We start from the raw sequence: 57671 nt of genomic DNA, 5'->3' as shown, positions 1-57671 counted from the left end.
CTCACGTTTCGACCGCTCCGCCTCATCCTCGACATTGAAGTGAAGCTCTGCATGGGCGAACTCGTGAATCAGTGTACTCGCGAGGGCGGCCCGATTCTCCCGGTCAACCGCTTCGACCATCGGATTCGTCGTCATGACGTTCCGACGCTCGCAAACGCCCCGTGCAGACCCATGCTCCCACTCTTCGGGAGTGACGATTCTTGCGTCGACACCGATCTCGTCGGTCGCGTCCAACAGGTCCTCGACAAGTCCATCCGGGTCGCCGTGAGCTTCTGTCTCCAGTTCGGGAAGCGGCTCGCCCTCAGTCTGGGAGATATCGAACACCGACGTTGGCCGGAACCCGACCAGTCCCCGCCGCCACTGCTCGGGCTCTGTCTCGTCGTACTCGCAATCAGTGTTCTCGTGATACGACGGCGAGTTCCCACAGTCGGGGCACTTCTTCGTGATGATCGGAGCCCAGATCCAGATCGCGTCCTCGCCTTGCTGGACGTAGCGGTCGAACTCGTCTTGCCACGTATTGTAGCCGGCGACTTGGGTTGCCTCGGGACACTGGAGCTTGATGAGTAGCGTGTTCCGGGCCGAGTAATCGTGGAACTTGCTCTGCACATCGAGCCACTGCTGGAACTGCTCGCTGCCCTGCGCTTCGTCGGTGAGGTCGGCGAGGTCTTCGACCCACGCATCGAGTTGGTCGCGCATCTCCTCGTCCCGGGAGTCCGAATCGTCGAAGGTGCAAGTGGTCTGTTGGCTGGACTGCTCTGGAGTGTCTGACTGTATCGTTGACATCGGTCTATCTTCGGGACGCACTCTCGGGCACGCCCCCGCACCTCCACTGGGGGTCACAAAATCGACTTGCTGACTGAGCGAGAGCGAGGTGAGCTGGCTACCTGTACCGCTCTGGCGGGTAGAAGACGACGTGGATAGCCGAGCCAAGGTTGTACCATGACTTTGCGAGAATCGAGACCTCTAGTCCCCACTCGGCGGCAAACTCGAAGACGTCGAACCAGAGATTGTGGGGCGGCTCTGTGGAATCCAATCGCTCGATGTTGCCGGGGTAAACGTGCATCGAGTACAACGCCGGCTCGCCATCGTCAAGCCAGAGTGTCGAGTGGTCGTCTGCTGGCGGGCTGTGAGGCGGCCCCTTCGGGTCGCTGTCGGCGTCAAGCGGCGAGTGAGGGCACTCGTCGTCGCCCGTGATAAGACGCCGTATGCAGGCTGTCTCGGTAGGCGCATCGAGGTCGAAGGCTTGGGCAAACGCATCGCGCTGGTACTCGCCCATGATCGCGCCGAGTGCTTTCCAAATGTCCGCCCACGTTGGGTCCTCTGGCTCGTGATCCAGATAGTCGTGGACAGCCTCGCGCAGCTGTCGGTACTCGTCCCATGCCGGGACAGGCTCGTTCGGGCCGGGTGTCGGCCAGTCAGTGCGGTCCATACGCTTGGGGAAATTCCGATGGGGTATCAACTCTCGGGACGCGCCCATACGCCGCATCAGAGAAGAAGTCCTGACGCTAACCAACACCGAGTAGAATGTGGGGCACTGTGTTGGTTAGCCTTCGAGTTGGCTACTCCTCGCTTCTAGCCTCCCAGCCTTTGTGGAAGTACACCAGCGCCACGTCGGAGTCGAAACACTGGCCGGAGGGAACGTGCTGCAAGACTTCGTGTTCTGGGATCGGCTCAACCACGCCCTCATCAAGCAGACTGGTGACCACCTCGCGGCCCCGTGGCTCGTCGATCTCGACAGTATCGGGACGCCGTCGGTCGCGGTCCTGTGCGATCTGTTCGCGCTCGAAGCGCTCGTAGTCTGGAACTGTTTCGGTCGGGTCCATAGAGGAAAATCCCTCACCCAGCCGGGGAGACACAAAATTAGCGCTAACCAACAGTCGGAAAGTATGGTGGTCGCTGTTGGTTAGGACACACCACCGTTTCTGCAAAACGCTCGAAGCTGAGTCAGTTCGGGAGCTTCGGTGCTATCACGAACTGCATCGCTCCATCGGCGTCGGGGAACTCCGATTTCAGCACGAGCGGTACTGAGTCTCCGATATGGAGAACCCGATTCGTGCCGTCTGGCAGGCCAGCGTTTGCCGATTTGACCAGCGACGAATCCAGTTTCACTGCGACATCCGCAGGCTCGAAGGCGATGAGATCGGTGTCGTCCCACCGGTAGGTCATGCTGTCAGTGTCGCCGTCTGCGGCAAACCGCACTTCTCTGGTTTCTGAGTCAACAGAGAGGTCAAACCGGTCGGCAAGCATATCGGCTGCGTCGAGACCGAGCGAGATATCGTCTGGACTCAGGTGGACAGTTGCCGGGATGTCTATCTCTGGCATCTCGACAGGGTAGCGGAGCGATTCAACCGCCTCGAGATCAATAGTGCGCGTTATCCCGTCGATGTTGATTTCCAGTGTGCTGTTTGCCGCATCGAGTGCGAACTGTGCAAGGTCGCCTGCGTCGCCGACCGAGAGTGCATCCCGGACCCGACCGACGTCCACTCCTAGTGTCCCCCTCCCTGCATCGAAGGAGTTGAACGAACTCCCAGAAACACGCAAGTCGACCATCGCGTGTCCCTGCAGGTCAGCCGCCCGGATGGCGATTCCCGACTCTGCAATCCCTATCCGCGTCTTGTCCGTGACCGTGCCAGCCGCCGCGAAAATCCGCTCAAACAACTGTACCTCGCCGCTGATCCGAAGATGCTGCGGGGCATCGAGCGACAGGAGGTCCGCAGTGTCGAGTTCTGCGTCACCGTCCGCCGGCGTCTCTGGCACGCTCGTTTCGGCGTCGGTGGTTGCTGCTTCGGTGCTGCTGGCCGCTGTAGACTGTGACATTTCGATTTCCCTCCACTTGCCGGAGGGCACACAAAATGTGGCGGCGTCGATGTCACGTTTGGTGTGAATACGATTCTGTATCCATCAGAGGAGGTGAAACAACTGCTCTGGAAGCGTGCTTATCGACCGCGAAGGAACGGGGACACAAACGCATAGGCGCAGATGAGTAGTGTGATAATAAATAGAGGAAATCCTAATCCATCTTCGTCAGCGATGATGAGTCCGGCTGTGAGGATTGATACCGCCATAGCGACGAGTGCTGTGCGGATTGAACGGAGGTTACGGAGCGTGGCTTCATCCGTCATACGTATGCCGGATATGGATTCAATATCAGCCTTGCGAAGCTAATGTATTATACCGAATCCTGCTTGTCCGATTTCTGCTGACTGCTGCCGTCATGAATATGTTCGCCGTATTCACAACGGCCGGTCAGGGGACCACCGACGCCAGGCGATGAGTATTGTAGTCGAACGTCCATCGCGAGTAGTTCCGTGTGATCCGGTACTCGCGAACGACTGCAACGTCTTCCAGCGACTCTTCGGGTTGTTCCCACGTAAACTCGTAGCCGGCGATCACGTCTCCCTCGTCGAGATATCCAACCGGATGCTCCGGCCCGTCCCACTCAACCGAGATTGGGTCGCCACCGCTGGGAGGCTGGACTCCACGGCTGACTGTCCCCTGGATGACGGATGGGTCATTCGTCAACCCATGCAGTTGTGCTAAGTCACTGGCTTTGATCGTGAACTCATCCTCCTCGCCGACGAACGAGTGCTGGGTTTGCCCGCGTACTGTTGCGTGCTCTACCTTCTCGATATCGACACCGAGAGCGTCGGACAGCAGGTGGGCAAACTCAGCGGCTCCCGTGCGGACTGTTTGGTTCTGCTCCTCGATCTGCAGGGTTGTCTCTGGCGTCCGAAGCTCCCTTGTGTATGGGTTCTCCGGCCGCTCGACGGGCATACAGCTGCACAAGAGCGTCCCTTCTGGCCCCGTCAGAATCCACGGCTGCTTCCCGCACGGGATTGCCGTGTATCTCGACGCAGTGTACCGCCCGCCACCAGTGAGGACTCGCAATGCCTTTTCGAGTGCTTGGGCGTCAATGCCGTACCCGTAGCTGTCAGCAAGCCCATCGACGAATGTGACTCGAGTGTCGACTGAACTGAAGTCGCTGTACGTGTTTGGGATTTGCAGGACATCAGTTGCGTACTGCTCAACATATGCTCCGACGTCCCCGTCGACGACCCAGCGCGTTTGCTGTTTGCTTGCTCGACCAGTCGACGTGTTGATCGACGACGCTGGCCGCTGCGTTGTCAGCCCCCAGTCCTCGTCCGGGGCGGCCCAACTGCTGTCGTCGCGGTCAGGAGCGCGACACGTCGTCGCGCATCGGGCGATGCTTGCAGCATCGGGATCGAGGTCGTTGTCGGCGCTGTCTCCGTCTCCGAACGTACGAAGTGAAAGGTCAGTCATCCTCTCACCCGCCAGAGGAACACAAAATTTTGGACTGGCTCACAGGCAATACGGAGGGAAATCCAGCTGATACTCCAGCGTGTCGTAGAAGTGTTCGTAACCTCCGTTGCGGTTTTGATGTATGATCGCCTTCGTTTTCAGCAAGAGGATAGACATCCTTTCTTGGAACGTACAGGGGGCTTTCCCTCCATACACTCCTACCTGAACCCATCCGGTGAAGAGGCCACAAGCAAAGTGCTCACCGAGGCCGAACTCTATCCGAAGCGGAACTACAGCAATAGACTACGGTGCAACAGTACCAGTGTTCCCGTTCGATCCTGTGAATGGAATGTCGATTTCGAGACCGTCGTAGGCCAACATCGGCTTCTTTGCTTCGCCCGGTCCACCGCCCTGAAATTCGATAACGTCGATATCTGCAAGTTCAGAGAGGTTCCGGTGTACCTGCTTGTAGTCTCGGTCAACCAGTTCAGCAGCCTCGCGGATGCTCGCCGGTTCATGTTCGGAGATCGCCTCCAACAGCTCCAGATTCTTCGGACTGAGGAGACGACTGAGTTCGGCGTACGAGTCGAAGTTCAGTGTCGGTTGGGCGTCGTCAAGGTCTTCACCCTCCTGAGCTGCCTTGAGACGACTACGCGTGCGCTGGTCGAGATGATCGCTATTTCCGACGGTGACTTTGAGTGTGGGCATTGTGTTCCTCCCGGCGGCGTCCTACGGTGATCAGTTCCACGAAACGGGCGATAGTTCGGTAGCCTCCTCCTTGAAGCGGTCGTAAAGCGTCAGCAACCCCGGAAACTCGATGTATTCAACATCGTCGTGAATGTGGCGCTCGTGCCCTTTCGTCCGTTCGTGGGCATTGTCGTATCGGAGGATCGTGTCTCCGCCGACCTCCCCAAGATGGAGGCTGTAATCCCAACCACACGGGTACTTATTCATCGTCCGTCTGTCGGATGGTCACAGCAACGACGTAGCCGTCTTTGACATCCCGCCAGTCTTCGATGGTAGTGTAGGACGCCATCCGCTATCCTATGTTATTACCTCCATAGATATAAGCCTATGGAGACACCTCCATAACAGGGTCAAAAGACCACAATCGAGACTTTGTGTGCCGCCGGTCAGATATATAAACTGCTGATCTTTTCGAGGAGCCGCAGAAAGCACTACCTTTCTGCTTTTCTTACTTTCTGGCCTGAGTGTTTACAAGATACAGTTGAGACAACCACACAAACGACTACAAGGCTTCCTCGACACAGAACCCGGCTGCTCACTAATGACTCTGATTTTACGTATACTCTCCAATCGTGTGTAGTTTTATGAGGTCCTAGTAAAAGATAATCCCATGGATACACTCCAGCAGATTACAGCGAAGGACATCGCTGGCTGGGATTCACTATCTGATGTCGCTTCCACCTTCGAAAAACGGGGTCTGAAAGTCCGCGACAACCTTGGAGACGACAACGAGCTCGTGCTCCAGCTCACCGACCGCGAGTTCATCGTCCTTGTCGAAGCAGGGCCAGGGGAATCGGCCTCCGATTTCAAACCCGACGACCGACGACGTCGAACTAACCTTGTCGCCACCAACGACTACGAGGAGTTCACCTTCCTCACCCGAATTCGGGCGCTCGATGGACAACAACACGGGCGTATCAAGCACCAGAAGCTCTCTTTCACGAAGGAGCAGATGACAAGCGAGACTGGTGAGAAGAATACCATCCTCCAGAAACTCAACAGCCTTGAGTTCGGCTCGGCGGCAGCGATCTACGACGATCTCTACGACACTAAGCAAGTCGTCAAAGAATTCTACCAGCAGTTCGAGACCCTCCGCACCGATCTCGTGCAGGAAGTCGCCGGTATTCCTGACGACCGCGGGGATGCCAAGCAGCGCTACGTGCAGGTCACACTCGACCGGATGATTTTTCTCTACTTCATCCAGGAGAAACGCCTGCTTGCCCGCGACCCGAACTACCTCCATGACCACCACAAACAACGCGTAGACGAGGGCAAGAACGTCTACGAGGAGTTCTATGAGCCGCTATTCTTCGACTACCTCGCCGAGAACAAGAAGAGCACCGAGTTCGGCGCACTTCCGTACCTCAACGGCGGATTGTTCTCGAAGAACCCCATTGAGGAGGAGTTCGAGGACGCTCGTCTCGGGGACACGACCGAGCGCACCAACGAACTGTTCGGTGATATTCTTGACTTCCTCTCGGACTGGAACTGGAATGTTGACGAACGACTCGACATCGTCGATCCGAAGAACCTCTCCCCAGCCATCCTCGGCCACATCTTCGAACAAACTGTCAACCAGAAAGAGATGGGAGCGTACTACACTCCTGAGGAGATTACCGGGTTCATGTCTCGGCAGACGATCCACCCGTACCTTCTCGATCAACTTAACGAGAAGGTTAGTGCCGAGTACGAGGAAATTGACGACGTATTTGGGTTCCCAGCTCCGGATGCTGAAAGCAGTGTGGAGGCACTAGCCGATGGAGGGGCAGTCACGACACAGGTTCCGACCGAAAACGTCGAGACACGGCATGTGGAGACGCTGTATCATGACTTCCTGAAGGAAGCTCGAGTCCTCGATCCGGCGGTTGGGAGTGGGGCCTTCTTGCTCGCCGCTCAGGAAGTGCTGCTGGACGTCTATATGCAATGCATCGAGTTCTTCCAGCAGATGGCCGACGAGGGGAAAACATGGGAACTGGAGGAGCGCACCGTCGAGGAATTAGAGACAATCGAAAAGGGACGCGGGAGTGCTTCCTTGTACGCGAAGCGGTCGATTATCCTCAACAACCTCTACGGAGTGGACATCGACGATGGAGCAGTTGAAATCTGCAAGCTACGCTTGTGGCTCTCGATGGTCGCTGACATTGAGGATGAGCCCAGTGAGGTCGAACCACTGCCCAATATCGACTTCAACATTCGGCAAGGGAATAGTCTCATTGGTTTCACCGAGTTAACAGAAGTAACGGATGCTGGTGACGCTCCACTCTCAAATTGGGGTGGAGGAATTGGTGACGGCGTACGGATGTTATACGAAGAAGTAATCGGAGAGATTGAACGACACAGGAATGCTACCTCTGCTACAGAGGCCTCTGGTGCAAGAGTCAGTGCGGAGGAAAAGATCGAGGAGCACAGTAAATCTCTGAATAGTAAACTATTGACTCAGTTCCACGAGGCCGGCAAAGACGAAGTGACGATTGAAGATGTTGAGTCTCTTTCTCCGTTCCACTGGGTGCTTGAGTTCGCACCAGTATATCGAGACGGCGGGTTTGATATCGTAATCGGAAATCCACCATGGGACGTTGTCTCGCCGAACAAGGACGAGTTCTTTACAAAATACGATCCACTGTTCAGCAAACGTCTACCGGATGATAAGAAATCTACTGAGAAAGAGCTTCGAGAACAGGAGGGTGTGGAACAACAATGGGAACGGTATGAACGGTCATTCGAAATCAGAAATACGTACTTCAACGATACCCCTGCATACGATCTCCAATCTCCCCAGATCGATGGTCGAACAGTAGCAAACAATCAAAATGACCTCTCAGCTCTGTTCTTTGAGCGTACATTCTCGCTGACGGATGAGACTGGGAGAGTGGCCCTAATCCTCCCTGGAGCGATCTACTCGGGTTCGAATTCGAAGGATGTTCGCCTCCACCTCTTGAACAATACCTCATTAGAATCGTTGGTCGGGTTCGAAAACCGAGGCATATTCGAGGACATTGACACACGGTATAATTTCGCTATTACCATCTTCAAGAACTCTGGGGAGACAGATACACTCAAAGGAGTCTTCCAGAAAACTGACTTGAGTATTCTACAAAACCTCGACGAGCAAGCCGCTGAAATCCCAAAGCGAGTCTTAGCACAGTATTCACCGAAGGCGCGTATATTTCCTTTCGTCCGATCGCAACGAGAAGCGGATGTAATTGATTCCATTGTTCAGCACCCTTCTCTGGGTGAGAAGATTGGTGACAAGTGGTATGCAACTCCACGGGCTGAATTGCACCGAGGGAAGGATCGAGACCGGTTCACAGAGAATCGAGAGGGCGCAGATTATCCAGTTCTCGGTGGTTCAAACATCTACCAGTTTGAGTATAATAGAGAACTAACTACAGACCTGAATGAGCCAGAATTATGGAGCGTTGAAGAGGATACGCCAGCAAAAAGCGCCAAATATCGGCTCCGAAAGAAGCGATATCCCTTCTTAAAGAAGGCAATCTATGAGGCCTTCGACGGAACTGGGTCGCAAAAAGGGTTTGTGAACGACCTGCTTGAGGAGGAACGCGGGAGGCCGTTAGCAGAGGATGACGTGCTGCTCGACTGTTCCGATTACCGGCTAGTCTATCGGAAAATAACCAACTCAACAAATGAACGCACAACCATCGTATCTGTGCTTCCTCCAGGTGTCGTCACCCATGACTCGATCTATGCGCTTCAGCACCGAACCCCAGAACCAACAGAAGAGGAATTGAGAGAGACGCCACTTCATTCGGTATACAAACGAATATTCTCGGACGAAGAAATGTTCGCCGCGCTCGGATTAATGAACAGTCTACCGTTTGATTTCCTGATGCGAACAAAGATCGATACAAACCTCGTCATCTACAAATTCAAAGAGTCGCAAATGCCGCGATTGACAAAGGGAGACCAGTACTTCGATTATATTTCCACCCGTGCAGCACGGTTGAATTGCTACGGTGAGAAATTCGCTGAGATGAGAGAACGTCTCGGTGGTATTGAACCCGCAACCGACCAGAATGTACGTCGAGAGTTACAAGCTGAGATTGACGCTGCGGCGTTCCATACTTACGGTCTTGGAGAAAAAGATGTTCAGTTTGTCCTCGATGATTTCCATCGCGTACAAAACCCCCGGATGATGACTGAGGAATACTTCGATCTGGTGTTCGAGAAGTTCGACCTACTAGAAACAGAAGGCCCACACAAGTAGCACTAACAGCGTACTTACAAACTATGGTCTACCACGTTAACGGTAGGGGCATCAAAGCTCTCGAACCCACCAGTTTTAACGCTCTCAACCTGACTGAGGCAGACATTGAAGAGTGGATTATTGAAACACCCTCGATACTCGGTGAAGACCTACTCGTTGTCGCGTCCCAGTACGCCAAGTTTGATCGGACTGCCGAACGTCCCGACGTGTTAGCGCTTGACCCTGATGGGAAGCTGGTCGTAATCGAACTGAAGCGAGACAGCGCAGACAAGACGACTGACCTCCAGGCCATCAAGTACGCGAGCTACTGCTCAACCATCAGTGCAGAGGAACTCCAACAGGACTACCGTGCGTTCTGGAACAATCGGCGCGACGAAAACAATCAACTTACACCTGAAGCCGTCGGCGAGCGATTCAGTGAATTCCTTGGTGAGGACATCGCCACCACAGAGGACGGCTACGCTGACTTCGTCCTGGATGACCGGCCACGGATTTTGCTCGCCGCGGGTAGCTTCGGCCCGGAGATCACAACCCCAGTCGTATGGCTCGAACGTGAGTACGGGATGGACATCACCTGCATCGAACTAGACGTTCACCAACGTGATGAGGAGGTGTTCGTCAGTGCCCGCCAAGTGCTCCCCATCCCAGAGGCTGAGGAGTATATGGCCAAGCGCCGGCAGAAGGAACGTCAACAGAGTCGGTCGTCGAATCGCGCTGAAAGGGCAATCACAGTTCTGCTCGAGGCTGGACTGGTAGCGGAGGGGGACATCGTCCTGTTCGACGAGGAAAGCCTACCAGACGATGCTGAGCGGGATTACGACCCAGAGGACGACTTCTGGCGAGCCCGGATTACTGGGAAGACGGGACGGAGTGACAACGTGGAGTGGCTGGAAAACGGTGCAGAGTACTCATTCACTGCTTTGGCTCAAGAGGTACTCGAACAAGCGACCGGTCGTGAGTTCAACGTCAATGGATACCCGTACTGGCTGCACCCCAAACATGAAATGAGCCTGTCCGAACTCCGGCGGTCGAAGGTCGGCGATATTGACTGGTGAGTTTGTTAATGAAGAGCGTTGAACCGGGTGACTATGTCCGAATCGACATCCCCAATGGAGATGACCCGGACTTTCAATACCACGGCGAGCGCGGAGAGGTTATCGAGATACTTCGAGACGATGCGGGCGCATCCACTGGTGACGAGCGGGACTCCTACCTCTACCGTGTGCGGGTGGCCTCAGGTACTCAGGTGGATCTGAGGTGGCGTGACCTGCGACCAGTCCTCGAATAGAACGCTGTGTCTCCGTCGAAATCCTGAAACGTGACGGGAATATCGGCTGTACTCGCATAGTAAGCACGTCTCTGCCTCGGAGAGAGATATTGCAGTGAACTACCAGAATAACCACAATCTTAACGATACCAACCAATGAAGTAAATCATGGTAGAAGTCGTGAAAGAGGGGTTTCTGAATAAGGACATTCGGGAACGGAAGAAATCGAGGATGTTCCCTGAGGACGATTTTGAACGAATTCTCTCAGCCGTCAAGGCTGCACCAAACAGTGTATTCGAGAAGAGTCAAACCGATCTTGACAGTCATGTGGCGCAGGCACTCCCAGACTACCATTTCGAACAGGATTCAGATAGAGGACTGAATCCGAAGTGCAAATTATGGGCACCGAAATTCAACCATAGCGTAGATCTGTATCACCCAGGAGATCGGATTGCTATTGAGATTGAAAAGAGCCAACAGAAACGCGTGAGCGATGACATACTAAAGTTCATCAAGGGTGGAAAGACACAACGAAGCAACCGCAAAAAAATCGAATTTGGATGTCTAATTGTTCCGGTGAATTGGGGTGAGAGGAACAACGATCTCTATAACGAAGCCATGCGGTGTATGAAGTTCATTAGGAGCGTGTTGCACGTTGAGGATATCGCAGTAATCGGATATCAAGAACCAACGGTGTGAACTACTGACCGATGACGCCCCAGCAGATGAGCCGAGCTTGGACGGCGCTCTCCCCTACGAGAGTGGTCTGATACTCCGCAGATGCTTCGATATTGTCCTCGAGGAATGTCTCTAGTTCGACAAGGAACTCCTCGACCGGCCAGTCACCGAGGGAGGTGTAGTCCGGATGTTCCCGGAAGGTCTCTCGCAACACTCGGTCTTCATCTGTGTGTTTGAGCTTCACTCGATCCAGCCGATCGAACAAGGCATTCGCCCACTCCCCGACCGTGTCCTGCTCGTCTACAGGTGCGGGCTGGTCACCGTACTGTGGGAGGATTCGCATCTGCATCATGTCGAGTAGCATCTCCTGTGTGGCCGACTGACCACCACCGCTAAACACTTCCTCGACCTGCCCTTCACGTATCTCCTCTAACCGCTCGGAGAGATGCTCCTCGATCGACTCCCTGTTCGCGATTACTCTGTCGGTGTTCCCGGCGAGTTGTTCACCCTGCGTTTCCGGTGCTATGCCGAGTGAACCAACGGGTCGCTCTTTCAGGTCACCACTGAACGGTTTGTAGTACAATGCTCGCCGTACACGCCCAAGCGGTGCATCTTCGGGTTCTCCGGTTTCATCGTTCTCGAACCAGAGATGGACAAGACCAAACACACCCGGACGCGGGCCGGTATCGTGACCAATAGCGTTCGTGTAGAGGAACTCTCGTTCATCGGTGGGTTCCTCGAAATAGTCCTCTGCAAACTCGAAGTCCTCCGAAGAGAGTCCATAGTCTTCATTCAGCTCCTCCTTGAGGAGCACACGCTCGAATGCCGCGTTCTCGTCACTTCCAGCGTTCCGTAGCAGTGGATTCTTCGACGTGTCGTCCAGCTCGTTGTAGTCAGTCACATCACGGGACTCTCGAATCGACGACTCAATCTCCTCAATCTCCAATTCCCCGATAGTCTTCTCTGTCTCGACTCCCGCCCTCTCCAGCACCGCATCTTCGTTCGGATCAAGAATGTTGTTCTCTTTGCCAACGATGAGTGCAATATCGTTGATTTTCGCCTGCAAGCGCTCTAGGAGTTTGATTGCAGCCTCTATGTCTCCATCAGGGTAGAAATTGTGTACGTACTTGTCCGCCGTCGAACCGATTCGGTCGATACGACCAACCCGCTGGACGATGCGCATTGGATTCCAAGGCAGATCGTAATTTACGACCACTGAGATGTCCTGAAGGTTAACCCCTTCACTAAGAGTGTCTGTCGCGACTACGTACTGCAACTCCGTCTCGTCACTTTCAGCCAGTGTCTGCTGGTACCCTGACGCCTCTGGGGCGAACCGTTTGATGATGTCTTGTTTGTTCTCGTCTCCACCCTTTACGACCGCACTGTTCTCCATCGTCATGGGTGACGACTCGTTGTCGACGAGTGTCCGGTGGACGTAGTCTGCGGTCGCGCGGTACTGAGTGAAGATGAGTACTTTCTGGTCGTACCCGTTCAGAACTCCGGCCAGCCGGTCAATCTTGGGATCACGGAACTCGCGGAGCGCGAATACGGCTTCGTAGAAGTCCAGCGTAGCAGTGTCGGCTTCGCTTAAGTCGTGCTGAGGGTAGAGGATAGGACTCGGGTCATCTTCCGGTACGTCTGGAAGAACTGCTGCACCGTGGTCAGCGAGCCACTGTTCCAGTTCAACTTCCATGTCCGCGATAGAACCGGAGTCTCGAGCTACACGACCGATGAACCGGGAGAGGAAGTAGGCAAGGAGCGTCAGGTCTTCGCGGATGTACGTTTTCACCTCTCCAACCGTGGCATCGGCTAGTTCGTCGTCCGAATCGCCCCCATCTGCTTGAAGGGCACCACTGTCGAATCCGAACTCTTCGAGCGTTTGCTCAAGATCTTCAGCTGCGTCCGCTCCCTCAACGAAATCCTCTAATGTCGTTTCTGCTGCATCATCACCCACTGTACGCAGTACATCAATATCTTCGTCCTCGGGGAGTCCATCAAGGAATCCAAGAAGTGACCGCTCACTCTCGTGTAGCGTCTGAACTGACTGGACAAAGGCATATGTGGAGGACTCGAGACGTTTCAGCAGGTTTAGTTTGTAGAGTGCTTTCAGTGTTCCCCCTGCCTGTGGATTCTTGATGGTGATATGTGGGAGGTGGAGCGCATCCATCACGTCCGGGAGCATACGATAAATGGGCTGGTAGGCGGGGGGGAGGGAATACTGCTCCTTGTTGAGTTCGGGAGGCTTGAAACTCATATCGAAGTCGTCTTGATCGGTTAGCGTCTCTTTGACGTGCTTTCGAGTCCGGAGCACCATCACCTCGTTTAGTATCTCGGAGATCTCGTCCGAGTGACGCTTGAGCTGCTCTGTCATCTGGCGCTGCTCCTTCTCAGAGGCTTTGTCTTTACCGGCAGCAATTCGCTTACGCTCCGCTGCGAGGTCGATGTACTCGTCGAAGGCGCTGAATTTCAAGGATGCCTTGTTCATCAGTTCGTTTTCGTCGGTGAACAACCCAATGAGGTTCTTGAGATCGGTAGCTGAGTTATTGATTGGCGTCGCAGTCAGCATGATCATCGTGTTGTTCCGGAGGAGGCGAGCGTTCGCATGTCGACGAGTCCCCGTGTAATCGTCGTCGTCAACCGGATTTGGATTCCACTTCCCGTGATTTCGGAATCGGTGCGCCTCGTCGATGAGCACCACATCAAATTGGTCGTCCAGAGCGTTCACCTCCTCGTATGTGAGGTTCTGGAATTTGCTGATGCTCATGACCTGCAAGTGTTTTCCATCAACCTCGAGGCCGAAGAACGGGTCTCCGTCTTCGTCTGTCGCGTTTTGGAGGAGATCACGCCACTGGTCGGTTAGGTTGGCTGGGACGATGAGGAGACAACGGTCACCTTGTTCTCGGTAGTCGTAGAGGAGTTCGCTTCCAATGAACGACTTGCCTAGACCGACCGAATCGGAGATTATGCAGCCATCATATTGTGACAGCTTCGTCTTTGCACTCTCGTAGCCGAGTGTCTGGAAATAGTACAGAGGGCTATCACGAACACTGACGTTGCCGTTCAGCTCATCATACGCCAGCAGTTTATACATCTCGAACGGTTCGAGATATGTTCCAATATCTGCCTCATCTTCGACTTCATCATCGTCCTCGTCCTGCTGTTCCTTCCACTGCTTGTAGCGATCGGTCTCCTCGATGATGTTGATGATTTCCTCAGAGAACTTCTCGCCGTTGGCCCATTGGTTGTCGTACCATTCTTCAAACGCTTCTGCGTCACTTCCGTTCTGACTGGTCAGGTTCAGTTCAACGTTGTGACGGTGCCCTGACTGTGAGAAATTCGAGGATCCAACGATAGTGACCGCACCTCGCTGATCGCGGTCACCATTCCGTAGACTCGGGTTGTCCGTCGCACCGCGAAAGCAGGCGCCTTTCGCATGAAAATACCCTGAATCGGGATTTCGAACCCTAACATCAACGAGTCCCTCTGCAATGAAATCGCGCAGTCGGTCAAGACGTTCAATCTGTGCGTTGTTCAGTTCCTCAACATCTTCCTTAACCTCCTGCTCGAACTGCTCACGTAGCGTTTGGCCTTCACTGACTTCGTCTACGGTACGTTGGTCGGTCTTTCGCCCCATTAGGATGCGAAAAGGGGCGTGTTCGAGTTCCTCCGGGTCGCGGAGGTTCTCGAGATCTTCTTTGAAGAGGTTAAAGCCAGATAAATAGAAGTAGCCGGTTGCAATGCGAATTTCTTCGCATTCAGGGACGACGGTCTTGTAAACGTCTTCGAGAGTGTTGTTCGAGTTATCTACAAGCGCGTCAAGCGAGGGTAACATCAGATATAAAACTACACTGATTATGGCATATTCATACTTTCCCCATCTCACCACTCAGGATAAGAATTGTCCCGAAAGACTAGCCCCAACTTCCATTTTGTTGGAACCTGTCATGCAATAGTTCTCAACAGATATAATTCATGCAACCAGTCCTGAACAGAATTAATGAGTGGCAAAGTTACGAGCTTCAGCGCGAATTGAGGGCTGTACAATCGCCAAGCAGAGGGCGTGGGACACATTTTATGACACGCTACTCGCTTGTTGGGAAACACAAACTGGAACAACTGTTGGTCGTGATTATCGCTGTAGTCAAAGCTGTCTATAGAGGGGAACAGAAACTTCGATGAAATTTCAGCTAGCTCGTGAAAAAGTGAGTAGAACAATTACTTGATCGCTCCCTATTATATATCAATCCCGCTCATGATTTGCTTCGAGGATAGTTCTGAAAGGTCGATGAATGTAGAAAGTTCTTTGACCACTTCTTGAACGACGGATTGCAGTTCAATTTCGGGTACAATAAGCTGATAGCTATTTTCGACGAACGCATGAAACTCCTCTACCTCTTGTCGTACAGTCTCAATGAGGTCATCTACTCCGTCGTCAGAATATTCCTGCAAGATCTTTACACTCTTGATGGTTACCTGTGCAAGGTACGAAGCGAACTGATCTGCGTTACGAAGTGCTTCTTTGGTGAATCCTCGAATCGCATAATGTACTTCGCTCAGTGTGAGTCGATAGAGAAGTTTCGACGTAGATCGCAACCGATAGAGGTAGTGATTGTTGAGATACCGCGTTCCTTTCCAAGCGGTCTTGTAATTGAGTGGGGTAGTGAACAAGAAACACTCTACGACGAATAGACCGATTGCTCTGTAGAAAGTACCGAACCGGTCCTCTTTCACCGCTTGTAGTGACTCTGCCCGCTTCGAAGCGTCCCGCAAGGTATCCGCAGCTTCCACTAGATTCCACCCAGCAATCGCCACAGCTACAACCGAACTGGCTGTCGCCGCAGTACTCGCCATCCGGGCAAACTTCCCATGCCCGAGATTAATCCCAAGGTCGTCCTCAAGTACCTCAGTGAGCTTCCGAAGCCGGCGTAGTGTTGTGGTATCGATCTCTTGCTCTGCTCGAATTAATATACGATCACCTTCTGCGAGGCTTAACTCCAAGCTGCTATCGTGTACCTCAGACAGGGCACCGGCCAAATCAAGCGCTGGTTTTCGCGTTTCTACTCTCGCATGGCGGTACAGTCCGCCATCGAGATGGCTTGCCGCTAAATTAACACGGTCAGTATCCAATTCGCCCACAGTCTGCTAGATAGTGGAAATGTATTTAATACTTGTCGGTGAAAATAAATGCAATGTCTGGTGACGAAGATACCGACGAAATACTTCTTTCTCGTCGTAACCTTTTCCGATTGTTAGGTGGGACTATCGTCCTCGGCACCCTCGTGAGTACGATCGATGAGGAGCCTCCCGATTTCTCCAGTGAAGAGTCTGAACTACAGAATTTGGCCCAGACTATTGACTCAACTGATCTTAGAGATCCCCAGAAAAACTCTATGCTGCAGTCGTCAATAGCTACAACGATAGAGTCGGTAAATAGCTCACTCTCTGAGAAGGAGATAGACCCGACTGGAAAAACTCCATCTTCGACACCTTCGGTTGGTGCTGGCAATATCAACCAGGCTTTAGACTACTATCAAGAACTGCAGCAAACTTTGGACGAGGGGGAGTCTCTTAGTGGGAAAATTGAAAGTCGTGAGATTGCTACTTTGAATGGTGAGTACTTCAACGGTCAATCAAACCAAGAGAGACACCTTCCTAATGTGGAGTCATCCATTTCTAAATTTAGCAAAACGGTAGCGACACACACTCCCAGTGAGCAGCCGCCCTCGACACAAAAACTCTTACCTGATCGTGATAGAGTCAGTTCGCGGCTGAGCAGACAGAGAACCGTATATAAGAAACACGCTGATATGCAAGAGCTGTTCCTGAAAGTGATTTTTTCGCTTAACAGTGGTATCGACGCTTTCGAACATTCGTCTTTCGACTCTGCGGGCCGCAGCTTCCAGCGGGCGAACAATAAGGCAAGTGTGCAGATCGATGATTCTCTGAAGGACTACAGGGTAACGTCATATTCACTCACACTGGGAAACTACAGTCAGATATTCAAGCTGTATCGACAGGCTGCCGGCAATATGGCCGCTGCTTGTGCTGAAGGAATGAGCCGCGAAGAACGGAATCAGAAGATCGATCTCGGCATTAGAAGGCAGCTCAAAGCAAGAAGTGTGTTTGCTGATCGCGGGCCATTTTAATTGCTGGACTGCTTTGGCAAGGGCGGTTTACTGACAGGAGGTACCGAGCTATATGATGAAGGAATCCTCGTAACTCTGTGCATTCTGCTTCAACATCTTGTACTTGTCCGGCGTTAGCCAGCAGTCATACGAGTGGTGGTTCTCATTACGCTTGATGTGCAAAGATGGTTCTCGATGACAAGTCAATCATAATAACCACAGTTTAGAACGAATGAGTCAGCTATAGCCCGATATACTGGGTTCCGTGTCGCATTTCTTGGTCAACTCCGTCGTCTTAAGGGTTATAACGTGATAGCAAGTGGCTTAGATACATGAACCGCGACGGGACGAATTCTCACTGTTCAGGTTCCACTGAGGAGCCATTTGTCGTTGAAGTCAAATCCTCCGCAACCGATGCAAATGGTGCTGTTGCCGAACTCGCTGAAGCAGAAGGGAAATTTCTCGACTATCCATCTCGGCAGGAAGCAGAAACGCACGTTGCTCAGCTCAATAAAAAGGGCGAAGTACGCGTTGCACTGCAGAAAGTAGCTCAGCAGGATACCACTGCGGCGGATGTCTACCTCATTCCCCAACCAGAGAGAAATGTCCAGACCCCAGTAGACTCCGAGGCGGACACATGGGTATTCGGAGTCGGAGCTAACCAGTACGGAGCTATCGGGGAAGCGCTGATCAAAAATCCAGGTAATAGTCCACCTGCGCTCAAGAACTTCATTGAACAAGACCTCGATCAGCCAGAGGAAGAACTCCACATCAGCATGGTACAGAACGCCGCTCACTCTCAGTACCACGACGGTCGTGGCCGTCCCCGATACAAGAGTTGGTTACCGGATTGCGTGTTAGAGGTTGAAAAGGGGTATCCTGGTGAGTTACTTCGAAAGTACTGGTGCGAAATTAAAACCGGGAGCAGTTCATTTGAGCGTAATCAGACTGAGTTGATGCAGCAGAAAGCTTCTGAACCTGGTATTACGGTCCTCAAGATTCGCGTCAGATTAGACGATCTGCCGGAACAATATTCGGTCCGATTTCAGGAAGTAAGCCCCGATACTTCCTGAATACGCTATTACCGAATTTGTTGCGTGCTGACTCTCTTCTTCAACAACTTTGCCGTACCGCCGACAGACAATCTTAGTCAAGATCCGGTATGTACCTGGTCTGTCAGAGCGGTCCCAAGCACGCCTCGTTTTGTACCTTTGCATATCTATAAACAGCCTTGATAACCGGTCTAATAGTAACCAAAAGACGTTTGAAGACTCAAGATTCATATATGACTAGAGAGGAGTCTGATCTATGCCCTCACAACGCGAACTGCTGCTCATGCTATTCGAAGAGTCTGAGCAGCACAAAATTGAGGGGAGGACCCGACTCCAGAAATTAGTCTTCTTAGTCCAGCAGCTGTGGGACCAGTCTGACAGTGAAGTATTCAATTTCGAGCCTTACGATTACGGTCCGTTCTCTGCCGACATACTACATGAGCTTGATCACATGGAAGAGGACGGGCTCATCGAAGAGCAAGTGACTCGACTACCGAAAGGAAAAAAGTACACTTACACGCTCACTGACCAGGGCGAGCAGTATTTAAGCGAAACTAGCGATGTGTCCGACGGGGAGATAGGGTCCGTAGTACAAAGAGTTATTTCTCAATTTGACTCAATGCCTATCTCTCGACTGTTAGAATATGTCTATAACAAATTCCCAGACTACACAGTGAACAGTAAGTTGTAGACTGTCTCTGGACTATCTTAGACAGAGCTATTCATACGTCAATCGGGGTCTTCGTTATCACTTTCTTCCTCGACATCCTCTAATTCAATATCTCCTTCGGACAACAAGGACTGATACTCGTCTTCCTGCTCATCGTCAACAAAATGAATCTCAGAGATCGAACTCTGTCGGACGTACAGCGCATCGGTTTCATCGGAATCCCCGACTTCTAATTCTTCTCGATTCCTTGGTCCTACGGGTGAGATTACTATGTCGCCTGCTTGTTTCCCTTGGCCGTATCGGGCTACGATGCCTTGAACACAACCATTCGTTTTTGTCCGTACCAGGACTTCTTCCTCCCGAATCTCGCCGGCAGCGTAATCCCAAGGCTGTTGTCTGTCATTGAAATTTCTCTTCTGATCAGACACACGGAGGCGGATACTTCCAAAAGCGATACCTAAGAAACCAGCAATACCGGTTTGAATAACTACACCAGATAAAATCGCTAGAAGTGATAGACTTCCAAGATTATTGCCACTAATTGGATAATAGTCTGTCATGCAATACTTCACAATAAGTAACAATACTATCCCTGAAGCGACACTTCCAGCCAGCGCGTAACCAATGCGATCATATCGGGATAAAATATCTGGTGATTGGTATATGATGACCATTAGCTTGACAAATGATAGTCCCGGTAGTATAAGATACAGTAAATATAGAGGTCCTAAACCGAGTCCAACAGTTCCACCTGCTTGGAGCAAACTTATTATGCTGATTAGAATATTGCTTATTATTACTTTTCTTTTAATCCTCTCTCGGACTATTGATTCAGTTCATCCTGAGTTTACTCTAAGAAATATGTCAACAAACAATCCTATGATCATAGAGTTTCCATGACTGCTATGCTCTTCTAAGCTCGTCGTCCATAGAATAGATTCTCCCTGCCTCTTTCAACTTCTTAATCCCGTGCTTCAGTACAGTTTGCTCGAATTCCACCCTCTCAGCAACCTCTCTCGCTGTCGCACCATCTAACTCTTCTACCACAGTAAGAATCGTTTCGCGTCGCTCTCGCTGACTCTTTGATTCTCCTGTCTCGATAATGTCTGCATCGAACTCACCACTCTCTGGATCATAGCCGACCTGCTTCATCGATTTCGTCACGAGCTTAATTGCCCGTTCTACGTCCTCAATCTCTACCGTGTCCGAAAGCCGAACCCGCGCACTCGACTCGGCAAGCCGCTGTATCGCCTCGACCTTGCGGAAAGTAACGGGAATCGGTGACGCGTCGTCTTGCTCCCCTGCACCAGCTCGGAACTCAACGAAGAACTGCTTCAGTCGTTCCGCTACTTCGTCATCCTCAATGATTGGACGACAAGTCTGCTTGGCATGAGCGACGTAGGCCCGCATCACTGACCGGTCTATCGCGGGCTCGACCCGCTGCTGTTCCGTCTCACTCAGCTCCTCGCCCCGTGTGTGACGGCCTGCAGCCTGGCGGCTCTGGACCATGTGCTCAACGACATCCGCATCGTCCTCCCGATCGGGTTCGTCGGACACCATGAACATCAAATCAAATCGAGAGAGGAGCGTCGGTCCCATATTGATCTGCTCTCCCTTCGGACGGTAGCGCTCGAAGCGGCCATTCTTCGGATTCCCTGCCGCCAGCAGCGAGGTGCGAGCGTTCAGCGTGGCGTTGATCCCGGCCTTGTTGACGTGGACCTGCTGGCTCTCCAGGGCGTCGTGCATCGAGGACACCGCGTCGGACTGCATCTTGTCTATCTCGTCGACGCAGGCGATTCCACCGTCGGCCAACACTAGCGCCCCTGCTTCCAGTCCCCACTCAGTATCTCCGAAGTCGTCCGAGACAGCCGCTGCAGTCATGCCTGCCGCGGTTGCTCCCTTCCCTGAGGCGTAGGTCGACCGTGGTGCTATCTGGTCGACGTAGCGGAGGAACGTGGACTTCCCACAGCCGGGATCACCGAGGAGGAGCATGTGCCAGTCGCCGCGGTCGCGGCTGCCGTCCGGATATTCGTGTGCCCAGCCGCCGAAGAGCTGCAGCGCCACGGCCAGCTTGACGTGTTCGTCGCCCCGGTGCTTCGGGTTGATTGAGTCGACGAGTAGCTGGTACGGGTCACCGCGGTCACCGTTGGCGATGGCTTCGATATCATCTAGATGCTCGTCGACGTCGACATCGTCGTAGTCGCTTTCCTCCTTAACCACAGAACGAGCATCGAGATTCGTGTCGAAGTCGAGTCCCTGGTCGGCTCCGGGCTCTTCGATGTCGAGAATCCCGGTCAGAACCACCCTGTCACCGGCATCGAAGCCTTCGATCAGGTCGTCTTCAAGGTGCGCGTCGACGCTTTGGGCTTCTCCGCCGTTCGTTTTCTCGGGCGGCTGCTGGATACGGGCGTACTGGTGGTCGATCCAGCTACTGGCGCTCGCATCGAGCGAGAAAGGACCCTGTCGCTCGCACCCCTGGCACTCGTGCGGCTCCTCTAGACTCTCTCCGTGCTGTGGAATCTCGTTCAGAGTCCCACATCGTTGGCACTCCCACACGGCTCCAGTGAGCCGTGGCTTCACGTCGGACACCTTCTGGACCTGTCCGCGGATGTCGAGTAACTGCCCGATGTTCTCGTGGCGAGACACACCGGAGGGGTCGAAGACGTGCATCTCCGGGAGATTGTAGATGCGTACGTGAGCGTCGTTGAGTTCGACTGCTATCGGCAAGTCGTACAGACGGAGTGCTTCCTCCAAATGTTCCTGCAGTTCCTTCGGGTGGTTCCGCACGTCGTCGGCAATACCCGGATCGAACCGGTACAGGTCGTCGTAGTCGACGTGAAGTGATTTCTGTTCTCGGGGGTAGCGTTGTTCGAGCTGTGCGATCTCTTCCGAGTAGTAGTCCCGGAAGAATTGTATCAGTTCTTCGGTGAGTTCGTGATTTTGGGGCATCATTGATTTCTGTGAAGTCTTCACAACAGCCGCGGCGGCTGTTGATTCGTCTTGACTGCGAGCGGTGCGAGCGGTTTGCGAGCGTACTAACAGCTAATCGACAGTTGTTTACACAACCGTCCTACCCTGCAAACTCTAAGGGTTCAGACGGTTTTGCTCAGAGTGGACCAATCCGGAGGGGGCTTCCCCCATCGCATCTGTTGTGAGGACTTCACAGATTCTCGCCTTCCTGGTCAGCCGTGTACTTGCGGGGGAGACTCCCGGCGTCAAGATCGAGCCGTAGCTCTCCGTTCGTGTACTGGAGCGCATCGCCATCGATCAACCGGGCCGCGCGCTCCATATCCCGGTAGATCGTCGTCCGGTCAATGTTCGGGTAGTGAAGCGCTTCCTCGGCCTCGTCCCGGTCGACGGTCGCTGCAGGCGGCTCGTCACGCCGTTCACGCGCTTTCGCCGCTCGGTGTAGGTGCTGGACCAGCGTGACCGCGCGCTGCTTACCAGACATCTTGTCAGCGTTCTCGACGACTTCCAGAATGTCGGTGCGCGCATCGAGGCGCGCAACTTCCGCCTCCAGTTCGTCGATACGCTCGTCACGCGCTGCCAGCTCGTCCTCTAGCTCTTCACGTTCCTCGCGCTCGTCGTGAAGCTCCTCACGGAGCCCAGAGATTTGCTTCGAGAGGGCGCTGAGCCGCGCCTCCAGCGCTTGAACAGTGGTTTCGAGGCTCTCGTCCCCGGAGTTCGTGTCGGGAGAGGTGCCCTCGCTGTCGGGGTCCGAATCGGTCACGCCGACCACCCCCTGATAGACCCCCGACTATGGGGGGTTGTCGTTTGGGCATCTAAACCGAGAAGGGTATGCCGCCTCCCGGATTTGAATCAGGGCCCGTACGATATTAATTCGCTCCCGGAACCAAGAGAACAGAGCCTGCCAAAGGGATTTAATCATGATTATCCCTGTAATCAAGATCTTACACTTAGAGTGTCTCAGTCCCAAAAGTAGAGTTACCTATCCAACCCTCCGGGGAATAAAGTTGCAGGCTCTCAATTACAGTATATAGTTGACTGACTATGCCCATGAAACACACAGGTCAACCCCCATTCCCAGACTGGATCCAAAGTGCCTACCAGACACTGGAGAGGGCGTACGCCTCAGGCACTGACGAACTCCCCAAGAGTGAAGCACATGAGTTCCTTCTGGCTGAGTCTGAGCATATCGAGGAGCACACTGATGCAGTATACGTGATCGATCGGCTTCTTGACCGTGGCTGGCTCTACGAGGTCGATAGCCAACTCCGTAAAACCGAGTAACACAATCCTATCGGCCATGTCCATAATATTCTTCACTTCAGAGAAGATGATACAACCTCCCTGGAGCCGAGGACGCTATTTAAGCCGTAATGATCGTTCGTTGATCGGCAGTTGCTTACGGATGGAGTAGCGACGAGGAACCACGACAGCTATCCCGAACTGAACTCACCAAGGCCGATTGCTCGTGGTCCAGCAGCTCAATGACATGGGGATCGTCGTTGCCGGAGTTGTTGACTCGCGACGAAATCTCGTCGGCGTCTACGTCTTTAACCAGCACGGAGTGGTTCGGAGTGGGTTGTTGGTTATTTTGAGGCTCACGAGGTCGAACCCCCACACCCCGTGTGCGATATGAAATCGGGAGGAGAGTGGGAGGGGGTGGTCGAAGAGATAGACAACGAAACACCAGAAATCCGCGATTTCATGGAAAAGAAATCTCAAAGACAGTAATATTAAGCTGACTACATCTTATGGAAATCTTTACATAGCTACCCTGTCAACTAGATCCGTACTGGTACTAGAGTCGGTCGAAATGGAATAGTATATCTCGTGACATAACAACTCTCAATTGTTCCTTTGCTTTTTCGTGGGTTGACGGTCTTTGCCGGTCCTGTGTCTTCTCGTGGGTTCTCCGGGCGAATACCAAGTTCCTCAGATGATTCATCCCCGTTCCCCCTCTCGCTAAATTCATATCGCACACGGGGTGTGGGGGTAGCTTAGTGACGAGATCCCATCTCACTCAGGATAGCCGAGAGATATTCTTGGTACTATCCGGCCCGAGACTACGTCTGATATTTCATCTTGCACACGGGGGGTGCCTCCGCCGAGTTCTTTTGACTCGCCTTGACATCAACAGCTGTTTGATGAATTATTCGGGATTTCATATCGCACACGGGGGGTGACTACGACCAATTGATTTCGCCCGCGGTTACCCAATCTCATCTACTACCCTCGCCTAAATGCACTCTACCTCTTGAATTCGGATGATTTAACCTCGCACACGGTATCAATATTTATTTATAGTTTCGCCCTAACTGCGCAAACATGCCTGACGGCGACGATCAAAAATCCCTCTCACAATCTATTAAAGGCCGTCTTCAGGAGGGCGTTCAGAACTCTGTCTTTCGAGATAAGGGACTTCTCGACCCGGATGCCGTCATCGATGAGGACCGGATTGTCGGTCGCGATGACCAACTGGACGACATTATCACCTACCTACGACCGGCACTACAGGGGAATCGACCACCCAATATGCTCCTCTATGGGCCGTCGGGAACCGGCAAGTCACTCATCATCAATGCGGTCTGTCAGCAGGTTCTCGAACTCGCGACCTCGCAAGGAGATCGGTTCGGTGTCATCAAAATCAACTGCCAGACGATCAAATCCCACGATCGGGCTGTCTATCGACTTGTGAAGAACGCGGCTGAAGAAGCTGGCGTCGACGTCGGCGTCCCAGAGAGTGGGATTTCGACTGACCAGAAGCTTGATCGATTCTACGAGATTTTGAGCAACAACTTCGACTCAGTTATCATCATTCTCGACGAGGTCGACCTCCTAGTGGGTCGGCAACGTGATCCGAACGATGAGCCGGCGTATTCGAAACTGCTCTACCAACTGTCGCGAGCCTCCCAGCTTGGTCGCATCGAGGGGCACGTATCCGTTGCTGCGCTTACGAATGACCCCCGGTTCATGGAGGATCTCGACGGCCGGGCAGAGAGTTCGTTCAATCCGCAGGACGTCGTCTTTCCCGACTACGATGCGAACCAACTGCAGGCGATTCTCGAACGCCGTCGCGACGCGTACCAAGACAACGTCCTTGAGGACGGAATTATTCCGATCAGTGCCGCATTTGCTGCTCAGGATCACGGTGACGCACGGAAAGCAATCGATCTGTTCCGAAAGGCGGGTGAAATCGCCGACCGAGCTGAAGAAGATACGGTCCGTGAAGCGCATGTTCGCGATGCTCAGAAAGAGGCCGAACGGGACCGAACGCTAACGCAGATGCAGGGATTATCAACGCAGAAGAAACTCTCACTTTACGCCACCGCGATTGTTCCTGTTTACTCGCAGCGAAATTTGAATGCCGTCCCCAGTACGGTTGCCTTCCGAGTGTACCAGTATCTCACCGACATTCTAGATGCTGCTGAAAAATCGCGCGACTCCTATTTGCGATATATGAATGAGGCTGAAACCTATAATTTCGTCACGTCTGAGAAACGTGGGCGCGGCTACGGCAGTGGTGTCCACAAGGAGTACACATTTGTCGACGATCCGGAAGTGGTCGCCGAGACACTCCAGACTGACTTCCGACTTGAGGGTGCTGAACACGAGGAAGATCTTGTCAAATCTGTTGTCAACGCGCAGATAGACGATTTCTTCGAAGGGAACTAACACGAAGAGACGCCGACGGCGGCATCAAATTCGTTTCGCACACAGGGGGTGGCCTCGGTGAGCGTATTATTAGAATGACTAAGTATGTCTGACAACAGTACGCAAGATTTCATTTCGCACACGGGGTGTCTCCTCTAGACTCATCAGTCAATTCATCTCTCACACGGGGTCCACGCGGAAAGCGACCAAAATCATATCGCACACGGGGAGCCCTACCTCGACTCCGTCGGCGAATTCACTTCGCACACGGGGGGTGTGATCCGACGAAATAACAACAGTTGTCGTCTTATTCGTCCGGGTTGACTGGCCCTTTATATTTGGAGATTACCTTATCGTCTTCCCGCCACTGCCAGTAATAGTAGCGGTTGTCGTTGATCTCCTTGATCGTGACTGTGGCTTTCGGCGGGACGTTGTCCGGAAGCTCATCCTGCCGCTCGTCAACCTCGTCGGGACGGCTGTTGTCCGTGACCCACGCTGCGGTGTACTTGGTAGTCTCGAAGGTGGGTTCCTCCGTGGACGCCTCCGCCGTGGTCGTCTCGCTGGATTCCACGATGGCTCGTGTCTCATTGGCCAACCGGGTGTGGTCGGCTTCTTCACCCACACGCTTCTCGTAGCCGGCGAGGCCCTCACCAGTGCGTCGGTCAACGAGCTCTGGAATTGGCTCCTTGTCCGACTGGTCTGCTTCGGGGAGATGCGCCAGACCGAGGCTTTCAGCCACTTCCGCGTCCGATTTGGTTTCGTACTCACTATGGTCCAGTTCCTCGGTTTTACTCCTCTTGTGGTATCGTTTACCGGCGCCCAGAGTTGACGACATGGGGGTGTGTGCGGCGACATTGACGACATGGGAGTGGTCCACGATATGGACGACCCAAAGCCCTGATTTCAATCTGGCTCGTTTACTGCCCCGCTTTTGTCTTTCTATGAAACTAACCTAATGACTGTTCTATTGATCCGATTCTATAGCTTCACTGCAGTCATCTTTGGCTGACCCAATTATGTTAAATATACCACCAGCAGACACCGTCAATATTAGCTCTTTAATTACCGTAATATCTGACATAGTATCTGGGATTTCTGAGGCTGAACGAATAGTTAACAAGACTACTAGTTGATGTACTAATACGTATTCCACTTAGCATTAGGATTCATGCGGTTCGAAAATTAAGGCATTGCCGAGTAAGACTACCTATCACAATCTAGAACCCTTCATCTTGTTCACAAGTTTTTTGATAGTCCCACTGTCAATACGTGCTGGCGAATTCAGAACAGGATTCACCAACTGTGTAAGAAAGTTAACACAAAAACGGTAGCGGATTACCGGTGGGGAATCGGCGGGCAAGCAAGACCGAAAAATCAGAGGCATCTATGTCAACTCAAACCAACGCATCGGACGCATCGACCACACAACCAACACTCTACACTCACGCGAAGCGGCGATTCGCTGACGCCTGGCTCACGCCCGGCGTGCGACAGGCGACCCAACTGCTGTTGATCCTCACGCTGTTTGCTGGCTCGGCGATGGGCCAGACCGACGTCGGGAACATCTACTGTGACACTGCTGTCGAGGACGGCGTTGACGTCGTCTTTGGCGCACTGGCTGGTCTTGGCCTGCCAGCGACGATGGTGTTCGTCGGTCGCAGTGGCCTGTCGTACATGCGGGCCTCTGGCAACCCGAACCAGCAAAACGAGGCTCGCCGGGACCTTATCCTCTCGCTGGTCGGCCTCGGTGTCGTCGTGCTGGCAATCGTGGCTCCAGAACTCATCACGAAGTTCGGGGACAACGTCGGTTTCGGCTTCTCTGACTGCGTGACGCCATTCTGAAGATACGATGCCATCACTCCGCTCACTGCTGATGATCGCGGCCCTTTGCTCGCTGCTCTCGACAGCCGCAGCTGCGGGGCCGGCGGCCACTGGCAGCAACCCAGCCCAGATTGAGCGGGGGACGGCACACTCCTACACCGACGCGAGTCACGGTGGCGTGGGGATACTCCAACAGAACGCCACCGCGCCGAATGGCTCCAGTAGGGAGAGAACACAGACGAATCGCACTGACAACAACGACTCCAGCGTCCAAGACCCAGCAGGCAACGAGACAGCAGGCAACAGGACAATAGCCAACGGAACCGAGGGCAACGAGTCTGCCGACCAAGGACCAGCGGCGAACCAGACAGAGGTGAACAGGTCCGTCGAACTCGGAGCAAGGCAGAACCTCAGCGCGAAAGTCTCGTGCTACGAGAATGCCTCGAACCCGCCGGCCAATGCCTCTGTCGGGGACAACGCGACAGCAGGCGTTGTGCCTCCGAACCGGTCCTACAACCACAACCACACGTTCTTCCGTGCGCTGTGGTCTGGCGACCCCGATCATCCGAACCTCACACGGGCTGACCGGGCTGAGGCTGAGAACGGCACGCTGGCCGTCCTCCCCTCATGCACGGGAGATATGGTTTCTCGCGAGCCCTCAAACACAACACTGTGGAACCGGCCCGAACACGACTCGTTCCGGACTGGCATCGAGAACGCCTCGTATCCAGTAAACGTCACGGACACTCGCTCTGGACTCTGGATTCGTGACGCCTACGTCGCGTTTTTCAGCATCGAGCCGTCGACGGTCGTCCACGAAAAGTCGGGTACGGAGCGTCTGGTCCGTCCGAACGGGACCGTGCGTGCCATTCACGACTATCGGGTGTACATCTCGGAGTTCTTCGAGGAAGACTTCCGCGTCCTGAATACGTCGACGAACACGACGCTGTATGCCAACGGCACTGCAATGGACAACAGCACTGCCGCCCAGCCCGCGCTCAACTACACAAAGATCAACGGGACCACGGAACTCCAGTTGGTCACGACGATCTCGACGAATATCTCGGAGATTGGCGATGACGAGATTGACGAGTACGAACTGACGGTCACGGACTCACGGACAGTCCAGGTGGAAAACCTCTCCGAGCGGGAGTTGGTCGTCGAGCCCGGCGTCGTCCCCAACGGCAGAGGGGCCACGACCGACGACTATCGCATCGGGACCGTAATCCCCGGCAGCTGGCAGAGCGTCCAGTTCGATGGCGGATACGAAGTCCAGAGCAAGTGGCGGTTCTACACCCGCTCACCGCCCGGCTGGGCGAACTGGTCGGAGAACACGACGACGCCAGTACGACCGCTCGAAACCCACGCTGTCCGAACCACGGAAGGCCCGGCAGTCACGGTCAACCGTGTCCAAAACGAGAGTTCCGACGGCTGGCGGTTCGTGCCCTCTCTGGAAGCAGTGTATCCGGCGAATGCGACTGTGAACACGACGGCGAACGCGACCAACAGGACGACGCTCCCGCCGGAGATTCGGATCAACCGTTCGGAGACGTTCACGACGGCGGACCGGTTCACCATTCGGAGTGCGGAACAACTCCGGACGGAGAACTTCGAAATCAACGGACTCGTCCGTGGGAACAGCGTCGAACAGCCAGCGGACTCGACGAACCCGACGCTACTCCGCGAGGTCAACATCACCTCTGAGGTCGTCAACTCGACCGACAACTCGACGGACCTGCTGGTCCGGGTCGAACCGACGGCTGGCTTCCCGATTGCGGCGGGGAACGTTACCGTCGCAACGGGACAGTCCCGGGTCGAACGGTCACTGTCTGGCGATGATTCGATTACGGTCACCGTCGACCAGGGCGAAGTCTCCTCGGCGATAGTCACGTACCGCCCGGCTCAGATCTGGTGGGAGCAAGGGCGTGCTGTCCCGGTACGAGACACCCAAGAGCGGGTCGCCTACGAAGTGAACCTCCCAGACCTTGCGGAGTTCATCGACCTCGCTGTAGTGACGCTCCTGACGGTGTTGCCGGCTGTGCTGGCGCTGTATGGCTACGACGTCTGGACGAGAGGCAAATTTGTTGGTTGGTATAATCCATGACAAAGCAAGATATACCACGAAATAGCAGTATCGACCGCAGAACAGTGCTTGGACTCCTTAGCGGGGGTCTTGGCGCGCTTGCAGGCTGCAGCGGGCTGTCTGATAGCAGTGACGGAGGTGACGGAAGCGCCGGCCCGCCAGAAGACCAGTCCGACTACATCGAAGAGACGTCGATTGAGATTGTCGAGAACGGCCGCCAGTTGGCTCTGGAAGTGGCTGTGACCGATGAGATCGAGCCGTCATCGGTCAGCATCATCACAGAGTCCGGTCGGGAGTTCGTCAGCGACTATTTCAGCCCCGGTGAAACCCGGACACGCCTTTCGCTAACAGAGGGAGAGGACTCGAATGAACCGCTGCCTCGGGGCCAGCACACGCTCTATCTCCGTGGTGACGACGTTGAGACTAAACTCCCACTCGAACTTGGCACCACGTTTGAGTTTGAGGAGGTTATCCCTGGGGCTGAACATCCAGACTTCGTCGATGGTAGCTTGGCGGTGGTTGTGCGAAACGTGGGGAAACGCACAGACGCAGCATCTCAGACGCTTCTAGATGGTGAAACGAGAAGTGAGCGCTTTGTACCAGTGGAGCCCGGTGAATCTGCTGCCGTTAAATTTGATTTTCTCCTCAAGGATGGCCCAGGAATATGTGCAAGAGCTGATGAAGCTGGCGAGATAGCTGAGATCAACCACCGTCTGGCAGTTAACTTCCTTTGGAGTGATACAGTTACAGTTTCTCAGACCATCAAATATAACAATACTGATGGGTGCAAAAAGTCGCTAGTTGGTGAGCCAGAGGAAGTCACCACAACCCCGACGAAGACGGAGACGGAGACGTAGCAATGCAGTCGGGAATTGCTGGGGACATCGTGAAGGAGGTTGTCGAGAGAGTGGTTGGAGAACTCTCGTCGGCAATTACAGCTGGTATCAGTGGCTTCCTTGATCAACTCAGAACAGACATAATTGGGTATTTTGAGGGGTTCTTTGAGTGGCTTATTGACCCGATGGTAGGCACACCTTCTCCTGAAGGACCGAATTCAGCAGCCCCTGTCGACATTGCATTTGAGTCTGCGAGTAATGCTCCGTGGGACGCGTTAATCTCGAATATATATTTCGATGGGATTGTTGGGTTAGCGCTCGGCATCCAGTTTTCTGTTCTGGCGATGATCGGGCTTAGATACGGGTCGATGAACCCGGTTATCCGGAAGAAGCTTCTACGCCGACTCGGTGTTGCCTTCCTTTCGCTGTTCTTCTGGCTCCCGGTAGCCTCGCTGGGGACGCAGTTCTTCGATGCGATTGGCCGAACACTGTACAAAGGATCACACACCCCCAAGGAGGCAGCCGCACTAATCAGCTCAGCCCAGCAGATTGCGGATCTCAGCCTTGGGATCTTCGTCGTTCTGATGATCGTCGGACTGTACGTCTACCTCAAGGCGGCGTTCATCTTCATCACTCGGTGGCTGCTGGTCTTCCTGCTGACCCTCTCGATGCCGCTGGTTGCGACGTTCTGGGCAGTCGAAGTCTGGCCGCTGAACCGCTTCTCTGGACTGGCGAAACAGGTCGCCGGCGCATATCCCGGAGTCCTCGCTGCGGGCATCCCGCCTGCGATCCTGATCCGCATGAGCTTCGAGGCGACAAACTGGGGACTGGCTTCTGACCTGTCGCTGTTCATCAGCCTCGTGACGCTGTACTTGGCGGCAAAGTCCCAGAAGGTCCTCATTCAGCGCAGTAGCCGCGTTGCGATTCAAGTCAGCGAGCAGGCCCTTGCTGGTGGCAAAAAGCCCCTCAAGATCGGTGCGGCGGCTGGTGGTGCAGCGGCGACAGCCGGCGCTGGCGCGGTCGGTGGCCCCGGCGCAGCAATGGCGACGGGTGGCACGATTCGAGCTGCCTCAGGCGCTGCAAAAGGACGTGTCGGCAGTGCTGCTACGGGTGCCCAAATGGTCCACCGCCAGATGGCAGCCAACCCCGCCGGCATGAAGAGGGGTTCTAGCGGCGGCCCCACCGGTTCCGGTGGCGGCAACAGTGGCTCCGGCGGCGGTGGTGCAGGCGGTTCCGCTCCACCTTCTGGCGGCGGCAGTGGCAGTAGCGGGTCTGGTGGCTCTGGTGGCTCACCGCCCTCTGGCGGCGGGAGCGGGTCCAGTGGAAGTCCCCTCAACAGCCGATTCACCAACGGTGGTTCGTCCAGCTCGTCTGGCGATTCTGAGAGTGACGACACCCCGATTAGTGAACGCCAGACGAAGATGGAGCCCCAAACCAAGATGGAGCGCCAGACGCAGATCAACTCTGGCGATACCAGAGTCTACGAGTCTGACTCAGACCCGCCGTTCTCGGATGGGAAACCCGACGAAAACGGGACCGATACCGACTCCGATGAGTCGGAGTCGTATGACTCGCTGCAGGACGTGTTTGCAACTGATGACGATGTATTAGGGCCGGATGTGTACCGCGACGGCCTGCCTCACAAGGAGGATGACGACTAATGGCTGACTCAGAAGAAGAGTACAACACGAACATCATCCACGAATCCCTTGGAGATTCGACCAACTTCTGGGGCGACTACACGCTGGGGGAACTCATCCTGTTCCTCATCCCGCCGTTTGGCTTCCTCGTCGCGATGGGGATGCCATTCGTGCCGGCGGCGCTGTTCTTCCCCACGTTGGCTCTCACAGCGGTCGTGGAAGTGTTCCTCTACATCCTGCACAAAGTCCGTCCGGACCACTACCGGCTCACTGAGTGGCTGCGAGTCAAACTGTTCTGGCTCGTCAAAAAGAAGCAGTACACTCACGGCCAAGGGAATCAGGATACCCGGCAGGTTACGCGATTAGAGCGGGTTATGCCCCACGGCATTGAGCGCGTCGACGGAGCGTACGTCGGCGCGGTCGAGGTCGAGCCCGCCAATATGTCGCTGCAGGACGACGAGAAATGGGAGAAAGCCGTCAAGTCACTCACACGCCTGTCTGAATCCCTGACTGGCCGGGCGAAACTCCACGTCACGACGGCCGAAGTCGACAACGAGTCCCACATCCAAGCGCATATCGACCGACTCGACGACCCCGACGCAGAGAGTCATTCGATCTTCCGGGGCGTCCTCATGGAGTTCGTCAACCGCTACACCGACGACAGCGGCAACGTTGAAACTGAGACTGAACTCCAGCGCAAGTACTACGTCGTCGTCTGGGTCACTGACGACGACATTCACGACCTCCAGATGAACAGCGATTCCATCGCGGATTACCTGACCGGGATACCGGTCATTGGGCGGCTGTTCACTCGGTTCGACAGTGACACGCTCACTGACGCCGAGCGAGAGGAGTTCAAAGGCAAGAAGCTCCACGACCGGCTCGAAACCGTCGACAGAGCAGTCAACAATATGTTTCGGTGCCGTAGCCGGTCGGTCAGCCCGCATGAGCTGGCGCACTTGACCGAGGACTACTGGGCCTGTGAAACCCGGTCGGAACGCGAGTACGAAGAGGCGGCCTCCGTCTCCCCGGTGACGTACTCGGCACGGGAACTCATCAAGCACGGCAAGGGTGCCACAGCCCACGACGCTGCGGAGGGCATGGACACCGACGACGTCGGTGGGACCGACTACGAGGTCGACGAGACTGACTTCGTCTCCCAGTTGCATAGACCGGGAGAGAACCATCGGTCACTGGTCGCGCCGACGGATATCGAATGGGAAGCCGACCACGCCCTCATCGACCAAGAGACGTACACACGGTGCTTCTGGATCGAGACGTATCCCGAGCATCCGACCAGTGGAATGCTAGAGCAACTACTGCTGGATACGGACCTCGCTGTGGATGTCTCAATCCACATCGACCCATACGACGCTGATACAGCAGTGTCGGTGATGAAGGAGTGGATCTCCTCGCTGAAGATGCTGCAAAACGACAAGGGGGAGCTGGAAGCGGAGGATATCGAACAGGAGGTCAACCAGGCAAAGTACATCCGGCAGATGGTCCGGCGGAACCACACGTCGCTGTTCCGTGTCGGGGCGTTCATCCGCCTCACTGCGGAGACCGAAGAAGACCTCCGGAAGCAAACGAACCGGCTCGAAACGCTGCTGCGAGACTCGCCATCGAACTGCGGTGTCAAGCGAACGACCCGCCGGCAGGAAGCAGGACTGGTGACCGTCTCGCCGATCGGGGCCAACGAACTCGGACAAAACCGACTCTCCTCAATGACCGGGGAAGCACTCGGGTCGCTGTTCCCATTTAGCTCGAACTACCTGCGGATGGAGGACGGCATCGAGTACGGACTGCACGGCCACAACGATTCCTCGCTGTTGATCGACCCGTGGGAACTGGAAACCGGTCACTCGGAGCTGGTCACTGGAATGCCCGGCGGTGGGAAGACCCACGGTACGCAGGCTCGGGCGATGCGGATGCTGAAAAAACGGTCGGACGTCAAGCAGATCTACATCGACCCGGTCGGGGATATGCACGGCAGCGCGAAGATGCTGGATGCAAAGACGATCACGATCAGCGGCGAGACGCCGCTGAACCCGTGTGAGATGCATCCGACGCCGCCGCATGTCCTCGAACAGTCCCCGGATATGCAGCCCGTCTCCGCCAAGAAAGACGAAGTGTACGGGGTCATCGAGAACTTCCTCCAATCTCGCGATGTCGATCTGGAGATGCACAGCGGCCTCATCACGTTCCTGATCGACAAGATATTCACTGAATCGGATATCGACCCAGCCGACCCGTCGACGCACACGCCGGAGAACTCGCCGGACCTGAGTGACTTCCTAGACGTCGTCGACCGCCTCCAAGAAGAGCCAGAAATGTTCCCGGGAGCGACGACGGAGTCCTCCCAGCAGAAAATCCAGCAGTACGCAAATGAACTCTCGATTGCGCTGCATCCGTTCCGGCCGGGAAGTACCTTTGGCAACCTCTCGAAAGAGTCGGACCTTCGTCTGATCGACGATAGCAGCAAGGCCGTCTATCTGGACCTCCAGCAGGTCGAAGGCTCGGGCAGTGGTCTCGGCAAGCAGTCGTTCATCATGCAACTGCTGTTGTCGACACTGTACCAGCAGGCCAAGAATATGCAGCAGAAGGTCGAGATCATCATCGACGAAGCTCACTACCTGTTCAACGACGACGCGAACTTGGAGTCGCTGAACCAGATTGCTCGCCACCAGCGCCACGCCGGACTGCGACTGGTGATGCTGTCCCAGACGCTCTCTGAGTTCGAGGACAAGGGCGCAGCCGAGGAAATCGCGGGAATGTGCCCGATCAAGGTGCATCACCGCGAGCCGGAACTGGGCGATGAAACCGCAACAAGCGCTGGACTGACCGATGAACAGCAGTCCTACATCCAGCACGCCGAAGCCGGCAAGGAGTCATTGGGCGACGGACAGGGCTACTCGCAAGCGCTGGTTCGCGTCGACGAACATGGCGATTACCCGCTGACGATCAAGACGTCGTGGGAAGAGAAGCAGATCATTGACCTCGACGCTGACGCGGAAGATGCGCTCGACGTTGTTGCTCACGAGGCCGACTCCCGCGCTGCTGACTTCGAAGAGTTCGTCCATTCCAAAGCAGTCGAGCAAGAGCTAACGAATCACGGATTGTCCCCTGAGAAGGCTGAACACGTCCTCAACGGACTCAGCGAAGAGGAATTAGTCGACGCGGTGTCTGTGGCACTTGACCAGACACAGCCAGATGCAGTTATCGCTGATGGTGGTATCGAAGCAGAGACCGACACGGAGTTTGACACTACGGAGTGATTCACATGAATGACATAATCTCGCTACGGATGAGTGCAGAAGAGAGAGATCAGATAGTACGGCAGGCTCGGAAGGTAGATGAAGACCTATCGGAGTATATCCTGAAAGCTACGGAGCAACGCATTGCCCGTGAGCTGCACGATCAGCGTGCGGAGGAACTGGGTCTGGAACCAGAGCTGGAACAGATCGCTGAGAGTGTGACAGAGCAAGTGAACAAGGCAGCAGATATTGAGACAACTGAAGAGTTGGCTTATGAAGTAGCTCTCTGGGACTTGATTTCGACAGACTACTCCTCAGAGGAGCGTGCTATTGCGATGGATGAAGCGACAGACAAGCTACAGGAAGAGGTAGACAACGTCCGTAACAAGGAGGGTCAAGAATGAGTGAGAGAACTGTCATTCAGATCTATACGACTGACGAAAATCGGGAGTGGCTTGAACAACTAGCCGATGAAGAGGATACGTCAATCTCGGAGTATGGTCATGAGATGATTGAGGATCACATTGACCGTGAAACTGGGGAGCATCAGTACGGCCGGTATGGAACTGATACTGAGATAGAAGTCATTTTGGACTCTCTTAAGGAGGAACTGGGGGAGACTCTGGACCAATTTGAGTCTGAAACACTCGAGGAAGTACGGCACATCCAGAGAGTGCGGACAGCGTATCTTATCTCAATCTGGAAGCTGATTAAAGACGACTACTCTACTGCCGAGCAACGGCTTGCGATGAAGTTTGCTGAACGGTTCACTGGACAGGAGCTCAACACTGAGTCCGAAGCGATTCTTGCAGGGGAAGGCAGTAGCAGCGAAGACGGACAGGGGTCCGCCGGCGCAGCGGGTGATGGCGCATGATTGTAGAAACGGACTATCAGCAGAGCGGAGCAGGGAACCTCGTCGATTATATTCGCCGTGACCGAGACCAGGATGCCGGAGCGACAGTTGATCTACGGAACCCGGCCGGCCGAGAACTCTCCGACCCAGAAGTAGACCGATTTGTCGACAAGAGTCAAGAGTTCGGATTCCAGCGGCATCTGATCGTTTCGCCAGATCCGACTGGACAGTATTCTCCCCAAGAGGTTCAGACCAACACTCGGGACGTAATGAACCAAGAGTTTGCCCGCCAGCCGACAACCGACTATGTGTATGCTGTCCACCGGGATACAGACTTTCCTCATGCACATGTCGCAGCTACTGGGAAGCAGGCAGAGCTGGAAATGGATTTAGAAGACATCCAGAAACTCAGTGAACGGGCGGAAACCGCGTTTGAAGAACCCGCCCGAACGCGCGACCCAGCGGCTGCCGCCAGTGATTCTCCGGAGGACATTGGCCGAGTCGTGGATGAAGAAGCTCGGGAGCAGTATCATGAGGCAGAGCTATCGCTGAACCCCGAAGCGGAAAAAGCGCTCAAACGGGCGACTGAGAAGAGCCAACAGAAAGACGTCGGACAGCCTACGGCTGAGAAAGCGAGCGATGAGCGGCAAACTGAACAACTCTCAGAGCGTGCTTCGGAGAGGGCCGAAGAACAGGCAACAACTGAGAGCGAATCCGAAGCTGCCCCCGAACGTGAGCAGGAACCCGAACGCGAGCGTGGGTGGTGGCAGTGAGTTCTAGTTCTTCTGCACCACCAGGACAACGCTCCGGAGAGGTTCCGAATAGTCTCAAGTACGACAACGTCGTCGGGTTCGTCTGGGCCGGGTTCATGCTGTTGTTCCCGCCGATGATCGTCGATAGTGACAAGGTCCTTCCGAAGCGGTTCTGGGCGTGGCGCTACATCTACCTCGGGTTCGGACTCATCAGCGCAGTGTTCTTCTACGACGTGCTTGTCCAGACACCCAGCGCAGCGCTGTTGTTCCCGTTCGCACACGTTCTGGCTGCCATCTCGGTCGGAACACTATTCGCTGACTTCACCGTGCCCGGGCTATCGCTGCCGATGATCTCGTACTCGACCACCGTAATCCTGTATGCCATCTCAATCGGTATCGTGTTCTCCGGGGAACTGCTCCGCCGGACCTCGCCGGAAATGCTCGCGATGAACCAGTGGGACCACGACGACGGAGAGTCCGTCGTCCCACTCGAAGAAGTCTCTCACGAACACGAAGAGGCCGAAATGCCGTTCACACTCGATCAGGATGTCTCTACAGCCGTCGTGGGCGAGACTGGAAGCGGGAAAACCTCGATGATGAAACTACTAGCCTACCAGTTCCCGTACTACAGTAACACGGCAGTCATCGCTCACGATACCGGCGAGGACTTCCAAGCATTCTACGAGGAGTTGGGCTTTGAGGTTCAGCGCATCCGCCACGAAGATAGCGACGTAGCCTGGAATCTGTTCAAGGACGCCGATTCAGAGTCGGACTTCCGTGAGGTCGCCGGCGCGATCTTCGGCGAAGCCGACGGCCACGACCCATTCCATCGGCCCGCCAAACAGACCTTCGCGGAGATGCTGATGTATCTCCATCTCAACGCGAAAAAGAACAGTCGCCGCCATGCTCTCTGTCACGCTGATATCGTCTCGCTGCTCAACGAGGGCCACATCGCGCTGAAGAAAGCGCTTGACGAGTTCGACCGGCTGGACTCGGGCCACATTGACCCTGACAAGGGGAAAGGTGCACAGAACGTCTACCAAACGATCAAGGAGAACGTCGATCCCGTCTTCACTGGCGACTTCGGAGACTACGGGGAGTTCTCGCTGCAAGAGTACATCGAGAACCCGGAAGGCCGAGTCCTCATCATTGACTCGAACCCAACGGAACTGGAAACGCTCGGGCCGATGTACCAACTGCTCGTAGACTGGTCCATCCGCTACGCAATGAACGCCTCGAATCCGACGGTTCACATCCTCGACGAGATTGACGCGCTGCCGGCGCTTACTCAGGTAACGAACCTCACAGCCCGAGGTCGGAAACACAAGGCCCGGGCATTAGTCGGCGTACAGACAATCGGCCAGCTCAAAGACACGTACAGTACAATCTCTGGCATTGTCGGCAACTGCCCGCAAGGAGTCTACTTCGGTCCGGGTGACACTGAGTCGACGGACTTCATCCTTGACGAACTCGGCGAGAGTCGACAGTACGACCGCTCAGAGATGGTGTCGATGAGTCACCAGGGGCGCGGCGAAAACCCGCGAACGCAGGCTCGGGACACATACAAAGAGAAAGACAAAACGCCGGTCACCTCTGGTCTGCTCCGAGACTTCCAGCCCGGTGAGTGCGTTGCTGTCTCTCGGACGACGTGGGTCCACGGCCAGTCCTACGAACTAGACGACGTTCGCGATAGCCTCCCGGCACAGGGTGCGGAGTCGCCGGGCAGTTCGGAGCCGGAACCCACTGAGGATGACACCGACATCGAGAGCGACAGTTGGTTCTCGTTCACCCGGGCTCGGGTCGACGATGTGCTTCGTGGGTCACTTGGTGAGGACGACAACGCTGAGTCCAGAGAGAGTGGCCCGGATCGTGACTCCGAAGTCGAGCCAACCGTCGACGCGACAGACGGGTTGGGCGACGACGAGTCGAGCGACCCACTCGACCAGACAACAGCAAACACTGCCGTCACGTCTCCGGATACAGACCACCCAGATATATCAGATTTAGAGGGTAACTCTGGTGGCGCGGATCAGGACCAACAGCTGCCCGATGACGATGGCGACCACTCCCCTGAGACGGTCCCAGATCCCAGCAGTGACGAGACGGACTCTGCTGAGAAGGAAGAGAGTGAATCGCCTGATGAATCGGACACGGAGACTGATACTGACAAGAGTGAAGAACGGGACGAAACTGAGGCAAGCGGAGAGCGACGCAGGCCATCTGAGTTCATGTGACCTACATCAATTTCCCCGTGTTCTAACTATAAGACGTTCTATATATTTCTCATTTCCGTGACGTGGTGGTGCTTCTCTACAAGTTGGTAACCGGGTCCTGTCGAGACTGTAGCACTCGACTTGTATCAAAGCTATTGAAGTTACTTTCTTCGGACTATTCTATATGCGAAATCGCAAGAGGGCGTCGGTAATTTGCCAATCTGAATCACGGTGAATCACTCAAACACAGCGACGAATCATCAGCAAATCGCAGGACGGCATGGGTATGAATCGCCCAGAATCAGATACAAACTACACTCTTTACCTTGTCGTGCATATCCCGGCGGAGGCGCGAGAGACATAAGAAGAAAAACATAAGAGATAGAACAAAGGAAGAGACAGTGGATCGCGGAACCTACCCAGAGCGAAGACTGACACACTCACCCCGCAAGGAAACCTATTGAGTTTCAGATAGAAGTCGCCTCACTCCCCGGAGCCATATCATGACTTCGACACGGCGGGCCAGCCCCACCGAGTGCCATGCGAGTCCACTGTGCCACGCACGTTGCCGGCCGCCGACGTCCAGGGCCACGCCGATCACGACCACACTCGAGTTGAGCCAGTGCTGGCAGACCCACGCTCGACCCTCGCTCGCTTCGGCTTCTCGTGGCGCACAACCCGACAGCCACCGGCCGGCGACCACACCATCATGTCCGGAGCTTTGTATCTGAATCCCAACAAGTACAACACGCCTTGTTTTCACATCTTTTCACTATCGTAATTTAGTGTGGCATTCAGCCGGGGGACTGTCCGATTCCCGGCGGGGATCGCGCCCGCCACTGCAGGCACGAGTGGACCGGCGTGAGGCGCGCGACCGCGCCGAGCGCAGCGCCCCGTCGTCCGAGTGAGCGAGAGTGAACGAGGGCACGACAGACGAGCATCGCGAGTCTGTCAGTGGCGTCGCGCGCTGGGACGGTCCACTAGCCATCCAGCCCAGTTGCGCCCCGGCCGGCAGACCCACGCCTGCGATACATCCGGCACTTGGTGAGACTGTTCTTTCCCCAGGTGCCAGCTGGGGGAGCCAGCCCAACCCGGAGCTTTTTGAGCGATGACGGACAAGTCTGAATCGTACCGTTCTCATGTCACAGCCACACTTTTCTCCAGAGCAACAGCCATCCAACCAGCGTCAGATTCCGAGCATCGAAACGATCGGGCCGGTCGTCGACGAAGTGATCGACATCGCTCGGCGAGAACTCGATGCACCGCGGTCCGTGAAAATCAAAACATGGGAGGATCGCGAGTTTCTGGTGCGTGTCAAGCACGGCTCAGCACCAGGCGTAAACACCCGGTATGGATACGAGACAGCAATCCAGTATCACAGTGATCGGGAGACCGTCGAAGCCTTCCTGATCGAAGAGGATACCCACACTGATGAAGCAGAACGCCTCCTGAAGATGGAACTCGGAACGATACCCGATCCAGTACCAGAAAAAATTGGGGAGTAGACGACTGATTTACTTGTCTGTCAGTTCTCGATGGCAGTCCTCACAGACCTGCTCGTACTCTTCATCGCGCTCTGGGTCGTAGAAGGACCCGGCGCGAAACCGCACGGGGTTGTACCGGGTATTGAAGACTTCCTCACAGCGTGGACACTGGACGTCTCCCATTTGAGAAATCACCTCCCGGCGGCCCTGTCTGGCCGCCACCCGCCTGCGGCCACACAAAATCGAGGTGTTTCCGCCCGAGACATCGGGCCCAGAAAGCAACTAACCAACAGCTCCCCAGACTGCGCCGACTGTGTTGGTTAGACCAGCGAATAAGGACAGCAGCAGGTCACGTTTCACGGAGTTTGTCGCACGCTGCACAGTATTCCTCAACCGCTGCAACGGCTCCAGAGACCGTTGGATGGGGCATCGGCTTTGGAGAGACCGCCCACGCGCCACAGTCGTCGCAAGCACTCACTGAAGCAAGTGAGAATGCGTCTGATGCGAACTGTGCGTGTTCGCAGTTTGCTTGCTTCCGCTCCTCTTGTGCTATGTCGTATGGCGTCCCCCTCCTCGGACTGTAGCTTTCGTTCTCGTTGCATACACTGCACTCCGAGGAGGACCATGACGTTCGGATGACAGTGCCATCATCAGTCACGAGCTTGTATACGGTATTGCTTTTATTGTCAAGCCGAAAGACAGCGATGTACTCGTTTGATTTTGGGTGGGGGATTCGCTTGGCATCCTGACCGCTGGCAAGCTGTTCTATCGGATTGCCATCTTCTCCATTAGTTGACATGATGCTCTCCACTTTCCGGAGCGAGTCGCAAAAATGTCGTGCTATTGGTTTGTCTGGGTCGAAGCACGAGCAGGCAACAGAAGATGGAATGCGTTTCCGTCCACCTCCCGGCGGCAGGCCGGGATCGCGCCCGCTACCGCAGGCACGATGGACCGCCGCGAGGCGCGCGATAGCGCCGAGCGGAGCGTTCCGTCGGCGTCGCGCGCTGTCGCAACCCACCAGCCACTCAGCCCGGTTTCTCCCGGGCCGGCTGGCCCACGTCCACGCACACACCAGAACATCGGCTCTCTCACAGCCCCCACCAGACTGACCCACGTTGACGCGCTGGTGCGGTGGCGTACCAGTCCGTGCGCGCGGTTGTCTCGCCGCCGTCCGCTGTGCCGGAGGCGGCGGCGAGGCCGCGTGCGCGAGCACCGTCGCACCGCCCAAGGAAGCCCCCGCTCGATGGGGGAACGCCCTCGCTACCGGGCGTTAGTCTGCGGAGTGAACGAGACCCTGATGAGTGGCGGCCCCATGCTCAGTGTCGAACAGGTCCGAACACCCGGACTCGGGACAGCGGGCCTTGCCGAGCGTCACGGCGACCGCGCGGTCAGAATCCCGCTCGTTGGCCCACTGATGGGTGTCTGACTCTGCTTCCCACGACGCCGCCGTTCGACTATCGCCGGACGAACCGAACGAACCGCCCCCGTGTCCGGTGGGCGCGGGACCGTCGCCGCGCTCGATGACACACATGAGCGTGTCGCTCGTGACCGCCACCGTCTTGATACCGTTGTAGTCGTCTGGCTTGCCCCCGGAGATTCGCACCCGGTCGCCCTCGCGGAGCGTGCGCACCATCTCGCCGCCGTGCATGGACTTGCCCCAGACCGTGACCTTCGCGCTCGTTCCCTCGTCGTCCTCGATATAGAGGACTTGGTACTGGTTCCGCGCGTCTGGCTCCGCGATGATGTGGGTCACTTCGCCCTCGACCGTACACTCGTATCCGTAGGGCGAGACATCCGCGATAGGCGTGGGAGTTGCCAGTTCGTCACGGGCGTCCCTGAACACGGTAAAGGAAGCCTCATACAGGCTGTTACAGTCGCCCATCTGCCCGGACACAAGGGCCGCGAGTCGGCGGCTCGCTGCCGCCTGCGACAGACTGGTCTTGTCTGCCAGCGTCGCGGCCTGCTGGTTGACTCGCGCCAGCGTGTCGCGGTCCATCCACTGCCGGGGGTCAGCCGGTGAGCGGAACCCATCAGCCCGTCCGGTTTCGGCGTCGGTGAGCTGGCGAGCCGACGCCTCGCGGTCGGCACCGTCGACGTGGGCGCGTGCGACCTCGGAGTGTCGGGCTTGCTCGGCTTCGCGCCCGTGGCGTTCTTCCTGCTGTTCCAGCGTTTCGCCAAAGCGCCGGTCCGGACCCACCTCGGTCGAGCGCGTCCAATCATATGCCTCCTCCTGCCGGGCGTAGAAGTTGCCACGGCTATCGCTACCTCGATTCATCCTGAAATCGAGTTCGTCGCCGTTCTCCGTCTCTGCGACCGCCTCTAGAAGCTGTTCGGGGCCACCCTCGACGTGGGCCGAAAGGGAAACCGTCTGGTTGCTTGCCGATGCTTTCTTACCGCTGGAATTGGTAGCGTACATTGTCTTTCGGGATTCACGGAAAGACACTTGTCGGGTGTGCCATCACCCGATTTCTGCGGCGTGAAACTGCCCTGCCAGCGCCGCGTGCGTCGTGTCTTTCCGTACGTAAAGGCATGGGTGCCGGCTACTTAAAGATAACGGACCATTTGGATTGTTTCAAGTGCAATATTCGGGTGTCTGAGTGGTTTCTAAGCGGCGTCTTGTGTTTCGCGTTTCAAGAGAGAATAGTATATAAAGACCGTAGGTGGTTGACACCCCGGCGGGCGGTCCCATCGTGTGCGGTTGCGGTGAGCCAGCATCCCGCGCGGCCAAGCGAGTGCCGGATGGGTGAAAGCCCGGCAGCGCAACGAAGTGAGCAGCCCGGAACACAGGGCACGCAGTGCCCGTCCTCGTTCCGGCGAGGGAGCGCCGGCCGCGAGGGTTCCTCACCCGGATCGCGCGCGACTCCGACGCGTGCGTTCGATTCTGCTGTGCTGTGCCGTAGCAGTCGGGTGGGACTGAAAGGGGCACGCCGCTGGCGCTTGCTGTGGTCGCGTCAGCGGCCCCTATCCGCGTGCGGTTTGCGCGGATATGTCGCTGAGCGACCGCCAGCGGCGTGGGGCTTTCAAGGTGTGCTGGTCCGACACCGAGTTCGCCGTCGCGATATTGTTTGGAGTAGTGCCGTCGAAGCCAGCAGTCCCGTCGCAGTCAGTCGTGCCGCCGACGTCAGCGTACCGAGTCCCGCCACCAGCAGTCCCTCAAGTCCCGCCATCCGAACCGTCGCCCCCCTTGATACCGTCACGAGTGCCACATGACTCGACTCCAAGGCCAGCAGTGCCAGAATTCCCTGCTCGCTACACACGAGACACACGCCACTCGCACCCCCTCCGCCGGCCCACAGCCCACGTACCGGCTCCGGCAAGAGCGAGCGTGCCGCCCAGCGGCGGCTACCCGGCGGTCAGACGACACACCAGCCAACCACCCGTCTCTGCCCGGCCGTCAGTCCCACGCCGACACACACTCGTCTCTCGCGCTCTCAACCGGCCTGCCAGCCCCACGCTGCTATCCACCAGTCATACCTCTGTTTCGCCCGGCCGTCTGCCCCACGCTGCTATCTATCAGGTATCCGTCTGTTTCGCCCGGCCGTCTGCCCCACGCTGAGAGGGACCGACTGCCAGCGCGAGTGCAGTCGTGTCCCTCTCGTCTCCAACCGCGCGCGACCCCGACGTGCGCGTCGTCACTCCTCGGAAACGCAGACCAGCGATTACATAACTCGCTGGTGGCCCTCCCCGCAGGTGACGACAGGCTCGGTGCGCGGGTCACGAGCGCGTGGGTCTGCCTCGACGTCGACAGTCTCGGTCTTGACAATATCTGCGTCACACTCCTCTCTCGGGCATGAATCTGGAGTCCCCGACATTCGTGTTCCTCACCCGCCAGGAACACACAAAATCGGGTTCGACGAAAACTGACTGCCGCAGCTCTCCCTCAGAAGTGGACGTCGGCGGGGACGATCCAGAGGTTATCACTCTCGTCCAGAAGCCGGTCAAGCTGCGTCCGATCGCGAATCCCACATCCGTGTTCCTCATACAGTGCAATCTCTGGACCTTTGGCGGCTCCGACTCTCTGGAACGCACATCGAGCGAGGTCTTTGTCGCGCATAATCTCCTCGTCTGAAAGCTCGTCGAGGGCGTCTTTGACCGTCTGGAGATTACGCTCGAACGCTGACTTCGTTGTCTCCCAGCCATCGCCAAGCAGTTCTTGGCCGACCTCGGAGTCGACCGGAGCCGCGGTCGGACGCTCGCCCCACCGGGACTTGCCTGCGACGGTGGAACTCTCGTCGAACGTGACGTAGTAGTCGAACACTGCATTTGAGTGCCTGTCGACGCCGACTAGGGTGTCGAAAACGCCTTTGCCAGCGGCGAGTGCTGCGTCTGCTGTCGATGCCTCAACGAGCGCGCAGTATCCGTCTTTAGCTAAGAGACGAACCGCGTGACAGCAGCGGCTTATCGAGGCTTCTTTTCGAGAGGAATGAGGAGGTGACGGCTGTGCACACCAAAATCTCCTCATCGAGAATCATGCGTCGGCTCACTACACTGTTTCCCTCCGAGTTCCTCGAAGAGCACGCCGAGGAACTCGGCGTGGTCGAACGAGAAGGGAAGATTCAGATCCCAGTCCTTGTGTGGGCGCTCGTGTTCGGCTTCGCCGCAGGCGAGAGCCGAACACTCGCTGGGTTCAGACGCTCCTACAACTCTACAGCCGACGAGACACTCTCTCTCGGTGGCTTCTATCACCGGCTGACGCCGACGCTCGCGGAGCACCTTCGCGACCTCGTCGAGGCCGCGCTCGACGAGGTCGCTGTTCCCGACGCTGTTGACGCTGATATCGACCGATTCAGGGATGTGATGATCGCTGATGGAACAGTGTTGCGGCTGCACGAGTTCCTCTCTGATGAGTTCCAAGCCCGTCACGAGGAGCAGGCTGGAGCGAAGCTCCACCTGCTCCACAACGCCACCGACGAGACGATTGAACAGATCGACATAACGGATGAGAAAACGCACGATAGCACGCTGTTCAAGACAGGATCGTGGCTGCAAGGACGGCTAGTTCTGTTCGATCGCGCGTACTTCAAGTACCGCCGCTTCGCGCTGATCGACGAGAACGACGGTTACTTCGTGAGTCGGCTGAAACAGAACGCGAATCCGGTGATAACGGGGGAATTGCGGGAATGGCGCGGGCGCGCCATTCCCTTAGAGGGGGAGCAGATCCACGATGTGGTCGGTGACCTCTCGCGGAAGTACATCGACGTAGAGGTCGAAGCAGAGTTCAAGCGCGGGCAGTACGAGGGAAGGCGGTCGCTGGATACGAAGCGGTTCCGCGTCGTCGGCGTCCGCGACGAGGACGCCGACGACTACCATCTCTACATCACGAATCTGCCGCGAGAGGAGTTCCTCCCTGCTGATCTAGCAACGTTGTATCGGTGTCGATGGGAGGTAGAAACGCTGTTCCGTGAGCTGAAAACGCAGTATGAACTGGACGAATTCGACACAAGCAACCGTGATGTCGTAGAAACCTTGCTGTACGCGGCGTTGCTGTCACTGCTGGTGAGTCGTGAGTTGTTGGATTTGGTCACCGAACAGGCCGACGATGAGATCGTGTTTCCGCCGGAACGCTGGGCGGCGACCTCGGTCGCACGCCCAGCTCATACTCCACGAACTCGGTGAGTATCTCGGCTACTCACCATCCCCGTTGCTGGAGCGGCTGATCGAGGACGCTCAGAAGATCCACCAGCAACGACCGATACTCCAAGAGACGCTCGCTACCGCTACACAACCGAGGTGTGAGTCTTAGCTAAAGACGAATGTCCTCGATACTAATCTCTTCTTGAGCAAGATTCCCTTCTTGGAGTAGCCAATCAAAATACTGTCGAACTATAGGGCGGCGTTCGGTATTATATCGTCCTATCGATGAAAGGCGGATTATGTTTTTCTGGAAACAGTTTGGGATCATATTTTTGCCATAAGTCGCAATAGAGATAGAACCATACGCTTAGGTGTCACTGATTCCTAACAACTCCTCTCTCTTCTTACCTCGTTCAGTCTTCATCTCAAGTTCCTCAATACGATTTCTGACCCATCTAGTCACATTTTCATCAGACTCTTCTTCCAGAAATTCTTCGAGGCGCTTCTTCTTTTTTTTATAGTGCTCACTCTCTGGCCCAGAGAAAGATTCAGAGCAATAGTTACTCGCCAGTTTATATTGAACCTTCTCTTGATCTCCATACTTCACGAGTAACTGTCTAGCGAGACAAACCTCATCCTCTTTATGATTGAGGGTGGACGGAATCAATTGAGCTGCTAAAGGTGCATTGTTTTCGGGGTCTTCCTCTATCCATTCCCAGAACGTCTCTGTTGGTAGTTTGGTAATAGGCATCCCGCCCACCCAATTTATTACGCCGTATCGGTATCCTTTCTTTTCCAGCTCTTCAACAAATCTTGTCCATACAATTCTTGGTTCTTCATCGAACACATCTGATAAAAATCCGACATGACCATTTGAATGGCCAATAATGGAGCTACTTCTCCATAAAAGATCTACTGCGAGCTCAATAAGTGGAATTCGTTTCTTCGGATATTGTTCAAACAGTTTTTCAGCAACCTTCATCCAATCCTGAGAGACGCCCTGTATTTCTATCTGAGCATCAGGAGATTCTGTCAATTCAGGATGGGATAATAGAGAAATCGTGAGATCATACGGGAGCTTTATTTCCTCATCTGAAAACACGTAGTAATGGAAGTATACAGGAACGATATGCTGGATTCCTTCAGAGTAGTTATTAAGCAAATATCGGACAATCTCTTTCAAAACGTCCTCTGGGAGATTACTACTTGTCCCACCATAGGTAAAGCCAGCGAGTGCTGATGGACCAACTTTGTCATCCTGAACCATACCTGAGATTCGTCGAGCATCATTTTCAGTAAGACCCGAGAGCCGAATCAATTCCACCAAGTCGGTGTACTCTGATATCTGGGTATACACTTCTTCAATAGCATCTTGACGGATGTCTTCACTTTCATCAGATAAGGTAGATAAATAACCGGCTAAGAGAGTCACATTACGACTCCCGGACTCTTTTTGGATGAATGTCTCAATAATCTCATCAAGGAACTCTCTTTCGTCATCGACGCTCTCTAACTCCGCTCCCAAGTTTCTGAGGGCCTGTCCATTTGGCTCGTATGACAGCAACCACTCAAGATGTTGATGCAGCTGATCAGTGTCTTTGGCGCCTTCTTCAGCAATTTCACGAATCTTCTCGTCACGAATGTCGCGGTCTTCAACGGTGTGAGTTCCCACGTATCTCTTTAGTTTTCCGGCAAAATCCCTCTCTGAAATTTCCCAGAGGAATTCCTCCCATGCTTCCTTTTCTTCCTCAATTTCGTTTAATACTTCCTCCTCATATTTGAGGAATGACCGAACTGACTGAATCACTTCTTGTTTGGAAACCCAGTCCTCATCTACGACTTCTACAAGAATCTCTCTAAACTGCTCTGATAATGATTCCGACATTCTTGCAATGGGACGAAGTGCCCCCAGAATAACTTCCAATGCATCTGTTCTATTCTCAACCGACGACGAATTCAACTGTTCCTCAAGGATCTCGACAATCTCAGAATAGTAGTCAAAGAGGTCTCCATAGGTCTCCGGTGTCCACAAATCGGGGGGCCCCATCGGTCCTTGGTGTTCGAAGGTTCCAATTTTAGTGACTCTTCCAGGACTGGTAAGTGCTGTTTCCATTGCCGAAAGTACTACTTCTCGTTCTCTCTCCCCTTGGTTAATATTCTCTCGGAGTATTGGGAGCCGCTCTGTCGGTGGACATTCAGTTGGTGCAACTGGCCCAAATCCTGAGGAGTAAAAATTCGTGAATTCTCCAGTCGCATTATTCGAAAATACATCATCATTTTCAGCAACAGCTAACCTAAACATTAGCTTTGCAGCAGGTCTGAAAGTATCCTTCCAGACGGCGATCATCTTAAGTGAGCGGATAATATTTCGTCGCCCAGTTGTAAACTCAAGTAATTGTTCTCGCTCCCGAGTTTCGAAAAAGTGTTGGAGAGGATCGAGCGCTTCATTCGGAGCAGCTTCTGTTAACCGTAGGAAAAGCTCACTACCACCTTCCGTCTCAAGGATTTGACCGTTGTTTTTAAAGAATGGACCGTCGGTAGATAAACTTTTGCCTACCCAGTTTTTGCCCGCTTTGGTTGTCGATAGGTATGGAATTCGCTCACCAAAGCGGCTTACCATTTCCTGTGGTGCCTCCGTTAGTAACTCCTCAATGCCATCCGGTCCATTGGCTTCTATCCAAGATCTCAGGAGATTCGCTGCTAATGGAAATGGAGTGACGGCGAGGTAGTATTCACCCTGAAGAGTTCCCCGTTCCTGTTGTTCGCTAACAATATCTTGAAAAGTCCTAAAATCACCCTCAAAGCCGGCCAGTTCAGCAATAAATTCTGCTTCCCCGGAAATTTCTCCCCGTTCATTTTCCCACTCTATTTTGTCAAACAAAGAGAATACCTCAAGAACCCGCTCTGTTTGACGAGACTGGTTTCGATTCATTTCGTCTGTTCCCATTACTCGATTAAATAGCCATTCATTATTCACATCAAGAAGATCCGTATCTTCATCCGCCTCTTGCCATTTTTCGACTATAAACCGAGCAAACTCTGGGTTACCTTCTGCTAGATCTGCCACACGGTGTGTAGCATTAACAGAGGTATTCTCACTAAGAAGATTTCTCATTGCCTCTCGGGATAATCCGTCAATTGAGAGTAGATGGTCATATTCTACTCCGGTTGGATCCTCTGAAATCGTAATGAATGCAAGTCTATCTGAAGCACCCTGGAAGCGTTCTCGGATTGTTTCGTGACTCTTGGCCTTACAATTGTCAACTACTACAATAGCATGCCAATCTTCACTTCTTCTGAGCTGGGCGGCAAATGGACTGCCAATGAACTTTTGAGCCTCAGTATAGAGAACACGGCTCCTGAGGTTTTCTGATGATAGGGCTTCAAAGACTAACCGGGTTTTTCCAATTCCTGGCTGGCCCAGTACCCGGATAAATTGGCAGTCTTCTGCATCTTGAAGACTATCTCGTACTGTTCTTATCTGCGTCTCTCGCTTATCGTCTGCTACAAACGTAGCAAAATTCGTAGTTATATCTTCTTTCCAAATTGAGTATGGTTGGGCTTGCTCAATACCCTGAAGTTCTGCGACAAGTGAGGGAAAGCGGGTTACTATCTCTCCAAGGATAGACGTATCGTAAACCCGGACAGAGGCGTCAGAATATCCGTGTGATTCAAATTCGTCTCTGAGGGCATCTAAACGACTTTCTCGCATATCTTTCCCTGGTTTAGACGAGCGTCCGACCAGTTCATCGAATACAACTAAAATATAGACGCCTTCCTCATCGAGAAGTTCCGAAATACGTGGCTTTAGACTTTCACCATCTGAATCAGTGACCTCATCGCGGCAGTCTGCAGGTTGGATGTTCGAAGCATTTGAAGCTTTGATTTGAATACCGGATGTTCCTTCTGGAATAAGGTCATCGCGGTTGGGTTCAACATCCTCAATCTTAGCATCAAGCCCTCCGTCAGGAAAATTGATTTTCGTAGGAACATGCGCAGATGACTGAGTTGCATTTACTGCCCATGCTTCGGCATAGAGCAACTTCCGGAAGAAATGGACCGCTGAACCTGGCGAAAGATTTTGCAGGGCGTCATCAGGCGTATCGAAACCTTCTCTCATTACCACCCTCTTTTATCTAATAACTCATCAAACCATTCGTCTTTAGCTAATATTCACAGTAATAATGTTAGACCGTGATTTTCGGTCGAATTTCACCCATACACCACACCAAAACGCCGAAAACCACCGATGCTATTGTTGATCATCGCAGGATTTCACAAGGAACAGCACCTCGGCCGACGGAATTGGTTCTCCTAATACTTGCAGTTGTAATTGTATCTCCAAGAATTACTACTGGTATTAGCTAAAGACGAATGCTAGCGCGTAGATGAGCATATGCATTGGTAGACCGTGACCTGCCGGCGCTCCACGCACTGCAGTCAGTGTGACGCCGGCACCCTCGTCGGCGCACACAAAAGTACGCACACGAGGTCCGTCTGACATCGAGCCCGCTCTAGAAGCTGGTGTCTACAGGAGACGAGCGAGGGACTGCTTGAGACGGCCCTTCACGCCGGATGATGCAACGACTTCAATCTCGACGACACAAGAACACAGCAGCAACGGCTCGCCGCATGCAGGGCACTCTTCGAAGTCACAGAGCCGATGATGTATCTCGCCGTGCTCGACACCACACGCAGGACACGACTGGTCACGCCACCGCTCAGGGTCGACGGTAACGCCCCGTTCGTTGCTCTGGAGGACTTGTAGCTTGTACGTGAGATACTGGCTGCCCTCGCCCCACGGAATCGGGTCATGGGCTTGCCCGTCGACGTAGTAACGCTTGTCGACACACGCCGACGCTGACCGTGGCCGGCGGCAGTCGGGGCAGCACATCTACCTCTCACCCCGTGGACGCCCCTGAAACACCTCGCCACTCGTCTGTGCCTGCCGGTGCTGGGCACGAATGTCCGGTCGGTCGTCGGCTTCGGTGCCTGAAGGGTGCTCGTCGACGGACTGCTGTTCGGTGCTCATGTTCGGGTAACCCCTCACCCACCGGGGGGACACAAAATCACCAGTGCGAATACGCGACCGACAGCACTCAGGCCTCTGCGACGTCCCAGACAGAGAGATGATCGGTAGAACAGACGCCGGCGTGACGCCCGACAGCCATGCAGGGCCCGTACTCTCCGTCGACACACGCGATGCGCTCGGCGTCGACGATCGGCGCGTCGCACTCGTCGGTTCTGCAGGTCATATACTGAGACGAGTCACTGGACATCACGTCTCGCCCGCCATCGCTTGGTGACGGCGCTCGCTTTCGTCTGGTAGATCCCAGCCGTGGTACTCGCGAGCGATGTGGTGCGCTCGCCTGACGTTGCCCACGACGCCGGCTTCTGGAGACTACTGTGCCTCAATGCGATCTTTCAGGTATGCAGTTACGATTAGTTAGATTTCCGCTACTAACTGGGTGTCTGCCGGTGCTACACACCGTATTCCATATGAAAATCTGGAGTGTTTGTTGCGACTTATGCAACAAGGAGCGGTTTGACGGCGGCACGCACGTTCGAACGACATCTGAAGGGGAGAAAATGCTGTCATTAGCGAAGGGTCTGAACAGCAGGCGACTAAATGGGAATATCTAAGTACTACCCTCTGTGTCGCTACGTGGCTATCAGCTCCTTAGTACGCTCCGAGTTCTTCGCGAACGCGAAACTCCAGCCAGTCTATCCGCTCCTCTAAATCAGACATCTCTTCATCAATCTCATCTTCGACCTCCCGAAACCGTCCAGAAAGCGTTCCGAAGGGTGAATCCGGGTCTGGATCGCTCACCTCATCAATTTCTGCGACTGGTGCGATACCTGTACCGTCGGAGGTAAAGTAAAGTCCAGCATCTGCCTTGCCCTCGGGAGATACACGCCGGAAAGTAACCTCAGAACGCCAGTACATCCGCTCAAGCTGGGTTGCGACTATAGACTGGCGTGCAGCCTTGGCTCCGTCGACAGCGTCCTCTCCGACGAGATCAGCCGGGAACAGATGTGCGTGATTCTCGTAGAGGTGTGATTCGATCTCAGCGATGGACAGTGCCTGTTCTTGATAGTCCCGGAACAAGGAGTGGATTTCTGTCTTGAGCGGGTCATACGTGCTGGCATCTTTCCATGCATCAGAGTCCAGATCTATCGGCATATTGGTGTGTAAATAGCATTTTTATATAACAGTACCGGCGATGTCGTGTGGTTCTACTGCTACTGCCAGGGGGCTCGAATCTGCCTCGATATTCTACCCGTGCTCCCCACGAGTGTACTCGCACCACTCAGAGAGCGTCTCAAAGGACATATCTGCCAACACAGCCTTCTCAGCGTCACCGTCCACCGAAACAGCCACGGCGAATTCGTTCTAGATATTCCGCTATATTAGCAGCCACTATAAAAACGAGTGACTAGCAAACTCGTCTTTTAGATAGAGGACTGATAGTCCGGTCATTGCATTAATTTCTTCTCTGTTGGAATAGATATCACCCTTGTCACCCGTCACGAGCCGGCCTGCAATACCAAGATTCTGCAGAACATAGCTATCTGCTACCACCTCTGCATCTGGATGCTCAGTCTGAGAGCCATGTGAAATCATTTCGGCAAGGCGAACTCGAAGATCTTCATCTCGCTCATCTTCCACAGAGATATAATCTATTCGTTCTGAGAGAGTCTCTTTTCTGGAATCGGCTTGGGTTGTAATTCGCTCAACGAGATCCCGCATCGCGTCTCTAACATCCAAATGGGTACAGTCCTCAGTCAATGCTTTCTTGAAGTATTTTCGAATTTTTCCTTGGACTTGGGTCTCAACATCATGTTCTTCAATAAATATCTCTGAAACAGTTTCTGGCCCCAACTCCGACTCCTGACGTGAATCAACTTCCAATTCGCACATCCTTGCGTCTTTTCTGAGGCGTGCTTTCTCGTCATCGAACTTACCGTAATCCTTGGACCATTTGAGTTCTGTTTCGGCACGCGGTTTTCCCTTTTTACAGCAGTACTCGTATATTACCTGATCGGAAATGAAAAGAGAGTTATCAGTCGATATCAGCCTATCTGTGTGTTCATCCCATCGGTTCTGGAGGAACGAATAGCCGAGCAGAACGTTTGAGTCGACACAGTAGCTTGCCATGTTTCAGTCCGCCCTCAGCCGGGAAACCATCACTGCTTCAGCGGCTTCATCAGCAACCTCTGAGGTTTCCTTCACAGTCAAATAGTCTTCATCATACTCGTGAATCTGTTCCCGCAGTTCCTCTTTCGCCTCATGTGGCTCATCAATTCCCAAGTCAGATAGTACACTCATTGATGAGGTATTCGTAGCAGTGGACTCCGCTAAATCCACACAGAACAGAGACCAGAAGGTATCAAGAACTCGCTCAAGATGACCTATCGTTGCTTCAGGATTGTCTATTCGCTCGCTTAGAATGCTGTAACAGTGGTACAGCTCATTTTCGTGTTCAGGAAATGCCTCAGTTGGATACACCTGAACGAAGTCATTCAATAGCCTGCGAAACCCAACGCGGTCAAATTCCGTTGTGTTCACGTCTCCAGAAGATTTGATTGACCCAATCCGTTTGTCCAGCTGGCGGTAGTTGCGCTGGAGTTGATACGGTGCATCTTCGTACTGCAAATCAGTGATTCCTTCTAACCCTCTTTCATAGTATCTTTCCAGAACCCCTGTCACTACATCTCTGACAGTCCATTCGGCAGAAGTAGAGAGGTCGGTGCTAACTCCCGATTCATTTAGCTTGATCTCATGACCACCGCCTGTCTCAACGACTTCTAAAAGAGGGCTCTGGGAGGTCCGGGCACAGGTCCCGTACTTGTACCAAAACAGCCCAATATTTGATTCAATCTCTGGCTCTGCAGAGAGTTCTTTATGAATAAAGTAAATGAGCTTGTGAAAGGCTTTGGTCCTCAAAGGTGTGGAATAGCTTCGTTCCTGATATAGTACGGGAACAATGTCGTCTAAATTAACAGACTCAGAAGTCACCATGTTGACTAATTATCAAGTATAGAAGTAAAAGCGCTTTTCGGTTGTCTACAGGCAATTGTTGCTGGGTTGCCTGTATGATATACTGGTAGAATATTATAATTAACCAGATGTTTCAGAATCACGAAGGAGGGAGGGAAGTTAATTTTCAGCATTCAGAGGATTATAAAGATCAGATCAAACTCTACTGGGAAGCTCGGGGATATGATTTAGTTGAGGATTCTGTTGATGATAATGACACTGCTGATTTGATCTTCAGGAAGACTCATGAACACGGTGATGAAGATGTCTACGTTGAAGCAAAGTATTCCAAAGTAAGCCGAACTAACGATGGCTTCCTTACCGAAGTAGGAAGATACTTTTTCAGATATCTATCAGACGGCCCTTTTGAATTCCATGTTTTTGCCAGAGATCTAAGCAATATCAGCGCATGGAGGAAAATCTTCGATCCGGGTATTCAACGGGATAGCGCAGTCCGTGAATTTTACGAGAGAATCAGAGAAGACGCCAATTTTCAACCGGAGGAAAAACAAAACTTCGAGGAAGCACGCTTTGAGAAGTTCCTTGATTTCGTATCCTCTACCAAGATACATAAGGCCAGTTATGAAGTCCTCAAGATGGACACAGACCGGCTTCAGAACTCCGACAAGTATCAGATCAATCAGTTTATTTCGGAGCGAGAACCGCTCAACGAAGCCTCACAACTTAACGCGAATTTTGGAAAATTAGACCCTCTTCCAACAAATCTGTATGTGGGATTTCTTGATTCTAGTGTGTTCGATTCAAGGGTTCAGAATACAATACCGAGAACCGCCCCTTTTTGGTTCGAAAATAATAGAGTCTATTCGCTCCGTCCACCGGATGAATTCCCCGGGCCTGTGGAGCGCACCACAGAGATGGATACAGTGTCGGTGGAACCGTTCAGTTCCTGGGCACAGGAATCCGAGAATAAATTAGGGGCGAAAACACTCTTAATGAAAGAGATATGTCGGAATATTGTAACAAGGGAGTTCTCTTCGACTTTTAATAAGAACGCTAGCGGAGAATACTATGAGTCAGATGACTATTGTCAATGCGTAAAATACAGAGGTGATTATTACTTGCTATTCAAGCATCCGTCTCTGGCCGTTGAGACACAACACGTTGAGGACCAGTTGATAACAAAAGTGTTCGATGAAGAAGACACGTTTGTGAGACATAGATCTGCGAAACTCAAGGTTCATGATTTCGCAGGGAGATTCTACCTCTCGATTTTAGTTCGGAATCACTTCACAGAGAGTGGTGGGAAGCGAACGTTGATACGAGGTCCCGGCCGTGACCGGCTGACAGACAAATTTAATCAGAACGACTATACAAATAGCCAAGCCTTCAGCGAGTATCGCCACTGGAGAAAAATCCTAGGCATGGATAAGACAACATCTGCAAACGCAGATGAACAAGAGATTGGACTAAAGAAGATTGGCAGATTATCAGTTGGGAAGCGCCCTCCTGAAGACAGGCAGGAGGTCGAAGAACGGGATACTAGCCAGCAGCAGAAGCAACTGGGTGATTTCCAATAATGGATTTTGAAACGGAATACATTGAGGAGCCATCGTTGAAATTCAAAACTGGGGAAGCAAAGGATCCCAGAGCAGGTCTGATGGAATACGGACCGTGGACACCGGGGTCATCGGGTCATAATGAGATTAAAATTGGTCTCATTGGTACAAACCGATCAATCAGTGCGGTGAAAGGCTTACTTCAAGAGATGGAGACGGTCATTCCTAGGAACAGTGAGGAAGTTAAGAGACATCAACCACCTTTCCCCTCAATGGGCCCCAATTCACCGTTTGAAGCCTCATTTGTGTTGATGGATCGTCATCAGAGTGAGTTCACAAGACGAGATTTGGACCATATTACACAGCACGATAGTCCAAGTAAAAACGTCGGAATATTACTGGATCAGATGGACAAACGGTTGCAAATCTTGAAGCGTCGAAACGACCCGCCGCCGGACGTTGTCATCGTTGCCATTCCTGAAGAAATCGAAGATGCATGTACAAGCTCAGGGGTAAATAAGGCGAAAATGAAGGATGGTCCAACCGACTTTCATGACCGGATTAAGACCTTTGGTCTAAAGTATGATGTTCCCACACAACTGATTCGGCCGGCCAGTGTTCATTTCGATGGAACTGGCCAGTCTAAAGCAGAAGTCGCTTGGAATCTTTCGGTCGGTCTACTATATAAGTCTAGAGAAGGGAAGCCATGGAAAGTAGCCGATCTGGCCGAAGATACCTGCTACGCTGGAATCTCATTCTATCGAGAGCGCCATGGTGATCGAAGTAAAGCCCATGCCTCTCTTGCTCAAGTGTTTCTCGATACTGGCGAAAGTTTTGTAGTTTGGGGCGATCCCGCGATTAAAGACGATTCAAAATCGAATTACCACCTCACAAAAGATAGTGCTGAGGACATCGTAACCCAAATTCTAGACCAATATACGATGAACAAGCCTCGGCCAGAGAGGTTAGTTCTCCACAAAACTTCTCGATTCCATGATGAAGAGAAAGAAGGGTTCCTCAACGCTGCATCGGATATTCCAAAATTAGACTTCGTCACAATAAGAGAAGGTGATGGAATTCGTCTGTTTCCATCAGGTGACTACCCACCACTCAGAGGTACAGTCTTACACCCCCGGAATACGAACAAGTACTTTCTCTATACTCAGGGCTATGTCCCATCACTAGAGACATATCCCGGTCCAAGAATCCCGACACCGATAACTGTCGAGTTGGACCCAGATATCAATCACACCTCATATAGAGAGATATGCCGAGAAATATTGTCATTTACCAAGCTTGATTGGAATACCTCTTCGTTCTGTAAAAAGCAACCAGTTACAATCAAGGTCGCTCGATCTGTCGGTGCAATATTGGCCGAGTCAAAAAATCGGGGCATAGATGTCCAGCCGCAGTACTACTATTATATGTGATAGCTTCTAGCTTTGTTGAGAATCACAGTTACTAGCCGAACGGTGCACCATCTGTTGTAGCACTTGCAGGCCTACACTGTCGCTGCCATATGCTGATACTCAGTCTGCGACGGCGTCGGTTGCATTGTCAACCCGGCTAGGGCTAACTCTCGTAGCACCTCTGGCGGAACATCCCGAACCACACAGTACGGCGTCGAGCGTCCATTCACCGTACTGGCCGGCGCTCGGCGCAAGCACGTCGACGGACCCAGTAGCAACTACCTCTGGAATGGCCCGGGCAGCACGCCGAGCACGCTTGCGTTCCTCCACGGTACAGCTCATGCCTCAACACCTCAGACAAAATCGCCGACCAGTGATCTGCCGACGTGTGACTCAACGTTCCACCACGCTCGCCACGCGTGTATTCGCAGCAGTCGAGAAGCGTCTCATCGGGCGTATGCGACAACACGACCTTCTCGGCGTCACCCTCAACTTCGACAACAGCCACGGCGAACTCGCAGTTGTCCCAGTAGGGCTGTGCCCTCGCCATCG

General features: G+C 54.0%; 45 protein-coding genes and 4 pseudogenes (2 of these 49 running past the window's edge). 21 read left to right on the top strand and 28 right to left on the bottom strand.

Features of this window, described 5'->3' with window-relative positions:
• The 7 genes and pseudogenes from SG26_RS19755 to SG26_RS19720 form a co-directional block, all read right to left on the bottom strand.
• On the bottom strand, positions 1 to 783 hold the 5' portion of the coding sequence (locus SG26_RS19755) for an ArdC-like ssDNA-binding domain-containing protein (protein ID WP_050038632.1). 177 nt of this gene lie to the left of the window's left edge; only the first 783 of its 960 coding nucleotides appear in the window; its start codon is at positions 781 to 783; the stop codon falls past the left edge of the window.
• A 97-nt stretch (positions 784 to 880) separates the two neighbouring features.
• A complete protein-coding gene (locus SG26_RS19750) occupies positions 881 to 1429 on the bottom strand; it encodes a hypothetical protein (protein WP_050038631.1) in 549 nt (182 codons plus the stop codon).
• 130 nt (positions 1430 to 1559) lie between these two features.
• On the bottom strand, positions 1560 to 1823 hold the full coding sequence (locus SG26_RS19745) for a hypothetical protein (protein ID WP_050038630.1): 264 nt from the start codon (positions 1821 to 1823) through the stop codon (positions 1560 to 1562).
• 121 nt (positions 1824 to 1944) lie between these two features.
• Positions 1945 to 2817 carry a DNA polymerase gene (locus tag SG26_RS19740; protein WP_050038629.1) on the bottom strand — a complete coding sequence of 291 codons (873 nt, stop codon included), beginning with the start codon at positions 2815 to 2817 and terminating at the stop codon, positions 1945 to 1947.
• Positions 2818 to 3246: 429 nt separating this feature from the next.
• A complete protein-coding gene (locus tag SG26_RS19730; protein WP_050038628.1) occupies positions 3247 to 4281 on the bottom strand; it encodes a hypothetical protein in 1035 nt (344 codons plus the stop codon).
• A 282-nt stretch (positions 4282 to 4563) separates the two neighbouring features.
• Positions 4564 to 4968: a transcriptional regulator gene (locus tag SG26_RS19725; protein WP_014030648.1), complete on the bottom strand. Its 405-nt coding sequence runs from the start codon at positions 4966 to 4968 to the stop codon at positions 4564 to 4566.
• A 30-nt stretch (positions 4969 to 4998) separates the two neighbouring features.
• Positions 4999 to 5296, bottom strand: a pseudogene (locus SG26_RS19720) (DUF6516 family protein).
• A 321-nt stretch (positions 5297 to 5617) separates the two neighbouring features.
• Between SG26_RS19720 and SG26_RS19715 the strand changes: the two are divergent.
• The 4 genes from SG26_RS19715 to SG26_RS19700 all read left to right on the top strand — a co-directional run bounded on the left by SG26_RS19715 (position 5618) and on the right by SG26_RS19700 (position 11198).
• Positions 5618 to 9232 carry an Eco57I restriction-modification methylase domain-containing protein gene (locus SG26_RS19715; protein WP_050038627.1) on the top strand — a complete coding sequence of 1205 codons (3615 nt, stop codon included), beginning with the start codon at positions 5618 to 5620 and terminating at the stop codon, positions 9230 to 9232.
• A gap of 23 nt (positions 9233 to 9255) precedes the next feature.
• Positions 9256 to 10287: a hypothetical protein gene (locus SG26_RS19710; protein ID WP_050038626.1), complete on the top strand. Its 1032-nt coding sequence runs from the start codon at positions 9256 to 9258 to the stop codon at positions 10285 to 10287.
• An 8-nt stretch (positions 10288 to 10295) separates the two neighbouring features.
• Positions 10296 to 10520: a hypothetical protein gene (locus SG26_RS19705; RefSeq protein ID WP_050038625.1), complete on the top strand. Its 225-nt coding sequence runs from the start codon at positions 10296 to 10298 to the stop codon at positions 10518 to 10520.
• Between the two features lie 147 nt (positions 10521 to 10667).
• Positions 10668 to 11198, top strand: coding sequence for a hypothetical protein (locus tag SG26_RS19700; RefSeq protein ID WP_050038624.1), 531 nt, complete (start codon positions 10668 to 10670; stop codon positions 11196 to 11198).
• 1 nt (position 11199) lies between these two features.
• Here the strand turns inward: SG26_RS19700 and SG26_RS19695 are convergent, their stop codons facing one another.
• Both SG26_RS19695 and SG26_RS19690 read right to left on the bottom strand, forming a co-directional pair.
• Entirely contained in the window at positions 11200 to 15009 is a 3810-nt protein-coding gene (locus SG26_RS19695) for a helicase-related protein (protein WP_050038623.1), read from the bottom strand.
• A 401-nt stretch (positions 15010 to 15410) separates the two neighbouring features.
• Entirely contained in the window at positions 15411 to 16313 is a 903-nt protein-coding gene (locus SG26_RS19690; protein WP_228841634.1) for a hypothetical protein, read from the bottom strand.
• 53 nt (positions 16314 to 16366) lie between these two features.
• Between SG26_RS19690 and SG26_RS19685 the strand changes: the two genes are divergently transcribed.
• From SG26_RS19685 to SG26_RS19675, 3 genes are all read left to right on the top strand, one after another.
• On the top strand, positions 16367 to 17323 hold the full coding sequence (locus SG26_RS19685) for a hypothetical protein (RefSeq protein ID WP_050038622.1): 957 nt from the start codon (positions 16367 to 16369) through the stop codon (positions 17321 to 17323).
• A gap of 311 nt (positions 17324 to 17634) precedes the next feature.
• On the top strand, positions 17635 to 18375 hold the full coding sequence (locus tag SG26_RS21360) for a hypothetical protein (protein WP_147435175.1): 741 nt from the start codon (positions 17635 to 17637) through the stop codon (positions 18373 to 18375).
• A 235-nt stretch (positions 18376 to 18610) separates the two neighbouring features.
• Complete coding sequence (locus SG26_RS19675; RefSeq protein ID WP_050038620.1) at positions 18611 to 19045, top strand: hypothetical protein; 435 nt, start codon at positions 18611 to 18613, stop codon at positions 19043 to 19045.
• A gap of 38 nt (positions 19046 to 19083) precedes the next feature.
• Here the strand turns inward: SG26_RS19675 and SG26_RS21355 are convergent, their stop codons facing one another.
• The 4 genes from SG26_RS21355 to SG26_RS19655 all read right to left on the bottom strand — a co-directional run bounded on the left by SG26_RS21355 (position 19084) and on the right by SG26_RS19655 (position 23299).
• Entirely contained in the window at positions 19084 to 19788 is a 705-nt protein-coding gene (locus SG26_RS21355; RefSeq protein ID WP_255355563.1) for a DUF6338 family protein, read from the bottom strand.
• A 139-nt stretch (positions 19789 to 19927) separates the two neighbouring features.
• Positions 19928 to 21973, bottom strand: coding sequence for a minichromosome maintenance protein MCM (locus tag SG26_RS19665; RefSeq protein WP_050038618.1), 2046 nt, complete (start codon positions 21971 to 21973; stop codon positions 19928 to 19930).
• A gap of 211 nt (positions 21974 to 22184) precedes the next feature.
• Positions 22185 to 22754, bottom strand: a complete 570-nt coding sequence (locus SG26_RS19660; protein ID WP_228841635.1) for a hypothetical protein — start codon at positions 22752 to 22754, stop codon at positions 22185 to 22187.
• A gap of 362 nt (positions 22755 to 23116) precedes the next feature.
• Entirely contained in the window at positions 23117 to 23299 is a 183-nt protein-coding gene (locus SG26_RS19655) for a hypothetical protein (protein WP_050038616.1), read from the bottom strand.
• Between the two features lie 1017 nt (positions 23300 to 24316).
• On the opposite strand from SG26_RS19655, the gene SG26_RS19650 reads away from it, so the two are divergent.
• On the top strand, positions 24317 to 25663 hold the full coding sequence (locus SG26_RS19650; RefSeq protein ID WP_050038615.1) for an orc1/cdc6 family replication initiation protein: 1347 nt from the start codon (positions 24317 to 24319) through the stop codon (positions 25661 to 25663).
• 286 nt (positions 25664 to 25949) lie between these two features.
• Here the strand turns inward: SG26_RS19650 and SG26_RS21745 are convergent, their stop codons facing one another.
• Positions 25950 to 26381, bottom strand: coding sequence for a hypothetical protein (locus SG26_RS21745; protein WP_175055182.1), 432 nt, complete (start codon positions 26379 to 26381; stop codon positions 25950 to 25952).
• A 647-nt stretch (positions 26382 to 27028) separates the two neighbouring features.
• On the opposite strand from SG26_RS21745, the gene SG26_RS19640 reads away from it, so the two are divergent.
• The 10 genes from SG26_RS19640 (at position 27029) to SG26_RS19595 (ending at position 40599) form a co-directional block, all read left to right on the top strand.
• A complete protein-coding gene (locus SG26_RS19640; protein WP_050038638.1) occupies positions 27029 to 27484 on the top strand; it encodes a pilin in 456 nt (151 codons plus the stop codon).
• 7 nt (positions 27485 to 27491) lie between these two features.
• Positions 27492 to 29567 (top strand): hypothetical protein, encoded by a 2076-nt coding sequence (locus SG26_RS19635; protein WP_050038613.1) that lies wholly within the window; start codon positions 27492 to 27494, stop codon positions 29565 to 29567.
• The gene (locus SG26_RS19630) at positions 29564 to 30403 is read left to right on the top strand and encodes a hypothetical protein (protein ID WP_050038612.1); all 840 of its coding nucleotides are present in this window, start codon (positions 29564 to 29566) and stop codon (positions 30401 to 30403) included. Before SG26_RS19635 ends, SG26_RS19630 begins: the two co-directional genes overlap by 4 nt.
• A 2-nt stretch (positions 30404 to 30405) precedes the next feature.
• A complete protein-coding gene (locus SG26_RS19625) occupies positions 30406 to 32043 on the top strand; it encodes a hypothetical protein (RefSeq protein ID WP_050038611.1) in 1638 nt (545 codons plus the stop codon).
• Positions 32043 to 35297, top strand: a complete 3255-nt coding sequence (locus SG26_RS19620; protein WP_050038610.1) for a VirB4 family type IV secretion system protein — start codon at positions 32043 to 32045, stop codon at positions 35295 to 35297. The genes SG26_RS19625 and SG26_RS19620 overlap by 1 nt, the downstream gene beginning before the upstream one ends.
• A 5-nt stretch (positions 35298 to 35302) precedes the next feature.
• Entirely contained in the window at positions 35303 to 35680 is a 378-nt protein-coding gene (locus SG26_RS19615) for a hypothetical protein (protein ID WP_004966056.1), read from the top strand.
• The gene (locus tag SG26_RS19610; RefSeq protein WP_050038609.1) at positions 35677 to 36150 is read left to right on the top strand and encodes a hypothetical protein; all 474 of its coding nucleotides are present in this window, start codon (positions 35677 to 35679) and stop codon (positions 36148 to 36150) included. The genes SG26_RS19615 and SG26_RS19610 overlap by 4 nt, the downstream gene beginning before the upstream one ends.
• A complete protein-coding gene (locus tag SG26_RS22245; protein WP_050038608.1) occupies positions 36147 to 36902 on the top strand; it encodes a relaxase/mobilization nuclease domain-containing protein in 756 nt (251 codons plus the stop codon). The genes SG26_RS19610 and SG26_RS22245 overlap by 4 nt, the downstream gene beginning before the upstream one ends.
• Complete coding sequence (locus SG26_RS19600; RefSeq protein WP_050038607.1) at positions 36899 to 39115, top strand: type IV secretory system conjugative DNA transfer family protein; 2217 nt, start codon at positions 36899 to 36901, stop codon at positions 39113 to 39115. Before SG26_RS22245 ends, SG26_RS19600 begins: the two co-directional genes overlap by 4 nt.
• A gap of 1118 nt (positions 39116 to 40233) precedes the next feature.
• Positions 40234 to 40599, top strand: coding sequence for a hypothetical protein (locus SG26_RS19595; protein ID WP_175055185.1), 366 nt, complete (start codon positions 40234 to 40236; stop codon positions 40597 to 40599).
• Between the two features lie 9 nt (positions 40600 to 40608).
• Here the strand turns inward: SG26_RS19595 and SG26_RS21340 are convergent, their stop codons facing one another.
• From SG26_RS21340 to SG26_RS19585, 5 genes are all read right to left on the bottom strand, one after another.
• On the bottom strand, positions 40609 to 40761 hold the full coding sequence (locus SG26_RS21340) for a hypothetical protein (RefSeq protein WP_023842963.1): 153 nt from the start codon (positions 40759 to 40761) through the stop codon (positions 40609 to 40611).
• Between the two features lie 166 nt (positions 40762 to 40927).
• Positions 40928 to 41377, bottom strand: coding sequence for a hypothetical protein (locus SG26_RS21335; RefSeq protein WP_154020836.1), 450 nt, complete (start codon positions 41375 to 41377; stop codon positions 40928 to 40930).
• 471 nt (positions 41378 to 41848) lie between these two features.
• Positions 41849 to 42994 carry an SOSS complex subunit B family protein gene (locus tag SG26_RS19590; RefSeq protein WP_050038606.1) on the bottom strand — a complete coding sequence of 382 codons (1146 nt, stop codon included), beginning with the start codon at positions 42992 to 42994 and terminating at the stop codon, positions 41849 to 41851.
• A gap of 1243 nt (positions 42995 to 44237) precedes the next feature.
• Entirely contained in the window at positions 44238 to 44390 is a 153-nt protein-coding gene (locus SG26_RS21330) for a hypothetical protein (protein ID WP_154020835.1), read from the bottom strand.
• A 68-nt stretch (positions 44391 to 44458) separates the two neighbouring features.
• Positions 44459 to 44980, bottom strand: a complete 522-nt coding sequence (locus tag SG26_RS19585) for a hypothetical protein (RefSeq protein ID WP_050038637.1) — start codon at positions 44978 to 44980, stop codon at positions 44459 to 44461.
• 68 nt (positions 44981 to 45048) lie between these two features.
• Between SG26_RS19585 and SG26_RS19580 the strand changes: the two are divergent.
• A pseudogene (locus SG26_RS19580) lies at positions 45049 to 46321 on the top strand (IS4 family transposase).
• Between the two features lie 198 nt (positions 46322 to 46519).
• Here the strand turns inward: SG26_RS19580 and SG26_RS21325 are convergent.
• From SG26_RS21325 to SG26_RS19545, 7 genes are all read right to left on the bottom strand, one after another.
• Complete coding sequence (locus tag SG26_RS21325; protein WP_154020834.1) at positions 46520 to 50272, bottom strand: ATP-binding protein; 3753 nt, start codon at positions 50270 to 50272, stop codon at positions 46520 to 46522.
• A gap of 408 nt (positions 50273 to 50680) precedes the next feature.
• Positions 50681 to 51046, bottom strand: a complete 366-nt coding sequence (locus tag SG26_RS19565; RefSeq protein WP_050038603.1) for a hypothetical protein — start codon at positions 51044 to 51046, stop codon at positions 50681 to 50683.
• Complete coding sequence (locus tag SG26_RS21740) at positions 51047 to 51184, bottom strand: hypothetical protein (RefSeq protein ID WP_167320809.1); 138 nt, start codon at positions 51182 to 51184, stop codon at positions 51047 to 51049.
• A gap of 67 nt (positions 51185 to 51251) precedes the next feature.
• Complete coding sequence (locus tag SG26_RS21735; protein ID WP_175055184.1) at positions 51252 to 51407, bottom strand: hypothetical protein; 156 nt, start codon at positions 51405 to 51407, stop codon at positions 51252 to 51254.
• Between the two features lie 425 nt (positions 51408 to 51832).
• Complete coding sequence (locus SG26_RS19555) at positions 51833 to 52336, bottom strand: hypothetical protein (protein ID WP_050038601.1); 504 nt, start codon at positions 52334 to 52336, stop codon at positions 51833 to 51835.
• A 237-nt stretch (positions 52337 to 52573) separates the two neighbouring features.
• Positions 52574 to 53311, bottom strand: coding sequence for a hypothetical protein (locus tag SG26_RS19550; RefSeq protein ID WP_050038600.1), 738 nt, complete (start codon positions 53309 to 53311; stop codon positions 52574 to 52576).
• Positions 53312 to 53314: 3 nt separating this feature from the next.
• Positions 53315 to 54175 carry a hypothetical protein gene (locus SG26_RS19545; RefSeq protein ID WP_050038599.1) on the bottom strand — a complete coding sequence of 287 codons (861 nt, stop codon included), beginning with the start codon at positions 54173 to 54175 and terminating at the stop codon, positions 53315 to 53317.
• Between the two features lie 107 nt (positions 54176 to 54282).
• Here SG26_RS19545 and SG26_RS19540 point away from each other — a divergent pair, with 107 nt between their 5' ends.
• The gene (locus SG26_RS19540) at positions 54283 to 55731 is read left to right on the top strand and encodes a hypothetical protein (protein WP_050038598.1); all 1449 of its coding nucleotides are present in this window, start codon (positions 54283 to 54285) and stop codon (positions 55729 to 55731) included.
• Complete coding sequence (locus tag SG26_RS20900) at positions 55731 to 57140, top strand: hypothetical protein (RefSeq protein WP_191449733.1); 1410 nt, start codon at positions 55731 to 55733, stop codon at positions 57138 to 57140. The genes SG26_RS19540 and SG26_RS20900 overlap by 1 nt, the downstream gene beginning before the upstream one ends.
• A gap of 71 nt (positions 57141 to 57211) precedes the next feature.
• Here the strand turns inward: SG26_RS20900 and SG26_RS22095 are convergent.
• Together SG26_RS22095 and SG26_RS22090 are read right to left on the bottom strand one after the other, a co-directional pair.
• Positions 57212 to 57461, bottom strand: a pseudogene (locus SG26_RS22095) (hypothetical protein).
• Between the two features lie 11 nt (positions 57462 to 57472).
• A pseudogene (locus SG26_RS22090) lies at positions 57473 to 57671 on the bottom strand (hypothetical protein); it runs 35 nt beyond the window's last position.

It is taken from the genome of Haloarcula sp. CBA1115 (assembly GCF_000827835.1).
In the GTDB taxonomy this organism is placed as follows: domain Archaea; phylum Halobacteriota; class Halobacteria; order Halobacteriales; family Haloarculaceae; genus Haloarcula; species Haloarcula hispanica.
The sequence above is the reverse complement of the archived record's forward strand: the minus strand, read 5'-3'. Positions and strand labels throughout refer to the sequence as shown.

Bases quoted from the DNA above. Each gene is read 5' to 3' on its own strand.
- SG26_RS19750 (WP_050038631.1), bottom strand. From the start codon at position 1,429: ATGGACCGCACTGACTGGCCGACACCCGGCCCGAACGAGCCTGTCCCG.
- SG26_RS19745 (WP_050038630.1), bottom strand. From the start codon at position 1,823: ATGGACCCGACCGAAACAGTTCCAGACTACGAGCGCTTCGAGCGCGAA.
- SG26_RS19740 (WP_050038629.1), bottom strand. From the start codon at position 2,817: ATGTCACAGTCTACAGCGGCCAGCAGCACCGAAGCAGCAACCACCGAC.
- SG26_RS19730 (WP_050038628.1), bottom strand. From the start codon at position 4,281: ATGACTGACCTTTCACTTCGTACGTTCGGAGACGGAGACAGCGCCGAC.
- SG26_RS19725 (WP_014030648.1), bottom strand. From the start codon at position 4,968: ATGCCCACACTCAAAGTCACCGTCGGAAATAGCGATCATCTCGACCAG.
- SG26_RS19715 (WP_050038627.1), top strand. From the start codon at position 5,618: ATGGATACACTCCAGCAGATTACAGCGAAGGACATCGCTGGCTGGGAT.
- SG26_RS19710 (WP_050038626.1), top strand. From the start codon at position 9,256: ATGGTCTACCACGTTAACGGTAGGGGCATCAAAGCTCTCGAACCCACC.
- SG26_RS19705 (WP_050038625.1), top strand. From the start codon at position 10,296: ATGAAGAGCGTTGAACCGGGTGACTATGTCCGAATCGACATCCCCAAT.
- SG26_RS19700 (WP_050038624.1), top strand. From the start codon at position 10,668: ATGGTAGAAGTCGTGAAAGAGGGGTTTCTGAATAAGGACATTCGGGAA.
- SG26_RS19695 (WP_050038623.1), bottom strand. From the start codon at position 15,009: ATGTTACCCTCGCTTGACGCGCTTGTAGATAACTCGAACAACACTCTC.
- SG26_RS19685 (WP_050038622.1), top strand. From the start codon at position 16,367: ATGTCTGGTGACGAAGATACCGACGAAATACTTCTTTCTCGTCGTAAC.
- SG26_RS21360 (WP_147435175.1), top strand. From the start codon at position 17,635: ATGAACCGCGACGGGACGAATTCTCACTGTTCAGGTTCCACTGAGGAG.
- SG26_RS19675 (WP_050038620.1), top strand. From the start codon at position 18,611: ATGCCCTCACAACGCGAACTGCTGCTCATGCTATTCGAAGAGTCTGAG.
- SG26_RS19665 (WP_050038618.1), bottom strand. From the start codon at position 21,973: ATGCCCCAAAATCACGAACTCACCGAAGAACTGATACAATTCTTCCGG.
- SG26_RS19655 (WP_050038616.1), bottom strand. From the start codon at position 23,299: ATGGACATGGCCGATAGGATTGTGTTACTCGGTTTTACGGAGTTGGCT.
- SG26_RS19650 (WP_050038615.1), top strand. From the start codon at position 24,317: ATGCCTGACGGCGACGATCAAAAATCCCTCTCACAATCTATTAAAGGC.
- SG26_RS19640 (WP_050038638.1), top strand. From the start codon at position 27,029: ATGTCAACTCAAACCAACGCATCGGACGCATCGACCACACAACCAACA.
- SG26_RS19635 (WP_050038613.1), top strand. From the start codon at position 27,492: ATGCCATCACTCCGCTCACTGCTGATGATCGCGGCCCTTTGCTCGCTG.
- SG26_RS19630 (WP_050038612.1), top strand. From the start codon at position 29,564: ATGACAAAGCAAGATATACCACGAAATAGCAGTATCGACCGCAGAACA.
- SG26_RS19625 (WP_050038611.1), top strand. From the start codon at position 30,406: ATGCAGTCGGGAATTGCTGGGGACATCGTGAAGGAGGTTGTCGAGAGA.
- SG26_RS19620 (WP_050038610.1), top strand. From the start codon at position 32,043: ATGGCTGACTCAGAAGAAGAGTACAACACGAACATCATCCACGAATCC.
- SG26_RS19615 (WP_004966056.1), top strand. From the start codon at position 35,303: ATGAATGACATAATCTCGCTACGGATGAGTGCAGAAGAGAGAGATCAG.
- SG26_RS19610 (WP_050038609.1), top strand. From the start codon at position 35,677: ATGAGTGAGAGAACTGTCATTCAGATCTATACGACTGACGAAAATCGG.
- SG26_RS22245 (WP_050038608.1), top strand. From the start codon at position 36,147: ATGATTGTAGAAACGGACTATCAGCAGAGCGGAGCAGGGAACCTCGTC.
- SG26_RS19595 (WP_175055185.1), top strand. From the start codon at position 40,234: ATGTCACAGCCACACTTTTCTCCAGAGCAACAGCCATCCAACCAGCGT.
- SG26_RS21340 (WP_023842963.1), bottom strand. From the start codon at position 40,761: ATGGGAGACGTCCAGTGTCCACGCTGTGAGGAAGTCTTCAATACCCGG.
- SG26_RS21335 (WP_154020836.1), bottom strand. From the start codon at position 41,377: ATGTCAACTAATGGAGAAGATGGCAATCCGATAGAACAGCTTGCCAGC.
- SG26_RS19590 (WP_050038606.1), bottom strand. From the start codon at position 42,994: ATGTACGCTACCAATTCCAGCGGTAAGAAAGCATCGGCAAGCAACCAG.
- SG26_RS21330 (WP_154020835.1), bottom strand. From the start codon at position 44,390: ATGTCGGGGACTCCAGATTCATGCCCGAGAGAGGAGTGTGACGCAGAT.
- SG26_RS21325 (WP_154020834.1), bottom strand. From the start codon at position 50,272: ATGAGAGAAGGTTTCGATACGCCTGATGACGCCCTGCAAAATCTTTCG.
- SG26_RS19565 (WP_050038603.1), bottom strand. From the start codon at position 51,046: ATGTGCTGCCCCGACTGCCGCCGGCCACGGTCAGCGTCGGCGTGTGTC.
- SG26_RS21740 (WP_167320809.1), bottom strand. From the start codon at position 51,184: ATGAGCACCGAACAGCAGTCCGTCGACGAGCACCCTTCAGGCACCGAA.
- SG26_RS21735 (WP_175055184.1), bottom strand. From the start codon at position 51,407: ATGACCTGCAGAACCGACGAGTGCGACGCGCCGATCGTCGACGCCGAG.
- SG26_RS19555 (WP_050038601.1), bottom strand. From the start codon at position 52,336: ATGCCGATAGATCTGGACTCTGATGCATGGAAAGATGCCAGCACGTAT.
- SG26_RS19550 (WP_050038600.1), bottom strand. From the start codon at position 53,311: ATGGCAAGCTACTGTGTCGACTCAAACGTTCTGCTCGGCTATTCGTTC.
- SG26_RS19545 (WP_050038599.1), bottom strand. From the start codon at position 54,175: ATGGTGACTTCTGAGTCTGTTAATTTAGACGACATTGTTCCCGTACTA.
- SG26_RS19540 (WP_050038598.1), top strand. From the start codon at position 54,283: ATGTTTCAGAATCACGAAGGAGGGAGGGAAGTTAATTTTCAGCATTCA.
- SG26_RS20900 (WP_191449733.1), top strand. From the start codon at position 55,731: ATGGATTTTGAAACGGAATACATTGAGGAGCCATCGTTGAAATTCAAA.